The organism is Vibrio plantisponsor, from assembly GCF_013041605.1.
GTDB lineage: Bacteria > Pseudomonadota > Gammaproteobacteria > Enterobacterales > Vibrionaceae > Vibrio > Vibrio plantisponsor.
In genome coordinates, this window is sequence record NZ_JABEQC010000001.1 from 1 (window position 1) to 56,377 (window position 56,377).

At 43.6% G+C, this 56,377-nt stretch carries 62 protein-coding genes (1 of these 62 cut by a window edge); 21 read left to right on the plus strand and 41 right to left on the minus strand.

What is annotated here, in order from left to right; translation table 11 throughout:
- Positions 1-66: 66 nt before the first annotated feature.
- From HKI82_RS00005 to HKI82_RS00110, 22 genes are all read right to left on the minus strand, one after another.
- On the minus strand, positions 67-339 hold the full coding sequence (locus HKI82_RS00005; RefSeq protein ID WP_171136808.1) for a tetratricopeptide repeat protein: 273 nt from the start codon (positions 337-339) through the stop codon (positions 67-69).
- Positions 340-461: 122 nt separating this feature from the next.
- Positions 462-707, minus strand: a complete 246-nt coding sequence (locus tag HKI82_RS00010) for a hypothetical protein (protein WP_171136809.1) — start codon at positions 705-707, stop codon at positions 462-464.
- On the minus strand, positions 698-928 hold the full coding sequence (locus tag HKI82_RS00015; protein ID WP_102969424.1) for a hypothetical protein: 231 nt from the start codon (positions 926-928) through the stop codon (positions 698-700). Before HKI82_RS00015 ends, HKI82_RS00010 begins: the two co-directional genes overlap by 10 nt.
- Positions 929-938: 10 nt before the next feature.
- Positions 939-1,355, minus strand: a complete 417-nt coding sequence (locus tag HKI82_RS00020) for a glycoside hydrolase family protein (RefSeq protein ID WP_171136810.1) — start codon at positions 1,353-1,355, stop codon at positions 939-941.
- A 116-nt stretch (positions 1,356-1,471) separates the two neighbouring features.
- On the minus strand, positions 1,472-2,401 hold the full coding sequence (locus tag HKI82_RS00025; protein ID WP_171136811.1) for a hypothetical protein: 930 nt from the start codon (positions 2,399-2,401) through the stop codon (positions 1,472-1,474).
- The gene (locus HKI82_RS00030) at positions 2,401-3,543 is read right to left on the minus strand and encodes a phage tail protein (RefSeq protein ID WP_171136812.1); all 1,143 of its coding nucleotides are present in this window, start codon (positions 3,541-3,543) and stop codon (positions 2,401-2,403) included. Before HKI82_RS00030 ends, HKI82_RS00025 begins: the two co-directional genes overlap by 1 nt.
- A complete protein-coding gene (locus HKI82_RS00035) occupies positions 3,540-4,019 on the minus strand; it encodes a hypothetical protein (protein WP_171136813.1) in 480 nt (159 codons plus the stop codon). The genes HKI82_RS00030 and HKI82_RS00035 overlap by 4 nt, the downstream gene beginning before the upstream one ends.
- The gene (locus HKI82_RS00040) at positions 4,001-5,047 is read right to left on the minus strand and encodes a baseplate J/gp47 family protein (RefSeq protein WP_171136814.1); all 1,047 of its coding nucleotides are present in this window, start codon (positions 5,045-5,047) and stop codon (positions 4,001-4,003) included. Before HKI82_RS00040 ends, HKI82_RS00035 begins: the two co-directional genes overlap by 19 nt.
- Positions 5,044-5,430: a phage GP46 family protein gene (locus HKI82_RS00045; RefSeq protein WP_171136815.1), complete on the minus strand. Its 387-nt coding sequence runs from the start codon at positions 5,428-5,430 to the stop codon at positions 5,044-5,046. Before HKI82_RS00045 ends, HKI82_RS00040 begins: the two co-directional genes overlap by 4 nt.
- The gene (locus HKI82_RS00050) at positions 5,427-6,002 is read right to left on the minus strand and encodes a phage baseplate assembly protein V (protein WP_171136816.1); all 576 of its coding nucleotides are present in this window, start codon (positions 6,000-6,002) and stop codon (positions 5,427-5,429) included. Before HKI82_RS00050 ends, HKI82_RS00045 begins: the two co-directional genes overlap by 4 nt.
- Complete coding sequence (locus tag HKI82_RS00055; protein WP_171136817.1) at positions 5,995-6,933, minus strand: phage tail protein; 939 nt, start codon at positions 6,931-6,933, stop codon at positions 5,995-5,997. The genes HKI82_RS00050 and HKI82_RS00055 overlap by 8 nt, the downstream gene beginning before the upstream one ends.
- Positions 6,930-8,147 carry a DNA circularization N-terminal domain-containing protein gene (locus tag HKI82_RS00060; RefSeq protein ID WP_171136818.1) on the minus strand — a complete coding sequence of 406 codons (1,218 nt, stop codon included), beginning with the start codon at positions 8,145-8,147 and terminating at the stop codon, positions 6,930-6,932. The genes HKI82_RS00055 and HKI82_RS00060 overlap by 4 nt, the downstream gene beginning before the upstream one ends.
- Before the next feature lie 311 nt (positions 8,148-8,458).
- A complete protein-coding gene (locus HKI82_RS00065; protein ID WP_171136819.1) occupies positions 8,459-8,803 on the minus strand; it encodes a hypothetical protein in 345 nt (114 codons plus the stop codon).
- Between the two features lie 132 nt (positions 8,804-8,935).
- Positions 8,936-9,169 (minus strand): Ogr/Delta-like zinc finger protein, encoded by a 234-nt coding sequence (locus HKI82_RS00070; RefSeq protein WP_102969435.1) that lies wholly within the window; start codon positions 9,167-9,169, stop codon positions 8,936-8,938.
- Positions 9,170-9,209: 40 nt separating this feature from the next.
- Positions 9,210-9,443: a hypothetical protein gene (locus HKI82_RS00075; RefSeq protein WP_102954713.1), complete on the minus strand. Its 234-nt coding sequence runs from the start codon at positions 9,441-9,443 to the stop codon at positions 9,210-9,212.
- Between the two features lie 103 nt (positions 9,444-9,546).
- Positions 9,547-11,625 (minus strand): rolling circle replication-associated protein, encoded by a 2,079-nt coding sequence (locus HKI82_RS00080; RefSeq protein WP_171136820.1) that lies wholly within the window; start codon positions 11,623-11,625, stop codon positions 9,547-9,549.
- A 4-nt stretch (positions 11,626-11,629) separates the two neighbouring features.
- Positions 11,630-11,902 carry a hypothetical protein gene (locus tag HKI82_RS00085; RefSeq protein WP_240956616.1) on the minus strand — a complete coding sequence of 91 codons (273 nt, stop codon included), beginning with the start codon at positions 11,900-11,902 and terminating at the stop codon, positions 11,630-11,632.
- A 5-nt stretch (positions 11,903-11,907) separates the two neighbouring features.
- Positions 11,908-12,519, minus strand: a complete 612-nt coding sequence (locus tag HKI82_RS00090; protein WP_171136807.1) for a hypothetical protein — start codon at positions 12,517-12,519, stop codon at positions 11,908-11,910.
- Positions 12,516-12,743: a hypothetical protein gene (locus tag HKI82_RS00095; RefSeq protein ID WP_171137191.1), complete on the minus strand. Its 228-nt coding sequence runs from the start codon at positions 12,741-12,743 to the stop codon at positions 12,516-12,518. The genes HKI82_RS00090 and HKI82_RS00095 overlap by 4 nt, the downstream gene beginning before the upstream one ends.
- Entirely contained in the window at positions 12,743-12,958 is a 216-nt protein-coding gene (locus HKI82_RS00100) for a hypothetical protein (protein WP_102954710.1), read from the minus strand. Before HKI82_RS00100 ends, HKI82_RS00095 begins: the two co-directional genes overlap by 1 nt.
- 12 nt (positions 12,959-12,970) lie before the next feature.
- Positions 12,971-13,510 carry a phage regulatory CII family protein gene (locus tag HKI82_RS00105; protein ID WP_171136821.1) on the minus strand — a complete coding sequence of 180 codons (540 nt, stop codon included), beginning with the start codon at positions 13,508-13,510 and terminating at the stop codon, positions 12,971-12,973.
- Positions 13,511-13,623: 113 nt separating this feature from the next.
- Entirely contained in the window at positions 13,624-13,836 is a 213-nt protein-coding gene (locus tag HKI82_RS00110; protein ID WP_171136822.1) for a hypothetical protein, read from the minus strand.
- Between the two features lie 94 nt (positions 13,837-13,930).
- Between HKI82_RS00110 and HKI82_RS00115 the strand changes: the two genes are divergently transcribed.
- The 5 genes from HKI82_RS00115 (at position 13,931) to HKI82_RS00135 (ending at position 18,415) form a co-directional block, all read left to right on the plus strand.
- Positions 13,931-14,557 carry a phage repressor protein CI gene (locus tag HKI82_RS00115; protein ID WP_171136823.1) on the plus strand — a complete coding sequence of 209 codons (627 nt, stop codon included), beginning with the start codon at positions 13,931-13,933 and terminating at the stop codon, positions 14,555-14,557.
- A gap of 62 nt (positions 14,558-14,619) precedes the next feature.
- On the plus strand, positions 14,620-16,044 hold the full coding sequence (locus HKI82_RS00120) for an AAA family ATPase (RefSeq protein WP_171136824.1): 1,425 nt from the start codon (positions 14,620-14,622) through the stop codon (positions 16,042-16,044).
- Between the two features lies 1 nt (position 16,045).
- Positions 16,046-16,612, plus strand: coding sequence for a hypothetical protein (locus tag HKI82_RS00125; protein WP_171136825.1), 567 nt, complete (start codon positions 16,046-16,048; stop codon positions 16,610-16,612).
- 82 nt (positions 16,613-16,694) lie between these two features.
- The gene (locus HKI82_RS00130) at positions 16,695-17,651 is read left to right on the plus strand and encodes a HipA domain-containing protein (RefSeq protein WP_171136826.1); all 957 of its coding nucleotides are present in this window, start codon (positions 16,695-16,697) and stop codon (positions 17,649-17,651) included.
- Positions 17,652-17,662: 11 nt separating this feature from the next.
- Positions 17,663-18,415, plus strand: a complete 753-nt coding sequence (locus tag HKI82_RS00135; protein ID WP_171136827.1) for an HIRAN domain-containing protein — start codon at positions 17,663-17,665, stop codon at positions 18,413-18,415.
- Between the two features lie 42 nt (positions 18,416-18,457).
- Here the strand turns inward: HKI82_RS00135 and HKI82_RS00140 are convergent, their stop codons facing one another.
- Positions 18,458-19,246, minus strand: a complete 789-nt coding sequence (locus HKI82_RS00140; protein WP_171136828.1) for a hypothetical protein — start codon at positions 19,244-19,246, stop codon at positions 18,458-18,460.
- A 126-nt stretch (positions 19,247-19,372) separates the two neighbouring features.
- Between HKI82_RS00140 and HKI82_RS00145 the strand changes: the two genes are divergently transcribed.
- Entirely contained in the window at positions 19,373-20,404 is a 1,032-nt protein-coding gene (locus tag HKI82_RS00145; protein ID WP_171136829.1) for a phage integrase, read from the plus strand.
- A gap of 123 nt (positions 20,405-20,527) precedes the next feature.
- Here the strand turns inward: HKI82_RS00145 and HKI82_RS00150 are convergent, their stop codons facing one another.
- Entirely contained in the window at positions 20,528-21,571 is a 1,044-nt protein-coding gene (locus HKI82_RS00150; RefSeq protein WP_042481109.1) for a GMP reductase, read from the minus strand.
- A 571-nt stretch (positions 21,572-22,142) separates the two neighbouring features.
- On the opposite strand from HKI82_RS00150, the gene HKI82_RS00155 reads away from it, so the two are divergent.
- A complete protein-coding gene (locus HKI82_RS00155) occupies positions 22,143-22,697 on the plus strand; it encodes an outer membrane beta-barrel protein (RefSeq protein ID WP_102941910.1) in 555 nt (184 codons plus the stop codon).
- Between the two features lie 26 nt (positions 22,698-22,723).
- On the opposite strand, the gene HKI82_RS00160 is transcribed toward HKI82_RS00155, so the two are convergent.
- The 5 genes from HKI82_RS00160 to HKI82_RS00180 all read right to left on the minus strand — a co-directional run bounded on the left by HKI82_RS00160 (position 22,724) and on the right by HKI82_RS00180 (position 26,558).
- Positions 22,724-24,196, minus strand: coding sequence for an NAD(P)H-hydrate dehydratase (locus tag HKI82_RS00160; RefSeq protein ID WP_171136830.1), 1,473 nt, complete (start codon positions 24,194-24,196; stop codon positions 22,724-22,726).
- 60 nt (positions 24,197-24,256) lie between these two features.
- Positions 24,257-24,703 (minus strand): PAS domain-containing protein, encoded by a 447-nt coding sequence (locus HKI82_RS00165; protein WP_042481116.1) that lies wholly within the window; start codon positions 24,701-24,703, stop codon positions 24,257-24,259.
- Positions 24,703-25,707, minus strand: coding sequence for a response regulator (locus tag HKI82_RS00170; RefSeq protein ID WP_171136831.1), 1,005 nt, complete (start codon positions 25,705-25,707; stop codon positions 24,703-24,705). The genes HKI82_RS00165 and HKI82_RS00170 overlap by 1 nt, the downstream gene beginning before the upstream one ends.
- A gap of 101 nt (positions 25,708-25,808) precedes the next feature.
- The gene (locus HKI82_RS00175) at positions 25,809-26,042 is read right to left on the minus strand and encodes a hypothetical protein (RefSeq protein WP_102941907.1); all 234 of its coding nucleotides are present in this window, start codon (positions 26,040-26,042) and stop codon (positions 25,809-25,811) included.
- Positions 26,043-26,189: 147 nt separating this feature from the next.
- The gene (locus HKI82_RS00180; RefSeq protein ID WP_171136832.1) at positions 26,190-26,558 is read right to left on the minus strand and encodes an NADH:ubiquinone oxidoreductase; all 369 of its coding nucleotides are present in this window, start codon (positions 26,556-26,558) and stop codon (positions 26,190-26,192) included.
- A gap of 470 nt (positions 26,559-27,028) precedes the next feature.
- Here HKI82_RS00180 and HKI82_RS00185 point away from each other — a divergent pair, with 470 nt between their 5' ends.
- The gene (locus HKI82_RS00185; protein WP_102941925.1) at positions 27,029-28,192 is read left to right on the plus strand and encodes a threonine/serine exporter family protein; all 1,164 of its coding nucleotides are present in this window, start codon (positions 27,029-27,031) and stop codon (positions 28,190-28,192) included.
- A gap of 50 nt (positions 28,193-28,242) precedes the next feature.
- Here HKI82_RS00185 and HKI82_RS00190 read toward each other — a convergent pair whose 3' ends face one another.
- Positions 28,243-28,446: an alternative ribosome-rescue factor A gene (locus HKI82_RS00190; protein WP_102941905.1), complete on the minus strand. Its 204-nt coding sequence runs from the start codon at positions 28,444-28,446 to the stop codon at positions 28,243-28,245.
- A gap of 358 nt (positions 28,447-28,804) precedes the next feature.
- Here HKI82_RS00190 and HKI82_RS00195 point away from each other — a divergent pair, with 358 nt between their 5' ends.
- Together HKI82_RS00195 and HKI82_RS00200 are read left to right on the plus strand one after the other, a co-directional pair.
- Positions 28,805-29,014 carry a cold-shock protein gene (locus tag HKI82_RS00195; protein WP_042481129.1) on the plus strand — a complete coding sequence of 70 codons (210 nt, stop codon included), beginning with the start codon at positions 28,805-28,807 and terminating at the stop codon, positions 29,012-29,014.
- A 71-nt stretch (positions 29,015-29,085) separates the two neighbouring features.
- Complete coding sequence (locus HKI82_RS00200) at positions 29,086-29,628, plus strand: YaeQ family protein (protein ID WP_102941904.1); 543 nt, start codon at positions 29,086-29,088, stop codon at positions 29,626-29,628.
- A 61-nt stretch (positions 29,629-29,689) separates the two neighbouring features.
- Here the strand turns inward: HKI82_RS00200 and HKI82_RS00205 are convergent, their stop codons facing one another.
- The 4 genes from HKI82_RS00205 to HKI82_RS00220 form a co-directional block, all read right to left on the minus strand.
- On the minus strand, positions 29,690-30,553 hold the full coding sequence (locus tag HKI82_RS00205) for a mechanosensitive ion channel family protein (RefSeq protein WP_102941903.1): 864 nt from the start codon (positions 30,551-30,553) through the stop codon (positions 29,690-29,692).
- Between the two features lie 148 nt (positions 30,554-30,701).
- Positions 30,702-31,934: a peptidase T gene (pepT, locus tag HKI82_RS00210; protein ID WP_171136833.1), complete on the minus strand. Its 1,233-nt coding sequence runs from the start codon at positions 31,932-31,934 to the stop codon at positions 30,702-30,704.
- A 510-nt stretch (positions 31,935-32,444) separates the two neighbouring features.
- A complete protein-coding gene (locus HKI82_RS00215) occupies positions 32,445-33,398 on the minus strand; it encodes a DUF4382 domain-containing protein (RefSeq protein ID WP_171136834.1) in 954 nt (317 codons plus the stop codon).
- Between the two features lie 284 nt (positions 33,399-33,682).
- Positions 33,683-35,035: an alpha-amylase family protein gene (locus HKI82_RS00220; protein ID WP_171136835.1), complete on the minus strand. Its 1,353-nt coding sequence runs from the start codon at positions 35,033-35,035 to the stop codon at positions 33,683-33,685.
- Between the two features lie 312 nt (positions 35,036-35,347).
- Here HKI82_RS00220 and HKI82_RS00225 point away from each other — a divergent pair, with 312 nt between their 5' ends.
- Positions 35,348-36,004 (plus strand): DsbA family oxidoreductase, encoded by a 657-nt coding sequence (locus HKI82_RS00225; RefSeq protein WP_102941901.1) that lies wholly within the window; start codon positions 35,348-35,350, stop codon positions 36,002-36,004.
- Positions 36,005-36,081: 77 nt separating this feature from the next.
- On the opposite strand, the gene HKI82_RS00230 is transcribed toward HKI82_RS00225, so the two are convergent.
- On the minus strand, positions 36,082-38,442 hold the full coding sequence (locus HKI82_RS00230) for a Lon protease family protein (protein ID WP_171136836.1): 2,361 nt from the start codon (positions 38,440-38,442) through the stop codon (positions 36,082-36,084).
- 201 nt (positions 38,443-38,643) lie between these two features.
- Between HKI82_RS00230 and HKI82_RS00235 the strand changes: the two genes are divergently transcribed.
- Entirely contained in the window at positions 38,644-39,138 is a 495-nt protein-coding gene (locus HKI82_RS00235) for a hypothetical protein (RefSeq protein WP_102963787.1), read from the plus strand.
- A 10-nt stretch (positions 39,139-39,148) separates the two neighbouring features.
- Here the strand turns inward: HKI82_RS00235 and HKI82_RS00240 are convergent, their stop codons facing one another.
- Positions 39,149-40,048 carry a LysR family transcriptional regulator gene (locus HKI82_RS00240; RefSeq protein WP_042481155.1) on the minus strand — a complete coding sequence of 300 codons (900 nt, stop codon included), beginning with the start codon at positions 40,046-40,048 and terminating at the stop codon, positions 39,149-39,151.
- A gap of 120 nt (positions 40,049-40,168) precedes the next feature.
- Here HKI82_RS00240 and HKI82_RS00245 point away from each other — a divergent pair, with 120 nt between their 5' ends.
- From HKI82_RS00245 to HKI82_RS00260, 4 genes are all read left to right on the plus strand, one after another.
- Complete coding sequence (locus HKI82_RS00245) at positions 40,169-40,927, plus strand: (Fe-S)-binding protein (RefSeq protein ID WP_171136837.1); 759 nt, start codon at positions 40,169-40,171, stop codon at positions 40,925-40,927.
- On the plus strand, positions 40,924-42,387 hold the full coding sequence (locus HKI82_RS00250) for a LutB/LldF family L-lactate oxidation iron-sulfur protein (RefSeq protein WP_171136838.1): 1,464 nt from the start codon (positions 40,924-40,926) through the stop codon (positions 42,385-42,387). Before HKI82_RS00245 ends, HKI82_RS00250 begins: the two co-directional genes overlap by 4 nt.
- Entirely contained in the window at positions 42,384-43,043 is a 660-nt protein-coding gene (locus tag HKI82_RS00255; protein ID WP_102941896.1) for a LutC/YkgG family protein, read from the plus strand. The genes HKI82_RS00250 and HKI82_RS00255 overlap by 4 nt, the downstream gene beginning before the upstream one ends.
- A gap of 61 nt (positions 43,044-43,104) precedes the next feature.
- Positions 43,105-45,936 (plus strand): FAD-binding and (Fe-S)-binding domain-containing protein, encoded by a 2,832-nt coding sequence (locus HKI82_RS00260; RefSeq protein WP_171136839.1) that lies wholly within the window; start codon positions 43,105-43,107, stop codon positions 45,934-45,936.
- Positions 45,937-46,022: 86 nt separating this feature from the next.
- Here the strand turns inward: HKI82_RS00260 and HKI82_RS00265 are convergent, their stop codons facing one another.
- Entirely contained in the window at positions 46,023-46,442 is a 420-nt protein-coding gene (locus HKI82_RS00265; protein ID WP_171136840.1) for a PaaI family thioesterase, read from the minus strand.
- A gap of 427 nt (positions 46,443-46,869) precedes the next feature.
- Between HKI82_RS00265 and cspE the strand changes: the two genes are divergently transcribed.
- The 4 genes from cspE (at position 46,870) to HKI82_RS00285 (ending at position 49,968) form a co-directional block, all read left to right on the plus strand.
- Positions 46,870-47,079, plus strand: coding sequence for a transcription antiterminator/RNA stability regulator CspE (gene cspE / locus HKI82_RS00270; protein WP_042481174.1), 210 nt, complete (start codon positions 46,870-46,872; stop codon positions 47,077-47,079).
- A 98-nt stretch (positions 47,080-47,177) separates the two neighbouring features.
- A complete protein-coding gene (gene trmY / locus HKI82_RS00275; protein WP_171136841.1) occupies positions 47,178-47,774 on the plus strand; it encodes a tRNA (pseudouridine(54)-N(1))-methyltransferase TrmY in 597 nt (198 codons plus the stop codon).
- A gap of 9 nt (positions 47,775-47,783) precedes the next feature.
- Positions 47,784-48,167: a GFA family protein gene (locus HKI82_RS00280; protein ID WP_240956617.1), complete on the plus strand. Its 384-nt coding sequence runs from the start codon at positions 47,784-47,786 to the stop codon at positions 48,165-48,167.
- Positions 48,168-48,411: 244 nt separating this feature from the next.
- Positions 48,412-49,968 (plus strand): methyl-accepting chemotaxis protein, encoded by a 1,557-nt coding sequence (locus tag HKI82_RS00285; RefSeq protein ID WP_171136842.1) that lies wholly within the window; start codon positions 48,412-48,414, stop codon positions 49,966-49,968.
- Between the two features lie 101 nt (positions 49,969-50,069).
- Here the strand turns inward: HKI82_RS00285 and HKI82_RS00290 are convergent, their stop codons facing one another.
- Entirely contained in the window at positions 50,070-50,972 is a 903-nt protein-coding gene (locus HKI82_RS00290) for a siderophore ABC transporter substrate-binding protein (protein ID WP_171136843.1), read from the minus strand.
- Between the two features lie 54 nt (positions 50,973-51,026).
- A complete protein-coding gene (locus HKI82_RS00295; RefSeq protein WP_240956618.1) occupies positions 51,027-53,099 on the minus strand; it encodes a TonB-dependent receptor in 2,073 nt (690 codons plus the stop codon).
- A gap of 405 nt (positions 53,100-53,504) precedes the next feature.
- On the opposite strand from HKI82_RS00295, the gene HKI82_RS00300 reads away from it, so the two are divergent.
- The gene (locus tag HKI82_RS00300; protein WP_171136844.1) at positions 53,505-54,830 is read left to right on the plus strand and encodes an MATE family efflux transporter; all 1,326 of its coding nucleotides are present in this window, start codon (positions 53,505-53,507) and stop codon (positions 54,828-54,830) included.
- A 66-nt stretch (positions 54,831-54,896) separates the two neighbouring features.
- On the opposite strand, the gene aroG is transcribed toward HKI82_RS00300, so the two are convergent.
- Both aroG and HKI82_RS00310 read right to left on the minus strand, forming a co-directional pair.
- Positions 54,897-55,949, minus strand: a complete 1,053-nt coding sequence (gene aroG, locus HKI82_RS00305) for a 3-deoxy-7-phosphoheptulonate synthase AroG (protein WP_102941890.1) — start codon at positions 55,947-55,949, stop codon at positions 54,897-54,899.
- A gap of 177 nt (positions 55,950-56,126) precedes the next feature.
- Positions 56,127-56,377, minus strand: partial view of a TetR/AcrR family transcriptional regulator gene (locus HKI82_RS00310; RefSeq protein WP_102941922.1) — the 3' portion only. Its footprint extends 358 nt past the window's final position; the window shows 251 of its 609 coding nt (coding positions 359-609); the start codon falls outside the window, past its right edge — the gene reads right to left on this strand; it ends in the stop codon at positions 56,127-56,129.

The window sequence follows — 56,377 nt, forward strand, 5'->3', positions numbered from 1 at the left end:
ACACCCAATGAATCTGAACTACTGTATTGGAAAAACTCTAAAACCGTGGCCAAATTTAGTTGACCACTACAGGTGCTGTTCTACTAGGTATCGATATAATGCTTCTTCTTCATCATATCTGCCCATTTTTTGATAGGTCAGCGCTTTCAAATAAGTAAGTTCAGCATGCATTTCTGGCGTTGTATTTCTTACTTTCTCAGCTTGGTTTATGTACTTCAATGTATCTTCATAATCGCGGTCTTCAAAATTTGAATATGCTAAAGAAATAGAGCCCTGTTGTACTTGAGATGAACAAGCCACCAATAAGGTAGTTGCTAAAACCAATATTAACTTCTTCACAATCACTCCTTTGATGTGTCCATATGCAACTTTGGTTTACTAATTTTATTATGATCTGGTTTTTATGGAATTCCATGTCTTATATTGAAGTTGTGATGAAAGACAAAAAGATGCCGCCCATTTCAGGCGGCATTTTTGAGTAGTGAATGAATCCTATCGAACTCTTTCACCATGCTTCTCTCGATACGGTCACCTAGCTCTTTGACATCATCTTTGGTGGCGTAGGTTTCAGCTACGTGGGTTTTGTATTCTCCTAGCTCTTTGGATAGCCGAAACAGGTAGCCGATGAGCAAACTTAAGATCAGCGTGACAAAAGTACCAAAGGCCATAACCGCATTCACCCAACCAGGGTCTAACGTCATTCCCATTGCTCTACCTCTTTCAGTTTTTTACCTTTCAAAGACAGGATGATGTCGTTTACCGTTTCTTGGGTCACGTCATTGGTCGATAGGTTTTTGATTTTCTCCAGTCCCCAAATCACCAAGCGAGAAGCGAAGCGCTCTAGAATCACTTTCCATGCAACTTGAAAGAAAAGACCTTTGAGCACTTCCCATAGGGTTTTGCCGAGAATGTTTGTTAGAAAACTCATGGATGACTCCTTAGTTTATTTCAGTGCCGAGACGCATCATTTCACTGAGCGTATTGGCGCGTTTACCGACTTGTCGTGCCCAGCGGCTATTGAGCATTTCATTAGCGGCAACATGCCAGTGTTCACGCTCAATCGCGGCAATCATTTTTTTGAACATGCCAAAGCGTGGTAAGCCGAGGTTAAAAACCATATCGACAATCACCGCTTGGCGAGCTTCATTAAGGGAGGCAAAGAACGGCAGTGATTGCGCATCTTTGATGGCAGTACCAAGGTCGTGTTGAAGCATGGTTTCTGCTTCTTCTAAAGTGATGCCGTTATCTTGCAGGTTTCGACCGTAGCCGATGGTGATTTTCTGACTGCTGCAGCGATAGGGCTTCAAGCGGAGCCCTTCATGTTTTTTAATCAGTTTGGTGGCGAGTGCTTTCATGATTAAGCCTTAGTTTGTGTAACTAAAACCAGTGTATCGCTGTGCTAATCCGTCTGATATCTAAGCGGTTTCTAGATGGTAGATGTAGAAAACCCAGCGCGCAGCTGGGTTTGTTTTTACTTAGCGAACCCTGATAGTAAAGGCCGTTCACCAAATGGGAAGTAACTGGATTCAGGATAGACACTGAGGTTTTTTCGGTCTTGGAGCAGACGCAAATAATCTTCATTGGTTTGAATGGGCGAAGTTCTCAACTCAACTGGGTAGTTCTGGTCTTTTTCATACTGGTCAATACGGTCAAGCACTTTGGTCAGTTCGCTGTCTCGCCACTGTTTTTCCTCACTAACTTTAATCGGACGGTGACGTTCAATATCGTATTTCCACCCCTTATCAATCCACGAGTCAAAAGGCTCTGGCGCTGATAATGTATGAGTTTCTGGTAGCTCGCCTAACTCTTCAATCTGATAGTCGGTGTCATTGTCTCGGTCTTTGGCGTAAGCTATTTTCCCACGATAGTCCAAAAGCTGCTGCCACTGACCATCGACGAGTTTTACTGCGCGGTTATCTAAACGGAGCTCTGGCGGTTTGGTAAAAGTGTGCTTTTCTGGCAGTTCAAAGTTGTAGTCTGATACCAGAAACTCATTGCCATATTCATCAAAGAATGACTGTCCAATCAATATATCGAAAACTTTCCATCCACCGTCTTTGTATAACACGGTGTGAGTCTCTTTATTATATTTTGGTGGTGCCTCAACGATGGCGTCTTCAGGATAACTACCGTCCGGCTCCCGAATAAAAAATTGCTGACCATCTTTGTCGAAGTATTTTTTCATCGTCATGTCTTCGATTTCATCAGACCATGTTCCCAACTCTCGGTCATAGCGAGCAATCATTCCCTCAATCGATGGCGTATAGATGTTCTGAGTAAAATCATCACCTAAAGCAGTACCTTTGGTTACATGCTCGGAGGTGTTTTCAATCCACCATCCCTCTTTACCAATACGAGAAACTTGAACCATTTGAGATTCATCAAAAAATATTGAGTTCATTATGCAAGCCTTACTATCCAGTTAACTTTACGATGATTGATGGTGTTTCTTGATGCCCCAAACCACGCAATCGCAACCGAGTGTGCGTGCGCACCTATTCCTACATAGTGAACATGATTTCCTACAGATGAAGTATTTCGTCCGTAGTGATTACCACCACCGCTAGTTCCAGCCAATCCGGTAGACGCACCGCCGCCACCGTCACCTTGCACCCAGTGATAGTGACCACCCTCAGCCGTTGATGTTTTTGAACCCAAATCCGTAGAGGTCACACTGGAATTAGGATGGCTATGATTTTTAACTTGTCCTTCTTCATATACGCCTATTCCTTCGCCATCATACTTTCCTATAGCACCACAACCGCGCATATCAGGGATTGCGCCGCTAGTAAAAACCTTAGCGAGTTCAGGATATGTCGCTTTATTAAATGCCTGCCCTTTCATTATGGCGAATCCACTAGGCGCAACATCTGTGAACCAAGGGATAGCAGCACCAACCGGAAAAATCTTAGCAGCCAATCCTAACCACAACTTATCAATCAAGCGTGACGGAGTAATTGCTCGCCAAAGCTGAGATAACCTAACGTGCTTATCTGCGGTAGATTCAGCGTCAATTTCAGAATTTGTTGCAGCGTTATCTTTTAGTTTCTTTGGTGTAACAATTGTTGCGTCGTCGGTTCCAGTATTAACTTGGTTTGTTGTAGTAATTTTCGCAATACCCGCCACGGTTTCAGTGGCGTATGGTGACCCAAGCAGTTCAACGGTAATGTTGCTGATAGTGGATGCGGAAAGGTTCAGCTCACAGGCTTCAGTGACTACCGTGTTTTTACGCTTATAGGTAATGATGTCACCGTCTCGGCTATCGACCGCAAACAGAGTTCCATCTTCCAGCCAGTAACCGAGTTCTTTGCCTTCAAACTCCTCAACACCATCCCAGACGGTTTCAAAATGCAGTTGACCATGAGCAACCAACGCACCTCGTGTGATGGCTTTCTTTTGCAGCTCGTTACGCAGCTCAGTTTGAGCAGGCTCAGGAACGTAGCCTTCAGAGCCAATACTGATGTGTGTAATTTTGTATTCGATACCCAAATCACCGGCGCGAATCGCGGCAGCAATTCCGGCATCGGTAATGATTAAGCTCATTGAGTCACCTCATAAGTGTGTAAGTTGCGAATGTGTCGGCAGTTCGCCAACTGGTGATGCACATGCAGGCGAGATTGATACGTCCATGTAATTTCTGTGTGTGGCAGTCGTTTCTTTTCAAACTCTGTCCAAGCTTTCTTGCTTGAGCCTCGATACTCATCACCCAGCAAGACATAAATCAGATTCGGCGTGGCTTTAGAGTCAGAAACGACGCCCGAATGATTCCCGGCTACCTCATAAAGCAGTGCCTGAAATTCGCTAATTTTCCAGCCAAACAAGGCTTGTTTGAAATCGGTGAGCAATGACAACTGCACATCGTCATGAGTGGTTTTGAAGTCGATGGCCAGCGCTTCGATAACATTGGTCAGCTCAACGTTCTCCGCTTCCTGCCAGTATTCGCCTTTGGGTAACAATGCTCGCAGTGAATCGGCAAAGTCTGCTTCGCTGTAGTCAATAATTATGCTGGAGGTGTCCATGTGACGGCTCCTAATACGTGAATTTGGTTACTGGCAATGGTCACGGTGTCGGTTGGCGACTTCACAATGAAGTTAGTGGTGACAGATGATACGGTTAACACGATTTCTGTGGGCGTTATGGATTCAGGCGCACCTGTGGCGTCATCAATCTTGCCCATCTTGTTCTGAACCAGAGTTTGCAGAGCGGCCACCACATCGGCGCGGATGTTTAAGTCTTCAATGCCCTGAATCTCGATATCGAGCAGCGCATGTTCAGGTACGAGTGCCATCGGGTGACAACCGGCTAATCGATTATCTTCGAAGGTTTGTTGAACCAGATTGATAACTTCAGCGCTCACCGTTGGATCATTGGAACGACTTCCGACATACACTTCCACCATGCCGCGCTCGGGTGTGTTATCTAACGCCCAGGCATAATCGACATCGGAATGAGCAGAGGTTGCCCACACTTCGTAATCATCCGCTTTACCAATCAGGTCATTTTTCTCATAGGCGACAATCACGCGAGCTCGCCAGTGTTCAAGCGCTTCAATGTCAGAGCCGCCTGAAATACCCAAACTTTCAATCTGGTTAGGGTCGATACCATCCAGCCCTTCAGAAAGTGTCAGCACACCGCCTGCAGGTAAATTGCTGGCAGTACCGGAAACCAAGGCAATGACATTCACCGGTGCGTTACTGTATTGCTCATCGGTCGTCTCATACTCATTACCTGAAGCATCGGTGAGTAATCGCCCTTTGGGGATGACCACAGTGCCGCCTAACTCAGCAAACTGGACGCTGCCCGTTGCGAAAGTCGGTAACAAACGCGGGGTGTCATGACGGTTGGCATGCAAATACAGCCAAGCCTCAGAGCAGGTTTCAGGGTGAAGCTGACGAAACAACTGGTCTTGATAGCCGTATTGGCCGTAACTGACACCCGCAATCGCGCAGGCCAATGCATCAATGGCAGGGTTGTTTTGCCCTGTTTTCGCAATCAGTGTGGCTTTTGCTCGGTTAATGAGCGTTTGTAAGCTGACTTGCGTACTCATAGCTCGACCTCAAACTGGGTGCCATCAATCAAAGTGACGATCGCCACTCGGCTCATTACGGTGGGTTTACTTTCCCAAACTCTGACAACTATCGATTTCGCAAACCCCTCACTCACCAACCACGCCAACGCTTCTTCATAAAAGCGTTTTGCAAGGCTTAATGTTTGTGGCGTGAGTTTGTCTCGACGCAGTGTCCAGTCACGGGAGCCGACCATACTCAGGAACTCATCACTCCAACTGCCGCCTCGGTCATTCTTTTCCATACGAGCGCGGTCGTTTTGCGTGGCTTCGCCGTGGTTATGGATACTCTGTAAGATGGCGTGTTTCATGCCATCTTTTGTCGCAATGGGGGACGTAATGGCGCTCAGTGTGAAATGGTTCATTGCTTGTTAGGTCCCTTTGTAATTCTGATTGTGTTGTCATCGATGTAATCGTGGTCGTGCGTCTCGACCGTAACGCCTGCAAACTTGCCGGATGCACCGCCCACACTACCAGCCACATTCAAGTTACCTCCGATGTCCACATTGCCTGAGAACGTTGAGCTTGCCGCGGTAACATTGACTTTGGGCGCCGTCACGCTCACTTCACTTGGTGCGATCATTTCAATTTTTGATGCAGACTTAATTTTGATGCCGCTAGCGGTGAAATGAATCAGATTGCCTTTGTCATCCAGCACTGCCAGCTCACCCGGTTGCAGCTCCATCTGGTAACGCTCGTCTTCTACGTTCACGGTAATACCGCGCGCGGTGACACCACCAATAAACAGGTTGTACGTTTTGGCGCCCACTAACGGGCGACTCATAAAGCCGTAGTTATGTACGCGACGGATGCGGTCATTGGTTCGGCCTGTCGCGGTTTTGATTTGTAGCCACTGTGTCTCTGCGCCTGTGACGGTACCCGTACCCACGATGTTTTTGATTCGTCCCATCAAACGGGAAAGCAGCGCTTTAGACATTGCTTTGATCCTTAAATGGGCGAGCCAGTTGAATTGAGGTAACTGCAGAGCTTTCGGACACCGATAACCCCAAAGCTTTAATCACTAACATTTCGTTGAAGTCTTGCTTTTTGTCGATCACCCGAATCACACGATTGATACCGTCAATGGCGAGCTCTGGGAAAATGTCGGCAATGCTTGATGATGCCATCAGGCTTTGGGCAATCGCTGAATTGCGCTCGTAGTTGGCACGAGATAAACACGCCTCCTCGGTTTGCAGTTGATCACTGATGATGACCATCGTCCGAGAGCGTTCAATATTGTTTGAAGTGACGGTGGCGCTAGCTTCATCCCATGCGCCTTGTACTTCAATGGTGTGAAACTGCTTGTCGAACTTACGCGAAATCCCAAGCTGCTCGATGTTATTACCCACCTCTAAGCCAATACCCTGAATGACGGCATGAGCAGTGTTCTCGATAGTGAGGACTCCATTACGTTCAACCAACACTAAGCCTTGTTCACGTATCACCTGCGCCACGTTTTCCACTGGTGATTCAGCATTGATTTGAAACTCAGCGATTGGCTCTAGGGATTTAACCTGGCACTGCACATTGAGACCGAAGGGCGCGGCCACCCTACGCAGCAACTTATCAATCGGTTGGTCATAAATAGCATCCATTGTGATGCGCGAATCAATCATATTGGCACTCTTCGAGCGACCTGAAATGCTCACGGTTTTGCTGCTTGAATCAGTGGATGAATCCACACCATCAATTTGCCCGATCAGGATGAGCTTATCGTTGAGGTAGAACTCAACTGGCAGAGGCTCAACAATGTTCATGGCTGGAATAGAGCAGCTAAAGGTGTGCGCCAGTTGCTCAAGCGAGTAGTTTAATGAGGCGGTATAAAACGGTACCGCAGTGCCGTTGATTCGCAGCGTTAGCTTGTTCATTGTGCGTCCCTCACGGCAATGTCGCCACGCATGAACAATGGATGCTGCAACGCATTAATGGCTGTGATTAGGTGCTCGTCAGTGTATTGCTCATGGGCAATGCTCAGTGCAGGCTTAAAACGAGGTTGCTCAATTACTCGGTGCGCAGCAGTACCCTTGATAACTTTATCAAGTTGAGTTTGCACATTGCTTTTAAGTGCCAATAGAGCATCGTATAGCGCCAAGCTTTCAACCGTTGAAACCTGTGTAATCTCATCAATGCGTTCATCTAAACTTTCAATCAGTGCCGTCAGATCACCTCGTATGATGTCCGGTTGCTTGTTGGCCGTGGTGACATCAAAGCTTTCTTCTTTCTCAAGTGATGTGAGGTCTTTGCTGGCCTTTATCGCACCCGTTACCATTTGGATGTTGTAGTGTGGCGTGACCGCATCATCGTTCACTTGCTTGAGTAATTGCTGTTGAGCATTCCGTGAGTTATCAATCGCTTCACTTTCAGATTCCTTTTCCGACTGCAGAGCATTCGTCACCATATCAACGGCTGCGTTGAATGCCGCCAGAAAGGAGTCAGGTTGATTACCTAAACGAGTAACCGCCGCATACGCGGTATTGATGGTGCGGTAAGTATCAACGAACTGGTTGTTGACTAAGCTACTCTGCGCCTGATCAACATCGCTGTTCATTCGGTGTGTAATGTCGGTCAGGGTATCTAAAGCTTTGGTGAAATCACTTTGAGTCTGGTTAATCTCTGCCACGCTCATTTTGCTGACATCATTGGCGAACGAGGAAGCTGAAGTGCTTTCAACAACCGTAGCCAATTGCTTAGTGCGAACTATACTCGGCACGTTGATGTTTGGCTCTGTGCCGGCTCGAACGAAAGACAGACTGAGCGTAACAATACCGCGCTTGGTACTGATGCTCTGTGAGAAGGTATCAAACACCAAAGGTAGCTCACCGAGCCAAGGATGCTCAAGCTCTCCGGTCGGAGATTCTTCAAGATTAGCGATAAAAGCGTTGGAGTCAGCAAGCGAGCTGCTACCCACAAACACCACTTCCAATTTAATCGTACGAGCTTTGCTGCCCATCACTCGGATGTGCGGCAGTTCAGCATAAGGAATTTCACTGACGTGCAAGCGCTGACCACCATCAATGGCAGTGGCTAGAATGTTGAGCTGATGCCCATTCCATCGACCGTGCTCGTACTGTCGTTCCCACATGAAAGACTCACTTCGTTCGCAATAAATTAGAAAGAATGCAGTAGGCGGAAAATTTAAGACGGGAAGGGGGCGCTCAGGCCTCGTTCGGACTCACCCCTCCCTCCGCGCTAAAATTCAGCACTACAATTTTGCGCAATTTGAAACGCAAAATATTTAGGTAGGGTTATTTGAGCACAGCCCTGATGGATACTGAACTCAGGGCTATTTTAGATTGGGATTTTAGAGAAGTATCGAGATCGCGATCGTTCGTTTTTGATCGTTTTTGCGATCTTCTAATTAAAATTAAGTAATTAGTTCAAAGGAAAGACTTTCTACTTAATTTGTTCAGCTAGCTGAGTAGCACACATTCTAAGAGGAACCCCCATACCTGATGCTTCATATTTTTCATTCGCGGTTGAGTTAATCGTCGTCATAATCGCATCAGATTTTTGTAGTTGTTTTAGTTTTTCAGGGAGAGTATCCAAGAACTGTTTCACTTTTTCGTTGTCTGAAGAACCCAAAAGCATTGTGCAGTCAGCTAGTTGCTTGTAACCAACAGCTTGGTCGTAAGATGCTTGTCCAAAAGTTTTTACGTAAAAGCCATATGCTCCACCGCCAACTACGAGAGATAACGCAGAACCAACTAAAAAAGACCGAAGTTCAAGTTCGAATAGCATAAAAAATCCTTTATTAAATTAGTAAGTATTTTGTAAATGGTAAGACTACTTTGTCTAAACACCATAACCTGCGGATTAAACTCCACATATAACACAAAAAGATATTTAAAATCAATATGTTAGAATCAGAACTCACCCAAACATATCCATCTGATCAACATCACCCTTGCACAGTTCTGGCTGTAGCAGCGGGTCTGGTTTCGCTCCCGTAGGCTCAATGATTCGGTTCACTGTAGTCAAAGTGGTGAAAGCGCGACCGCAGTTCAGGTTCAGGCATTGGCAGTATGCTTCGCGGGTATCTTTACTCATCGCTTTTGATGTTGCGATACGTGCTTTGCTTTCGCAGACAGGGCAAGTAATTAGCATATTGAATAATCCTCACTTCTAGTTACCAGCCTGCCCTCTTTTAAGACTTGGAACTTATCGAAAAAGCTGGGCTTTCTAGCTCGTCAGAGAGTTCAATCAACTGTCTGATGGCTTCCAGTTTTTCAGGCTGCAATTCTTTTTTCTGGTCTGCAACCAGCAGACTCATTAAATAAATTCCTATATCTGCTCGGCTTTCACCCACAGTGCTCAGTGCTACTGCATCGATGATAAAGCCCATTGCATCTAGGAAAATATCCTCTCTTTCTAATGACATAGCCGTACCCATACAAATTAAACTGTATAAACATACAGTATTTTTATCCCCATTTGTACAGGTGATTTAATGATTTGAGAAATTACACTCAAACTCGATGCTGTTAGCCTAAAGGCATATACCGCATCGCCTCTTCTCTCATGCTATGCCAGTAACTAATTTCCGCTTCATCAGCATCTTCAATTACTCGGTTATCTTTTAGGACTGCTCCCCAATAACTGCGCTTATCCAAGAAACGAGTAAACTGATCAGCATAGATGGCATCTGCCTCTTGTTTGATGTCGTCACAACTGAAATCACGACACTGCATTGGCCAACCGCGAGCGCCCGCTGCCCAAAGCATGAACTTATCCACTTTGCTTGCAGCATCTTCCCCTTCGAACGTAATGCAAAAGCGATTGGTAGTACTGATATGTACACCGCGAGAACGTATGGTTTTGTTCAGCTTCTCCGCTTCCTTTTCCAAACGGATGATTCTTTGTTGCAGCTTCTTGCGATGTTCTTCCGGTTTAGCTTGCTGCTTCGCAATCGCCTGAGCTTTTATGGTTTGCTCTTTCGCTGCATATAACTTGTTCACTCTGCGTCGAATGGGTTTCTTCCACTGTTCGAGCTTGTAACCCAGTTCTTTGATAATCGCCGTCATATTGTCGGCATCGAAAGAAGCTAAACACTTCCAATCTGGTGCGCGTGAACATTTCGCGACACCGTAACGGTTGCCCTTGATAAGCCCTTGGCTGGCATCATCCCCTTTGGCAGCATAGCCAACGGCTTTGATGATGTATGAACCGGCGGCTTCAGGTTTACGAATACGCTCCAAGTTCGCGAAGCCATGTCCCCAAATTTTCTCAAGACGTTTTGCCCAGGCACTGAACAGATAATGAGGAACAGACCAACGCAGCAGAACGTGAATGTGCGGGTTCGGTTCACCATCTTGATTCTCTGGACATTCCGCTACCCAAATGTAGTGAAAGTCTTCTAGCTCTTCGGTTGGTCCAAATTCATTTTCTTTAAAGTGCGGCTCTACTTTTAATCTTCGAAGGTCACAATAAAGCGCACCACTTTCTGGATCAGTTTCAACTGTGTGGTCTGCTACCCAGCCACGCTGATAAAGTTTCTTGGCTGCATCTAAAAAACGTGAGACCTCTTTACCAATTGAGGTTTCCAACGTCTTTTCCATGGTGTAGGTATGCTTTGGTTTGGATTTGATGTCGCAGTAATCTCCTGCAATCAAACCGCCCTGGTTCATCACCTTTGGAATCGGTCTGTCTTTGTTTGGAACCGTCCAGTACTCGCCTGCGATATCTACGATGGGGTTACCCACTTTCTTTTCACCTCGCTTGGCTCTGGTCGTAATCATGTTTCGCTTATAGCCAATTGGATGATGAGGACCAGCCAACACATAATTCTCGCCATCGGTCATGCCACCAAACAGAGCTAAGCGCTGTTCTTTGGTGAAGGTCAGAGTCAGGAACGTGGTGAATCCACCGTGACAAGCTGACGTGTACGCAGCTGCTTCAAAAATCTTACGCACCGAACGACTTGATAACTTCTCAGTAAAACGCTCACCAGTATTTGCATCTGGCGCCGCACTGGCTGGCGTTTCGGTTATCGCCTGAAACTTGAAAGTGTTGTCCCACTCTCGATGCATCAAGTTCATTGAAATAGGAATTTTCTTAGGTTCTCCCCTCGCCCGTTTACCATTCTGGTTCAGAATCTGTGGCTTAGAACGCGCTGTAGTGTCGTAGAGCACATCATGGTTGAAGTAAGACTCGGGACTTTCAAGCTCAGTTTTCGGGCGCAGTACCTTTCCTAACAGCCTTAACGACTGCATTTGGCGCTCTTTTCTGTGACGATAATTTTCTGTCGGACTTTTGCGCCCTTTGACAGGCCTATAGTCTTCGGCGATTCTCGCCGCCGCTTCGCGGTCGTGTTCTGAGCGGAAATTCAGCCTTTTAAAAGCATCGGTTCTTATCTCAACATCCAACTGACGCTTGGATTTTTTGCCAAGAACGCGATCATAAATCGGCATTTTCTTGATAAAACCTGCATCCAAAATCGCCTGTTCTTGGTCGGTGTAAATTTTGGATACTAAAAAACCAGCGTTATAGCTGGCATCATTTCGTTTGATTTTGTCGTGGGGCATCACTGCCCCAGCGATATAGAGGAGATCTTTGGTTTCCATTTTACTAAGCCACTGCGTTATTCACGGTTCCCCAAGGTTCGATACAACCTTCTTCGGTACACACATATTCAAGACAAGCTGAGTTTGATGCCGCTGACTTATGCTTTGGAATCCCATGTTTCTCGCGCAGCTTGCCGAGCAAGAACAAAGAACGCTGACGCTTTTGTGGGTCAGGGTTTTCCATTCCTGCCATATCAGGGCACGGCAAATGAGCCGGAGAGGTAACAGGCAAACTCTTGATAGAAGTACTTGGGCAGTAAACGATATCTTCAGTCATATGCATTAACTCCAACTGACAGCAGGTTCTGTTCTTGAGTGGTAATAAACAATCGAACTAACATGTGAACGACTCATTTCCATCTTTTCAGCGATGACAGAAGGCGTAAGTCCTTCATCATATAAACGGCGACAAAGTTCAACGTCATGGTCTGATCCCTTTGCATGCGGGTACAACTCGCCCTTTCTACGCAATGAAATCTTGTCGTTCTTACCTCGATGCTTATTGATGGTTTGGACTCGATTTTTGATCGTTGGAACTGTGGCAGTGCGATAACCAAACTCTGTGACTAACGCTGCAATGTCTTCAGTAGATTTGATACCAGCCCATTTGATGATCACTGCATCTTCTTCAGGCTTAAACTTAGGGTTGCCCATGTTGTTACATTTACCGCAACTCTTACGATTTCCACGACGCAAATCTACGGTGTATTTCTCTACATGGGTGTTTCCGCATTCACACAAACAAGTAACTCCTTTGCCTGCATCCTGCTTGATAACCTTAAGTTGACCGAATGTTTGCCCAAGGATATTTACGTATGAACTATGATGTTTACCGAATTGGTGATGCTCTTCGCCACGTTTAACTTGTTGAAACCAACCAAATGAAATACTCATATCTCTGCCAGCTCCTGAATATCTATAACAATGAAACCACCTTTACCTTCGCCCTCACTCAAAATGCCGTGGCGAATGTGGTTACAGTTCAACTGGTGACAAGCTTGTGCGATGGCATCATCAGCATTATCGAAATCACCCAGAGCCGTTGTTTCTGGCTCTAGCGTTTTCTTGTGACGCTTCATCGCACCATCACCAAACAAACGAACGGCTACAAACTCCATCACGCAGCCTCTTCTTGCTTAATAAACTGCCCAACAGCTTTGCGCGCTTGGCGGTGCACATCTGTCCATGTACGAACCAGAGAACTTTGCAAGTCTGCCTGCCCTTCTACTGGGTTTTGCTTGATTTTGTTTAGGGTCAGCACCGCGTGGTTTTCCCAATGAAGCGCTTCATCAAGCGTGTTGATTTCAATCGTTACTTTTGCGTTGTTAGCCATAGCTTTCACCTTCTAAGAAAAACCGGGGATGGGTGCACCGTTTGCCACAAAATCGACGCTCATACTTAGGAACGGCGTGACGCCTGTGGTGCGTCCTTCAATTTCAGATACCAGCATCACCAAATTACTGATGCTTAGCTGAATCTTGCTGATGATTTTTTGTTTACTGGTACGGTTGAGGCTGGTTTTGTTTGCATGGTCGAGCGCCATACGCGACAAATCGCCAGAGTGAATCGAGTTTTCCAGAGCACGTTTGATGAACGTTTCCACGCTCGCATCCTGCGGAATTTGCGCCGTCACCACACCGAGACCAAGCAAAAGGCTATTAAGAATGGAGTAGTTGCCACTCGCTTTAGTGATGAGAACCAACTCAACGCAAGTCAGCACATGAGGCTGTTCAGGGTTGAGCTTGTTTCGCAGCATCGTCGGGTTCATATCGAGAGCCTTGGCGATAGCTGTCATGTTCTCTGAGTTCGCAAATGCGCAACACGCTTCGTTAAATGCCTTTTGTTTCGAGCCACGTAAAACGCACATTGAGTTCAAATCTTCCATAACGAATACTCAATTGAAGAAAAACGGAACGAAAATGAATGCCCAACCAAGAACATTGAGCCACAACAGACAATATTCTTTGGTGGGGATCAGGGAGGAAAATCGCATGAGTATTACCCCAGCAACTGCATCGCTTCGCGCGTTGCGATTTCATGTAGAGCAACCATGTTGATCATGGGTGTTTCTTTCGCTTTCTCTTTGGTTTTAATAGGAAGTTTGCCTTCTGCCACCCAATCCATGATGGTGCGTTTTGGCATACCAGAAAGCTGCGAATACTGCTCGTAAGTCATAAAAGGCGTATTTATTACTATTTGATATGAAAGCATGGTGCTATCCTTGTAAGTTATTGATTGTTTAATATCGGACTTCTGAGTTGCCGCTCGCTGTCCAGTAATCATTTGAGTGAAATATAGACTTCTTATGAGTGAATTACAAGACCAAATTCCACCATTTGAATACATTGGTGGGCGAGAAGTAACAGAAAGGATGAAGGAAGTCACAAAAACGAGTGACTTTAAATCGCTTGGCGAGGTACTTGATATCTCAAAAGGGACAATTTCCACATGGCATCAACGTGGTTTAACTCCTTTTGAAGTGATTCTTAGACTTCATTTGAAGACTGGAGCTTCAGTTCGCTACCTTGCTTTAGGTGAAGGTGAGCCTTTCCCTGATCAGAAAAATGCGGAAGCACAGCCAAAAGCAGAGGAACTCAAAACAATCATCAGTATTGATAGCTTTGCTTTAGAAGATGGAAAGCTAATAAGAAAAGGCACACTATCGCTAGACAAAGAACTGCTGGACGAAGCCGGCGTTAGCGAAGTGATGGCAATTAAAGACAACGGAAAAACATTCTTAGTAAACAAAGAATCACGCCAAGCAGTTGCCGGAACCTACCTAGTAGATATGGACGGTCTCCTTTCCCTAAACGAAATCCAACGCTTACCAGGCAAGAAGCTAGCTATTAGCTTTAATGGCTCAACGATTACTGTTGATGAAGGCGATGTGGAAGTTGTGGGTAGAGTTGCACTTGTGATGGAGAGGGTTTGAAAAAACATGGTACTCTATCCAACAACTATTCTTCCTGAAACTAATTTTAAGAGAAAACATTAATGCCATTACACTTTCACGTCGAAAATTTAGGAAAAATTAAGTCTGGTAATTTTACTATTTCTCCTCTAACAGTAATTACTGGTCCAAACGGTACAGGTAAAAGTTTCTTTACAAAAACTATTTACTCAATTTTCAAAGTAATGGAACAAGCAACCACCTTGAAATCAATGAAGATCATTGCAAATGATTTTTTAGGATTTTTACATGCATTAGAAACCTCTTACAATGAAAATAAAGAACTCAGGGAAAAAGTCAGCCTATTTAAAGATGGCATGACAATACCTTATGAAACATTAGTCTCTATATTCGAACAAGTTAATAGTTTATTGCAAGATACATCCCAAGATGACAAAGAAATAAGAAAGCAGATAGGCACTCTTCTCGAAAAGCACTTCCAAGATTCTCTAGAACTAAGTATACATGCATATCCAGATAAAGAACCGGATGATTTAACACCTGAAGAGTCGGCAAAGGTTTTAGTATCTCATCTGTTATTACAGATAATGATAATTAGAATGTTCAGCCATGGTGCTGACAGCGCCGCTATTGATAGTTCAGCGATAAGATATATTCTAACTCATGATTTAGAAGAAGAACTAATTCATAATTTCCAAATTGAAAGCATTGATGAATTATTATCAACTTCCAAGTCCACCATTACACTAAATGATTATTTCAAGTTAGATTTAATGAACGATCGAATAAGTGCAGAAGTAGATGACACATGTACGAAATCTTTTGTTCAAAGACCATCAGCAGTTTTTTTTGAATCTCCAGCGTATTGGAGAGTTAGGGATGCGTTAATAGATGCAAAATTAGCGTCCTCTAACTATGAATTTCTTACTGGTGTTCCTAAATATTTTTTTGATTTAAATTCTGACTTATCTAAAAAATCAATTAAAAATTCAAACTTCCCCCAAATATCTAAACATCTAGAAAGTGCACTTGGAGGAGAGTTTGTCTTTGAAAGAGGAAAGTTTTATTTTAATGATAATCACCTAAATAAAAAAATATCAAAAAATTTAGTGTCATTTGGCATGACTAATTTAGGGATTTTAAATGCTTTAATAAAGAATAATGTTATCCAAAAAGATAGTTTTGTGTTCATCGATGAACCAGAAACTAACTTGCACCCTGATTGGCAGGTACTAATGATAGAGTCTTTAGCAACTCTATCTCAATCAGGTGTGAACATTGTTATCAACACTCACAGCACTGAAATCCTAAAGTACATTGAAATTGCATTTTCAAAAATCAGAGACGAACAAGGTGATGAAGCGGTTCAAGAACTGCTCGCTGTTAACTACCTTGATACTGATGGTACAACTCTAGAGTTTGATAGCGAGTGTCCTGTAGAACAAGCTAAGGAAGCCCTATCTCATTTAAGTTCACCGTTCTTCGACCTATACATGCAAGGACAATAATATGCCAATTGAGCTAAAGGATTATGAAGCTCGAATTGAGCATAAAGCAGGCAAAGATGAACAAGAATCTGAGGTCTCTGAGATTTCAGCCATCAAATTGGATGAAGCTGATGGTATTGGCGTCGCTTTAGGATTTAAAAACAATAGTTTAAGTAAAGCTGATTACCTTCATATTGATGAAAACAATTTTATTATTATCGAAGCTAGTGATTTAAGAGACCAACTTAAAGAATGTGTTGAATCTATAGCACTCGAAGAAGCCAAAGCATTAGCTGCTTTGCAAGCAGCTGATCCTAAACAGAAAGAATTGCCTGTAAAAGCTAAAAAGCCAATAGAAAAGAGATGTTATTACAGCCTAAAAGCTGAATTAATGCAGAAATGGTGTGGATCTATAGCTATTTCTGAGCGCTTGTGTCGCGCCAATGGTATTCAAAATCACCCTGAATACTCATACATGATCGTGTGTAGAAACGGAACTGATGTGCAAGTTCTCAGCAGGTTTAAGCAGAAGATGGAAGGCACTATAAAGAACATCAAAGTGCTGACTACTGAAACAATAGCTTTTTAAATGCAAGGGACTTTAGGGTCCCTTTGTTTTTGCGATATTTTCAGGTATTAGTTTAAGCAAGTAAATCTACAAGGAAGATAAGATGCACTTTCCTGTTTATCAAATTAATGACGACGACTTTGACGACTTTGAAGATATGGGTACCAAATCAAAATTCTGGTACACAGATTCCGTAGACGGAAAGCAATATCTGTTTAAGTCGACTCATACTGAAGATAAGCGAGGAAATCCTATTGTTCGTCAGGGTGAGGATTGGGCAGAGAAGATTGCCTGCGAATTAGCTAAAAAACTTGGCTTACCACATGCCGAGTATGACCTAGCCAATCATAATGGTGAGCAAGGTACCCGGAGTCTAAACTTTAGCCAAAAGGGTGACTCTCTAACTTTCGGCAACACTCTTCTTGAGCAAGTGTTTAAAACATCGCTTCCAGAAGATGATAAAGGCACTCAAAGAGTTCAAGAACTTAAATATGTGGCAGCTTTATGCGTCATAGAAATTGTATCGGCTCCTAAGGCTTGGCGGCCAACTGCTAATATCAAAAGTGCATTTGCGGTATTTATCGGTTATGTCATGTTTGATTGCCTAATCTCGAACCAAGATAGACATAACCAAAACTGGGGAATGGTGACTGATACTGCCGGTAATACGTCATTAGCACCGTCGTTTGATCACGCAGCCAGCTTAGGTCGTAACGAATCTGACCAAACAAGGCAGACTAAGCTCACAACAAAAGACAAAAACCAAACTGTAGAAAGTTACGTTAAAAAATGTAAGTCTCATTTTTATAATCAAGGCGAACGCTTAAAAACTTTTGAAGCGTATCAATTACTGTCGTGCCTTGCCCCTAGCGCCGCAGTTGAGTGGATAGAGAGACTTGAAGCAATTACTGATGAAGATATAAAAGAAATTGTTGACGCAGTACCAGAAGCGATAATGAGTGATTTATCTAAGCAGTTCTGCACTGCTATACTCAAAGCGAACAGTATTAGAATTATTGAATTTAAAGACTTCCTCCTTGAAACTTATTTAAAGCCGTAAATAGTAGCCTTATGAAAAGTGTATTTGTTATCTGGAAAGATATTGAAGATGGTATGTGGCATCCCGTAGCTAAGCTTACACGGGATAAAGGCATGTATCGCTTTAATTATACTCAGGGCTCAAATCATCCAAACTTCATCGCATTCCCTAAGATGAAAGACAAAACAAAAGTATTTGTTTCAAATGAGCTGTTTGCCTTTTTCCAAAACCGCTTACTGCCTCAAAACCGTCCAGAGTTTAGAAAAATGCTCAATTGGTCAGGTATGACTGCTGATGGTTACGATGAACTAGATATGCTGAGTATTTCAGGTGGTGCTCGTCAAACTGACGAATACCGAGTGATTGCATCACCAGAACGTGCAGGCGTCGATGAATATAAGATTCGCTTTTTCATTAGTGGTATTCGTTACTTAGAAAGTTTTAATCTACATAGAATTTCAGACCTAATTCCTGGAGAAAAACTCCTATTCGAATTTGAAGAAGATAACGAGTTCGATTGTAACGCTGTTTATGCAACAACTTCTGACAGTGAAAGAGTGAAGATTGGATACTGTCCTAAATACTTCAACTGCGATATTAGGACGCTATTGAACAACCCTGCTCTCGAAGAATACAGACTAACAGTTGTTCAAGTAAACAATGATGCTCCACCGCCATATCGTTTACTTTGTGACTTCTCAACTAAATGGCCTGAAGGTTTTGTGCCTCTTATCTCTAACGACTATAAAGCACATACTTATCAGGAAGATCTTATAGCGATTTAACAGAAAGCCCCGAATGGGGCTTTTTAGTGTTCAAATTTTTAGTCAACTCATATGATGAGCTAAGCAACAACTAACTACATTTTGAATACGACTACAAACTATCTCATTTGCTTTCATTCGCCATTCAACAAAAACACCAATCAAATCAACTGCGAAATGCGCTTTCCCTGGGTTACTCAAATCACACATAATTTCGAAAACTGGGCTTCCACTCACCCCGTCAAGATTTGGCGGACGCCGCTTTTCACCTTCTGTTGAATACATATCATCTACATCCAATATAAATGCTTCATGCCCTTCAATTTCTGTATGTTCAGATTGTTGTTTTTTAGCACAAAAGGAGTAGCCAAAAATATGTCTATCTTTCTTGTCTAGTTGTTCGTTAAGTTTATTCTTCGAAGAAGGGTAACCTAAAACAAAGTACTTTTCAGTACGAATGAGATGTGACTTATCTTGATTGAGATTGTATGGAGTTACTCTTTCTATTCCTTTAGTATCTGCCCATTCTCGATTTAAATGAGCTGCCGCCACATCCTCAGATTTAATAGCTTCAAACTTTAGACCAGACAAGTCACAACCTGTACCACAAATATTACTAATTACTCCATTAGCGCCACTACGGTCCATTCGTTCATTTATTTCATCTATGACATGATGAGCAGTCGCCAAGTAAATTTCATTACCAAGAAGCACAACGAAACCACTTCCGATACTTTGATATGTCACTCTAGAATTCGGTGCATTGGTATAAAAAGGAACAACAACCCCTTTCCAACGTTCAACAAGTTCATCGACAACTTTGTTCAGCTCTATAGCATCTAAATATTCCAAATTACGACTCCCATCTAGTAACTCAACTTATGACTCTATTATGTGTATTAAAAACGATATCAAACATTGTATTACGTTTTTATTCAAATTACTGTTCATTTATACAGTAATCTTAAAATAATTAATATGTCTATCCGCAACTTAAAAGATGGTTCAAAGAAGCCTTGGCTATGTGAATGCTACCCAAACGGGCGCAGAGGTAAGCGCGTGCGTAAGGCGTTCGTAACCAAAGGGGAAGCAGCAGCTTTTGAAAAATTCACCATGCGAGAGGTGGAAGATAAACCTTGGCTTGGAGATAAACCTGATCACCGTCGTTTGAGTGACGTTATCGAACTATGGTTTGAGCTTTACGGTAAAACACTGGCAAACGGACCAGTTATCTATCAGAAGTTTCAGCACATGGTTGAAGCAATGGGCAACCCATTAGCGAGCCAGTTCAATTCCAAAATCTATGCGGATTTTCGTGCCAGGCGAATGAGTGGTTCACTGCCTTTTGTTTCTGCTCGTTGGAATAAAGGCGCGCCAAGTATTGCAACGCTCAATTCTGAACTTGCTCGATTCAAAGCGGTATTCGGGAAACTGAAAGAACTGGGTGAATGGAGCCTTCCCCACCCTTTGGAAGAGATCAAGCCGTTCAAAGAACATGAGCGTGCAATGGCGTTCTTGCCGAAAGAGAAACTTCCACTGCTGATTGAATTAGTTAGTCAGCATGAAATTGAAGATATGCAGAAGATCGTCAAGCTGTGCCTTTCAACTGGCGCCCGTTGGAATGAAGCTGCACAAATGCGAGGCTCGCAGCTTTCAAAATACAAAGTCACATTCACTAATACCAAAACGAAGAAGAATCGCTCTGTGCCGATTTCAGAGAGCTTGTATGATGAAATCTATAAACCAACCAGCGGTAAGTTGTTTAAGCAGTGCTATACACCATTCTGCTACATATTGAAGAACAAACTTGGGTTAGATATTCCTACTGGGCAAGCTTCTCACATTCTTCGCCATACCTTTGCCAGCCACTTTATGATGAACGGCGGGAACATTCTGGTACTCAGAGACATCCTTGGGCATGCCGACATCAGTATGACGATGCGCTATGCGCACTTTGCGCCTGACCACCTTTCTGAAGCGATCACCAAAAACCCTTTGGCGGGATTGTAACTGTCGCCACAAAAATTTTTTACGCGAGTGTCGCCACTTTGTCGCCATTTGCTGATTTTGAGGCAAAAAAAGAGCCGCAAAAAGCAGCTCTTAATTATTCGAATTTTCCGAAGAGTTAGATATTTACTCTTTACCGTAAACGTTGTTCTCTTGCTCTTGTACACGGATGAAAGTTGTACGCTTGGTTAGCTCTTTAAGCGAGGCTGCGCCTACGTATGTACAGGTTGAACGCACGCCACCAAGAACATCTTGAATGGTATTTTCAACAGGACCACGGAATGGAATTAATACGGTTTTTCCTTCAGCTGCTCGGTAACCAGCAACACCGCCAGAGTGCTTGTCCATCGCGCTCTTAGAAGACATTCCGTAGAACTTCATGTAAGTTTCGCCGTTCTTCTCAACGAGCTCGCCGCCCGCTTCTTCGTGGCCCGCTAACATACCGCCAAGCATGACGAAGTCAGCACCGCCACCAAACGCTTTTGCCACATCTCCCGGACATGTACAGCCGCCATCGCCAATGATGCGACCACCTAGGCCGTGAGCTGCATCAGCACATTCAATGATTGCAGACAGTTGAGGATAACCAACACCGGTTTTCACGCGAGTTGTACATACAGAACCCGGACCAATCCCTACTTTTACGATATCCGCACCAGCAAGGATAAGTTCTTCAACCATGTCACCTGTCACTACGTTACCAGCAACAATCACTTTGCTTGGAAATGCTTCACGTACTTTTTGAACGTAATCAACAAGGTGTTCTGAGTAGCCATTTGCGATGTCAATGCAGATGAAAATAAGCTCTTCACTCATCGCCATAATGTCTTTCGTTTTTTGGAAGTCATTATCTGATGTGCCCGTTGATACCATCACGTTTCTCAACGTTTGAGCTTCAGCGTTTTGAACAAACTCAGCCCATTGCTCAACACTGTAGTGTTTATGAATAGCTGTCATCACGTTGTGTTTAGCGAGCGCTTCCGCCATTTTAAAGCTGCCTACAGAGTCCATGTTTGCAGCAATAACAGGTACTCCAGACCATTGACGACCACTATGCTTGAAGGTAAACTCGCGGGTTAAATTTACTTGAGAACGGCTTTTTAGGGTTGAACGTTTCGGGCGAAACAGTACATCTTTGAAACCTAACTTAAGTTCTTGTTCGATACGCATTGTGTAATTCCTTGATTAATTCACAGTTTGTGTCTCTTTTGCAGAGTGCGTAGTGAACACGTTGGCAGACGTAGTCACTTTTCGGACACAAAAAAACCGGAGCGTTGGCAGACGCTCCGGTTTTCAGCATTATAGGTTGTGATTTCTTTCCGGCAAGTCTGATATTTGCATTTTTTTTGTGTTATCCTGCCGAAGATTTCATATCCCCCGCTCTGAGAATCATTCTCTTCAAATTCAAAACTCAACAATAACTTAAATATCAATAGATTAGCTTTTAATGGTCAAATTATCGTCGCTTGGCAAACGATTGGTTATTGGCTTAAAAGCAGTACGTCATTCGAATAACGTGAACTCAATCACCTTACTCTGAAACTTCAACACCTTAACTTTCGTTCATTTTTCACTCAATTAATGTCTGATCACAGCTTTTTGCTTTCGCTAGAGATAAAAACAATTAGCGGTTCATAACTTGCTTATATTTATAAGAAACCAATTTAAAAAATGAACAAGACAGAGTGTCAAAAAATCTATAAGACACCAGTGCATCTTCAGATGGCAGTGGAGAACAAAGATGAAATATTTAGGACAAACTTGTGTTGGTTTAATCTTTTTGTTTTTGGCGTTACCAACTCTAGCAGCAGAGAGCAGGCATCAGTTTTACGCTGATAGCGGTTTTAACTATATCGATAACAGCAACTCTACAGAAAGTGCTTGGACGACAACCCTTGGTTATAGCTACTTTTTGTCGCCTTTTGTCGGAGTTGATTTCGGCTATACCGATACCATGAATGATGGCGCAACGTTTTATGATAAAAACGGCGATTCACAACAGGTTAAGTACCGTAGTTTTTTTGCGGGTGCAACGATAGAGCAACCCATCAATAGCTTCACCAGTGTGTATGCAAGAGGTGGTGTTGGACAAACAAACATAGAAGAAACGAATACCAGTGTTGTGCCAGAAACCAGTCAAGATCATTCAGGAATTAATCCATACATAGGCATCGGCGCTAAAATTCAGCCTATGTATGTTGAGAAACTGGAGCTGAGTGTCGAACTCAAATATCAAGACTTACAGAACGAATACTCAGCGACTTCGTTTACTCTGGGCGCGAAATTTAGTTTGTAAGACAAGTTATTGAATGACTGAGTAAATCAATTCACTAAGCTACGTAAATGACTAAGTAAATCACTGGCTAACATACCTCGTTCGCCTTTTTCTTTGGCGTTGAGATCCGCCGCTTTGCTGTGAATAATAACACCCAGTTTTGCTGATTCGAAACAGCTTAAACCTTGGGCGAGAAGTGATGTAATCACACCCGTTAACACATCTCCCATGCCGCCGCTCGCCATACCCGGATTACCCGCTAAACACACGTATATTTCGTTGCCGTCACTGACTAATGTTCCCGCACCTTTCAGTACCACAACACCGCCAAACTTCTTCTGCAGTTCTTTAATGGCTTTGAATCGGTCTGCTTCAATAATGGCAATTTCCACACCAAGCAGCCTTGCAGCTTCCGCAGGATGAGGAGTAATGATCCGGTTAGCGTCGAAATTAGGATTCTTCGCGAGAAAGTACAGTGCATCAGCATCAACCACTTTGTTTACTGATAAATCCTGTATTTGACAGAAGAGTCGCTCTGAAGTTGAGTCTCTTCCGAGTCCGGGACCGATAGCAACAACGTTGCTCCATTCAATACGCTGTTGAATTCTCTGCTCATCATCCCAACCTGCGCTCATCACTTCAGGTACCGATACCAAAATCGAAGAAACATTTGAGGAATGAAGCAGTGACGCCGTTAAACCGCACCCTACTCTGGCGCATGCTTGAGCAGCCAAAATCATTGCTCCGCCCATACCCTCGTTACCACCAATAAGCAGAGCTTTTCCGTACAAACCTTTGTGAGCACACGCTTCTCTTTGAGCCAATATCGATTTGATAGATTTTGGAGAGATCGATCTTAATGTAGGTGTGTTTTGCTGTTCAAAACTTTCTTCAACACCTAAGCCCGCAAAATGTAACTGTCCAACGTAGTTACGAGCCTGCCCCGTCACTAAGCCTTGTTTGAGTCCAATAAAACTAATGGTGTGATTAGCTTTTACTGCGATACCAAGAACCGCACCAGTATTGGCACATAGCCCTGAAGGAACATCTATCGCAACAACAGGAACCTCACTAGCGTTGATCAGTTTTATCAGATCAAAGATTCGCTCACGAACCGTGCCAGATAAACCCGTCCCTAATAATCCGTCAATGATGAGATCAACATCATCGGGAATCACGTCATCAAAAGGATAAACTTCACCACCGTGATCCAACCAATGATAATAAGCAGACAGCGCATCCCCTTTAAGTTTTTCAGGATCGCCATGCTGCCACACAGTCACATGAACGCCCATCGACTTAGCCAAGCAGGCAACGATGTAACCATCACCACCGTTATTACCACCGCCACAACATACAAGCCAATGATGCGTCCCTGGGTACTGAGCGAAGGCAATGGTAAAGGCTGCTTGTCCTGCTCTTTCCATCAAACTGAACATTTCTAGTCCCGTTGATTTTGCAGCTAGAACTTCGCCTTGTTTTACTTGTTGGGCTGTATAAAAAACGCTGGGTATAGGCATAGTAATCCCTCTCTGCTCCCCCAATGCTGAAAATCTATCAATTGTGAAACGGTAACTCGTTCAACTTTGGTGCGCTTTTAAAACCACAAGCGCTTCTGCAGTTGTATCTTGAATAGAAAGAAACAGTGAATTTATCGCACCCGTCGGCGTACGCATTGGGTTTAACGTTATGTTTTGATACATGAAATCCGCTTGCTGTGTCACAGGTCGAACGTTTCGACACTTAAATAAATACGGACGTTGCTGCCATGTAATGAAGCTTCGGCAACCTAGATCGTAAACAGGTTTAGTTTTAAGACGAAACCACTCTTGAGGAATCTCAGGGAAGACCTCAAACAAAGATTTTCCAATCACTTCCTGAGCCATTTTGCCACTATGGTGTGTCATAAAACCGTTCCACACCTGAACGTTGTAATCGCGATCGATCACAATTAATCCCATGTCGACGTTTTGTACCATGTCGACCATCCAATGAAACTGTTCAAATTCTGCTGGAAGAGACAACATTAGAAATCCTCCATCAAGTAGGCAAGTTTGCTGTCGAGCAAAGGCAGTGATTCATCGACAAACATAAATAGCAGGTCACATCGAATCGAAGTGTCTTCTATCGTATAGCTGACCTCAAACGTCATTGTCTTGCTGAACGATCCCGCCGTTGAGCTGATCACAGAATCAATCGTAATGTGCTGACCAAGCAGAACTGGCGAGCTTTGGAAAAAGCGAACTTCCGCTTGTTCGCCTAGTCCATTGAGAAATGAACCTACTAGGATATTGGAGACATCCATAAGCAGTTCCAACTCTTCGAGATCTTCACTCTCTGCGGGTACTTTCATCAGCTTTTTCAAATCAGAAACACTGGTATCACTGAGAAGCACTAAAGCCTCACCCGCAATGCCTTCTCCACTAAATCCTTGGCATACTCCGGACACGTGCGCATTATCCGCTAGATCGCGAAGTGCCATATGCAGTTCAGTAACTTCAAAGATATTCACATTCGGTAAAGGCAGACGAACAAACACGTCAAAGTGCCTTGCAAGTGCATCCGCAGCACGACCAATGGCCACGTTAGCTACTTCCATATAAATATCGCGCCTACGAAGCACGGGTAATTCAAACGAAACCGGCGTGACTATTTTCGGAACAGAGACTGGCTCGACGAGATTTTTTAATACGTCTTTAAGAACATTGATATCTATTGGCTTTTGAATAAAGGCTTTCGCCCCCAAGGCCATTACACGTTCTTTCGCTTTGGGCTGAATATCGCCCGACACCACCACAACAGGAGTAGAGATACCTCTACTCTTCATTTCCTCTAACGTACCAAAGCCATCCAGCTCAGGCATTGTCAGGTCTAGGAACATCAGGTTGAATGTTTGCTGTTGCAGTATCCGCAACGCATCTAGCCCATGCTCAGCAAAGGTAATATTTGCATTCAGAGCCGCAGGTAGGGAACGCGCCATCTGCTTTCGAGCAAGAGCTGAATCATCACAGATGAGTACAGGAAACGACATATCATCACCTTCCCTTTAATTTGATAAGACTCTCTAAAGTGTATACCTAAAAGTGTGATTAAGGCTAAAAATAGATGACTAGTTATTGATTAATTTAGAGATTATGGCCAAAGAGTAAGCGCAATAATACGTAATAGAACGGCAGATACCAGTAGGGCTACGCCTATTCGGTACCATTTGTATTCGGAAATCGACATAGGAACGCGCTTGTAGAACATAGTGATGATGCCTTTCCAATCATGACTGCGTCGGCCGTATTGCGTAATGCTGGTGAGAACAAAGATGATACCCGCGACTAAGATACTTTTTTCAATCCAAAACAGTGCAATATCCATAACATTTCCTTCATACATCATTTGCAAATAAGTATATAAGGAAAAACAACGGGACACTTTAGGACTATAGTCGTACAACGCACAGCAAAAAGGGGCCAATTGGCCCCTTCTTAGAATCAAATCTGTTATTCGGAATCCAGTGCGCTTTTACAAATGCACTACACGGTTACGGAACTTCTTTGGTAACTCTGTAATGCTTTCTCTGTAGCTGAACCACAAATAGGTAACGGTAATAGAGAAGAACAAGTATGACAGAGCGAACACGAGTGGCGACGTAATAAGTTGTGCCGATAAGCCCCACATCACACCGACAACGGTAACTGTCAGCTTAGCCAACAAACCACATACCAATAAGAAAACAGCCAGCTCAGGAACACGCGTGCTTCTAAAAGCAAACCAATAGCAGCTACCTACAGCCAGAGCAGCGACAGACATGCCTAAAAGAAAAGAATGAATATGAGCTGCAGAAGCGACACCAGCAGAAAGCGACGTCATTAGTATCAGTAATAGTTTCATAACATGCCTACCTCTTTAAGTGACAGCAATGAATCCTTTCAATTTTGGAAATTAATTTTTCAGTCATTTTCGCTCATCTTTTATTTATTTCAAGGTTGAAAAATCAACAAAACTTATACTTATTAAACAACTAGTTGGTATGTTAAATATGCGTTAAATTGTCACATTTACTTACAAAGATAAGAGCCAGAATTTACGAGAAAACGCATTATAAAAGGCTTATTTATTAACATTTGTTTAACTGAAAATATTTTCAAAAAAAGTATTACAAAATGTAACTAAATAGCGAAACTTTGTATTTAGGAATTAATTCCGACACAAAGTGGCAACCGCTCATTAGCTATATCAATAAAAGAGGTAATCAAATTTAAAATCGCTATATTTTTTTGTTGGTAACAATCACTATCCTCTCGCCAATTTGTCAACGCTCTGATACCTTTACGCCACTTTCATTTCAGCCTTCAAAAACCATGTTGTCTCAACACCGAATTAACAAAATTGTAGAAATTGGCGACACGCTACACCGTAGCGGATGTGCACCGTACAAAGTAGAAAAATACACCCAGTATTACGCAAAAAAACACGGTGTGGATGTGATGATCCAGGCGACACCTACGGCGATCAATTACCAATTTCCTGACGACAACAACGCTGTAGTAATGAAGCGTCATAAGCCCGCATCAATTAACTTGAGCCTGTTGGCGAACACCATCATTCGCATCAATCAACCAAGCAGTGAGCCTCTACCTGAGCCTGTTGGGTACCCAAAATGGATTATTGCTTTAGCTAACATGGGGATTCCACCAGCGTATTTGATGTTGGTGGGTAGTACACTTGAAGCGGTCGCTATCTCAGTCGTCTTGGGGCTTATTGTTTGGTTAAGCCAGCTGATCTGTCATTCAAGAAGAGCAATTGCAGCCGAATTTCTTGCCTCAATGCTTACAGGCATATTTGTTGCGTTTTTAGCGAGCACTGGCTTACCCATCCCTGTCTGGGCGTTATGTGTCGCTGCGGTGATCTTATTTGTGCCCGGTTTGTCTATTGCTAACTCGCTAGAGTGTTTAGCCTTTAATGACTTAGTTTCCGGCACCAGTTTGCTCGGGCAAAGTGCGTTAACTCTGATCAAGCTATTTGTGGGTATTGTGATTGGCCTGAACATTGGTGAAGCCATATGGGGGCAAGCGGTTGCAACCACCTATAAGAACGAAGTGCCGATGTTGCTGCACATCTTTGGCCTGTTCCTTCTGTCTGTCTCCATTGGTGTTATTTTCAATGCAAGACCAAAAGATATCCTGCTTGGTTTACCGGTTGCTGTATTAGGTATGTGGGGGCCTTTTTATCTAGGCTTTGACGCTGGTTGGGTTGTCGGCACTTGGATAACGACTGTGCTGATTACGCTGTATGGAACTTGGCTGGCAAAGAAAATGGAGCTAACGGGTTCAATATATATTGTCCAAGGTATCATCATCTTGGTACCAGGAAGCCGTGTATTGATCAGCGCCAGCCAGTCGGTGTTTGAGCAGTCTATATTGCCAATTCCGAGTATCGGTTTATCAGCGCTGTTTATGTTCTCTGCGATTGTTGCAGGGCAAATTACCGCTTATTCCATCTATTCACCGCAAATAGACAGATAACCGCTCATTAGTTAACTCTGTAATGAAAGAGCCCTATTCGAAAACAGCTATTAAGCAGCTTTTGAATAGGGCTCTTTACCCTTATGTTTCATTTTGCGATTGAAACTTCCTTTACCTTTTTTCGCTTTCTCTACTCTTTGTCTAAATAACTGGCTTGTTACTACCGCTTTTAATGCGTTGTCTTTAATAACACCTCGACCAAATTCAGTATCAACCACTTCGTTTGGTAGAGATCTTTTGATTGATTTACTCATCTCACTCTCCTTTTAAAAGTTATGCGTATTCTGCGCTCAATATTGAAAGTGTCAATAAAATCGGCGAATCGATAACAATCAAAAAGTTAATCAACCTTACTTAAATCGCTAAGAAATGGTGTTTAGTGCAAAAAATTGGTTGAAACTTGTTTCACTGGTTCGACTGACCTCAAGATCCGATTGACAAGTGAATTCAATTGCCTAGACTCTTCATTAGCTAGAAAGAAGTTCTTTGTATACACATTGTTTCGTTGGATTACTTGTAACTCCCCCGTCGTGTCGTACGCAATAGCAATTTATTTTTCCACGCTATCAGCGCCCTAATCGGCTTTAAAGTAAAAATTTTAGGAAAAGAAATATGTCTACACCTGTTACTGGTACCGTTAAATGGTTCAACGAAACAAAAGGTTTTGGTTTCATCAAGCAAGAAAACGGTCCTGACGTTTTCGCTCACTTCAGTGCAATTCAAAGCGAAGGCTTCCGCACTCTAGCTGAAGGCCAAAAAGTTGAGTTCGTAGTAACTCAAGGTCAAAAAGGCCCACAAGCTGAAAGCATTAAAGTTATCTAATTTTATTGCTACATACTTGTTTAATAGCCAGCGTAATGCTGGCTATTTAGTTTGTACGAGAAAAACTCCTAATGGCCCTTAAACCAACTATCTATAAGTTTCGAATTGCCTTAACTGACTTAAATCGTGACTACTACGACTCGCTAAACTTAACCGTAGCTTTGCACCCTTCCGAAACCAATGAACGCATGATGGCTAGAATCATGGCATTTTGTTTAAATGCGCACCCGGATTTGCAGTTCACTAAAGGTATATCAACAACCTCTGAACCTGATATCTGGCAACAGAATCTAGAAGGTCGTTCAGAAGTTTGGATTGAGCTTGGCGAGCCAGACGTGGACCGCGTAAAAAAAGCCACCCGTGTTGCAGATGTGGTCAAGGTTTACACTTATCAAGTGCGTTCTGACATATGGTGGAATCAGCAAAAAGGTAAATTCGGCTACCTTCCTGTTGAAGTGGTGCGCTTCGATCCAGAAGCCATCGATCTTATCTCTGCATCACCAGCAAGAACGGTCGATCTTTCCGTGATGATCTCAGGGCAATCTCTATTCGTTGAAGGCGATATGGGAAGCCATGAAATCGCCTTTGAAGTTTTACAAAATCTTCCTGAGTAATTCTGCCCTGAAATAGAAAAAGGTCTGTATAAACAGACCTTTTTAGCAATCGCTTCTGGAATTAGGCTTGCGCTATCATTTCCACAGGCACTCTTGGGTACTTCTGTTCATAGAGTTCCATAAAGTCTTTTCTTATCAACTGCTCCAAATAGGTAGCACGTTCTGTCGGGCAGAAAATCTTGATATGTACGACCTGCTCACCTGCCGCAGTACTGGTGATTTCCACATGCGGATCAGCACCAGGCAAGTCAACGCCCGCATGTTTCTCGATAACAGCGTTATAACGTCTTGCAACATCCATAAAGTGAGCAAAGTGAACCTCGATACGTTCATGTATTTGCGGAATCAAAGGGAAAAGATTGACGAACTCAGGCACTACAATGGTGATGTCATGAAACACATAGCGCTTCATAAAGTTCAAGTTCTTTACCGGATGAAGAAAGAACATACTGTTTGGTAACGTCGCCGTTTTACCCGTGTAATGGTAATGGGATTTTTGCAACGCAATCTCTTGAATAACCGTTGCCATCATGTTGTGTTCAATCACTTCACCACTGATTGAACCTACTTCAATCCAATCACCAATACGGAATGAGCGGGAACTCGCGCGCTGAATAGAACCGGTAAAACACAGGATGATTTCTTTTGACGCGACAACGATAGCAACAGCAATAGCCGTTACCGATAGAGCAAACTCACTGATCTCTGATTGCCAAAGCATGAACAGCAGAAGCACGATAATGGTAAATGCGCCGTTTTTCGTACGCGACATCCATTTACGTTGTTTCTCTGTAATAAACGCAACATCACCACGGATGTATGAAAGAACTACTCGGCGCACCAGCCATACAACAACCAAAATTAGCGTGGATAACAACATTTTGTGCGCGAATAGAAAATCTACCACCGCATTAAATTTTTCCATAATTCTTCCTACTGCAAACAACCGATCAACTTATTGAAATACCTATGACGCCTAAGTTCTGTCGGTATTGATATAAAAAAGCGTTGGCAAACACATCATTGCCAACGCTCAACTAAGTATAACCGACCGAAATCGTTGATAAAGTAGTTTATTGTTTATAGTGCAGTGCAGTTTTCTCAGCTAAGGTCACGATCACACTAACCGCCTGCTCCATCCCCTCAATAGTTATAAACTCGTGGATGCCGTGGAAGTTATAACCACCCGTAAAGATGTTCGGGCAAGGTAATCCCATAAAAGAAAGGCGGGCTCCATCTGTACCACCGCGAATCGGTTTAATCAGTGGTTCAATACCGCAATGTTCCATCGAGATTTTCGCCAACTCGATAATATGCGGGTGTGGTTCAACCATCTCTTTCATGTTGGCGTAGCTGTCGTGAATCACCAGTTCAACGCTGCCTTTTAATAGCTGTTTGTTTAGTTCATCCACTTTTTGTTGCATGAAGGCTTTGCGAGCAGCCAAGCCTTCTCGTTCAAAGTCACGAAGGATGTAGTTCAGCTGTGATTTAGCGACACCCATTGATGCCGAAGACAAATGGTAAAAACCTTCATATCCTTCGGTATTCTGTGGGGTTTCTTGCTCTGGCATCATAACTACGAAGCGCGAGGCAATATGCATGGCATTGACCATTTTGCCTTTGGCAGTGCCAGGGTGGACACTCACGCCATGACAAGTCACTTCTGCGGTTGCTGCGTGAAAGTTCTCGTATTCCAACTCACCGACAGGCCCGCCATCAATAGTATAAGCCCACTCGGCACCAAATTTTTCCACATCAAAATGGTTCGCACCACGACCGATCTCTTCATCCGGCGTAAAAGCGATACAGATATCGCCATGGGGAATGGATGGATCAGCAAGCAGCATTTCGACTGCCGTTATAATTTCAGCAATACCCGCCTTATTGTCTGCACCTAAAAGCGTGTTGCCATCGGTGGTGATCAGATTTTTACCATGCAGTTGATGCAGTTCTGGATACTGAATAGGAGAAAGGACTTCATCGCCTTTGCCCAAAGCAATATCGCCACCTTGGTAGTTTTCTACAATCTGTGGAACCACATGTTTACCCGATGCATCAGGCGCAGTGTCCATATGAGCAATAAAACCAATAGCCGGAACTGGATAATCGACGTTTGATTTCAGTTTCGCCATCACATAACAATGGTTATCAATGGAAACGTCACTTAAGCCTAGCTCAAGCAATTCTTCATAAAGTGCTTGGGCAAACACTTTCTGCCCCGCAGAACTTGGGCAGTGATGGTTCTTGGGTTTTGATTGAGTATCGTAAGTCACATAACTTAAAAAACGTTGAATAAGATTTTCCATAACAAGTTCCGCTTTGAATTCATTACACAGCAATAGAAAGCTCTACGCTGCAACGCGTACCCCAGCATTAAGTGATACGCAGCTTATTGCATTCCATAGTACGTCTTATTTGAAAGTAAGAATTGCTGTAAATCAGTTTTTGGTAACTTAAGCGGTACAGGCGCGAAGATAAGCCCAGACAGGGAAAATGATGCCGCACGGAGGAGAGGATGTTGACCATAATAGGCGTGTCATAAATAAATGTTCTGTTTCATTCACTACATCTAGTTGGAATTAACATCACAAACCACTAAAAAGGTTAAAGGAAAATCATTCACAACTTTGCTGTTTAAGTTTTGTGCAGCTAGCTTTAACCATGTCTCCTTTATTTTCCCCCCTAGAAAATATTTAATGCTGACAACGTCAAACTTCTTACGAGGTTTCATTAAAAACATTAAGGCTCAATAAATAAAAAATCCCCAGTATGCTCAACTGGGGATTTTTATTTGGTCGCCGTAAGTCAACGAAAGTTTAGTTACTGCTCATATCGAGCGAATTACTTCCAGCAGACAAAGAAACTGTTGTAACTAAGGTCGAAGGCTGCGGAATAGTCAGTTGATCATACTGAATCGGATCATCAGTACTGCCATTACAGACAAAAGCCGCGGTGTAATCTCCAGTTGGCAAATAACCAAACTTGTATGTGCCGTCAACATCACTTACGTTCGCAGTTGCAAACGGTTTAAGGGCATCACTAGGTAAGGCGGTACCTTCTGTATAGTCGATATCTGTCGGGTCAACTAAATCAACCAAGGTTCCTTCAGTACCTTGATATAAGTAAACAAAAGCATTGTCCGCTGTTGTAGGACACCCTTCGATGCTTGCGTACAAGCTAGAGTTTACCGTAACCGTCAGGTTTGCCGCTTCTTTATCATTTAGAATCGTTACGCCGTGAGGCTTAAGAATATAGCCTTTGTTCGAACCAGTATTGCCACGCATAACCAACGACTGGCGTAAATCAAACTCGATGGTAAATGCTTGTGTTTCATCTGCCGTGACCTCAAAACCACCGAGTTTCAATTTGTTACTCGGTTGCTTAAGATCTTGTGTACCATCCGCATCAACCACAAAGTTAACGCCCGATTCGTTACTAATATGAAGAATCAGATTTTTATAGGTGCCTACTGGAATCGGCTTTTGAGTAATAACTAAAGCAGAATCTTGTCCCTGATAGTCCAACAGATCTATCTGTTCATAATCATTACTTGGTGTTGAAGGTTCGACATCCAAGAAAATGGATTGACCATCACTTTTCACCAACTCAATTTGCGTAAAGCCGATGGTAACAGAACTGGCTTCATCTACCGGAGCATCTGAAACTGAAAACGAAACATTAGAAGTTTGTGTTGAGCCCGAATCATCGCCTCCGCAACCTGAGAGTATCAGAGCAGGAGCTGTTAAGAGCAATATTGGCAAGACTTTCATTTCCACTACCTTTTATATTCTTATGAACTATGGTTTAGAAACAAAAGACTAAATTAGTAAAATATGTTGAATGTCAGAAAAATTTCAACCGAATAAATCCTGACATAACGCTGGCAGAAACCAAGCATACATTTAACTAAGTGGATGCATGATGACTGGGTACTTTTTCATGTTAAGTAAGTTACCCCCTATTAAACTACTGCTAGCTTAAATAGTTTTGCCGCATCCAGTCTGAATGCGGCATTTTTTTGTGTTTATTTTTTGGCGGGGTAGGCTGTTTTTGATTACTGCTTGCAAAGCATATAGCTAGTTAGAGGAGCGGCTTCGACTACAACTTTCGTACCAGTGCTGGAGAACACTTGTTCGCTTAACAAATCCCGTAGTGCGTGGTTCCAGTTAAGCTCTACTGTTTGTGGTCTTGCAGATTTATTGATAATAACAATTCCTTTCTCGCCACGACTGAACACCAGTAAGTCATCACTGGCTTCAATCATCACCATAGGCAACCCATGCATCCGGTTGTGGAACTCAATTTGTGCGATGATTTTTGGATCGTTCCATGCGTTCAGCCAACGAGGCTGGCCCGATTTGTTTTTGATGCGGCTGGTATCCAGATCGGTGTAAATCAACGGCACTCCGCCATCACGCCCTAAAATATAGCTGTACGCCAAGCTTTCTAAAGCTTCATCCATCACTAAGTTCTTGAATACATCATTGTTAGGGATGTCATGGGTAACTGTGAAGGTAATGGCTCGTTCCTTCGAAAGCGCTTCACCAAAACAGTAAGGATCTATAAGTGTTTTCAAACTGCCCGATTTTTGTAGTGCGTTGAACACAGTCTGGAATAATGGAAAGTCGTAAGCACCGAGTTGGGTTTCGGCTAAATACGGCTCTAAGAACAACTTGTATTCTTCTTTGGTCGCGCCGCCATCAGTAATGATTTCACCGAAAATATGCACATCTCTGGTGATCTCATCACTCCAGACTTTTTTCAGATGCTCAATAGACATGTGCTTTGCTGCATCAATTCTGAATCCTTTCACACCCAATGTTTTCAGTGCTTTAAGATAGGTCTGCTGCATTTCGATCACATGCGGACAGTCTCTTAGAGTTGGTAGCCCTTGATCATGTGGACCACCCGTAATACGCCCATTTTGCACCTGCCATTTGTCTTTCCAGTCTTTGATACCAAAGGCTTCAACAAAGTCTTCTTCTTTGAACAAAGGTTCAGACAAATCACCAAACAACACTTGTTTTTGATAATAGCGAGAAGATTTTTGATAGTGCTTCATATCCTCTTCACTCGGGTACTGAAGATCGAGGCGTTTTTTCGATTCATTGGCCATGTGGTTGAATACCACATCGGCGTAGACATGTACCCCAAAAGCTTTCAAGGCATTGGTCATATCTTTAAATGCTTGGGTATCACCGAGTTGATTGTCGATGACTCTGTAATCTTGAGGTTGGTAGCGCTGCCACCACTCAGTTCCGTGGTCGCTTTTCGCGGATTTCATTGGAGGGGAAATCAATACGGCTTTATACCCAGCTTCGAATATTGCTGAAGCTCGTTCAGCTACCAGGGCATAAGGCCAGTCAAATGCGTGCAAAATAACGTCAGTTGGCTGATGAAGACTCATTGTAAATACTCCTTGTTACTCTACAAGCCGAATGAAAACTAAAAATGAATGCGCGGCTTGCTAGGGCTAACAGCCCTGATATATAACCGAGTATAAAATATTCAACCTATTTGAAATCCACCTCTTAATGCTAAATAACGGTGGAGAATGGAGGCGTAGATTGACATATTTAAGCTGGGTTGGGTTATCCTTAACCTCATCACAGTATAGACGCCTATACTTAACTAGGCGGTGCAACGTTGTTTTCATTTACGAGACATCTGGATTTGATGTCATTAATAAGTGATCATTTTGCTCACTATGGAGGATTATATGCGGTCCCTAAGAATCGATATCGTCTCTGATGTAGTCTGCCCTTGGTGCATTATTGGATATAAGCGCCTGCAAGCGGCTTTGAAACTGGTATCGAATGAGATTCAGGCAGAAATACACTGGCATCCGTTCGAACTCAACCCAACCATGCCTGAAGGTGGAGAAAACCTTCGCGATCATCTTGCTCGCAAATATGGCACGACCAAAGAAGCGAGCATTGAAGCCAGAAATACACTGACTCAGCTAGGAGCCGAAGTGGGATTCCAGTTCAACTTCTATGAAGAAATGCGAATCTACAACACGCGAAAAGCACATCAGTTATTAATGTGGGCAAATCAACATCACAAACAAAATGAGCTTGAGCTTGCATTGTTCGAGGCGTATTTCCGCCATGAAAAGAAAATTGATGACGAGAATGTACTAATACAAATTGCCGTTGATGCTGGGCTGAATGAAGCAGAATGCTTAGAAGTATTACATGATGATTCATGGGCGAAGGCGGTCGCGAATACTGAACAACAATGGCTTCAGGCTGGTATCCATGCCGTTCCCGCCATTATTATCGATCAGAAACACCTCGTCTCCGGAGCCCAATCCACAGAGCGTCTGGTTGAACTATTGAAAAGTATCTCGAGTAACATGGCCTCAATTCACTAGCGCATCTTACTTAGAATCGAAAAAGAAAAGGCCTTCATCTGAAGGCCTTGTTTGTATTGTTTCATCCACTTACGCGGTTACTTTCTTAGCGCATTCAATTTGGCCTGAGCCAGACCGTAAATGCTGTCCACCGGATAGCTGCCATCTTCTGTTGCGATACCGACTTTTTTACCCGTGAAAATTTCAATTGCTTCAGAAACATGGCTTATCGCCCAGATATTGAACTCGCCTTTTTCTACCGCTCTGACAATATCTGGTCTTAACATCAAGTTGTGCTTGTTAGCCTGGGGAATGATCACGCCTTGAGAGTTATGACGTCCTTTGATGCAGCACACATCAAAGAAGCCCTCAATTTTCTCGTTCACTCCACCGATAGGTTGAGATTCACCAAACTGGTTCATGGAGCCAGTAATCGCAATATCTTGTCGATTTGGCTGTTTGGAAAACGCTGAAACTATCGCACAGAACTCCGCCATACTTGCACTGTCACCATCAACACCGCCGTAAGACTGCTCAAACGTGATGGTGGTGGTTAGCGGTACACGCGCCGTACGTCCAAACACCGAGTTAAGATAAGCAGAAAGAATCATCACCCCTTTTGAGTGAATACTTCCCCCTAGATCGACACTACGTTCAATATCAATAATGTCACCCTCACCGTAAGACGTTGTCGCTGTGATACGGTTTGGCGCGCCAAACATATGATCTTTGGTAGCCAGAACAGATAAAGCATTCACCTGCCCCACTGCTGAGCCTTCAGTCTGAATAAGCGTTGTGCCGTTGGAGAAGGTTTCCATCACGCTCTCCTGCAAACGATTGACGCGCATTTGCTGATTGCTCAAGGCCTCTTCTACGTGGCTTTGGCGAATCATGTTCGAGTTCGCCTGCTTCGCGACGTAGTTTGATTCACGCAGTAAGTTGGCAATATGAGCCGAATGAAGAGAAAGCTTTGACTGATCACCTGCCATTCTCGAACTGTGTTCAATAATTCTCGCGATGGCCTTACGGTCACAGTGTAACAAGTTACTGTCGTGAACAATGCTGGAAATGAAACGCGCATAGTGAAGCTCCGTATCATCAGTACGCTTCATCTCATCTTCGAAATCAGCCGTCACACGGAACAACTCGCTAAACTCGGGATCATAGTGAGCAAGCAATTCATAAGTGCGGTAATCACCGAACAGAATGATTTTGACATCCAGAGGAATAGGTTCAGGGTCCAGAGAGACGGTACCCGTTAGCGTCACTTCTTTTTCCAACGAAGTGAAACTGATTTGACGCGAGCGCAGCGCACGTTTCAGACCATCCCAAACGTAGGGTTGCTCCAATACTTTCACCGCATCCATCATCAATACGCCACCATTTGCCTTATGCAAACTACCCGCACGAATCAATGAGAAATCGGTAAACACTGTGCCTTTATACGTTGCAGTTTCCACATAACCAAACAGAGAGTGATAGTTCGGGTTTTCCTCAACCACAATAGGGAAATCGTCAGAACAACGGCTCACCAGCACGTTCACTTTATAGCGACGTGGCAGTTTCTTATCTAACGCTGCCGTTGCAATATCACCCTGCTCGCCTGCGCCTTCCAAAAAGATATCTACGTTTTCCAGAATGTCTTTTTGCAGGTCGGTCAGGTAGCTTTTGATCTCCGCATACTGCGAATAATCCTGCTTCAACTGCTTAATGAAATGAGCAACGACATCAAGCGTCACGTCATCATTAAGCTTTTTAATTTTTTCGGTATACGATTCTTCCCACTCAGTTAAGTGGCGCACCATATTACGTAGTGAAACTTCGAGTTTATCAATCGTCTGACTGAAGTGTTCTTGCTCTTTTTTGGTTAGCGCATCGAAAGATTCTTCGGTGTGCAGCTCTTCACCATTCAAAGCAACAAACTGGTATTCACCTTGGTTGGTAATAGTTAGGCTGATGCCTTTTTCTTTGGCATCTTTCGTGATGTTTTCCAGTTCGCTTTGTTGTTTTTGATCGAGCTGATTTTTCAACTTTTCAGCACGACCAATGTATAGCTCATTATCAAAAGCTAACGGCATACCGTTCATTAGCTTGGTCATTAGCTTTTCAATGTCTTGACGAAACGCGCTGCCAACACCACGTGGTAGCTTTAATACTCTTGGAGTACGGATGTCATCGAAGTTTGCGACATAACACCAGTCATACAGGTTATCTGTCTCGTATTTATGGCGACTGAGATAACGCATGATCATAGTGCGTTTGCCTAAACCATTGCGGCCAATCGCGTAGATGTTGTAGCCCTTCTCTTTGATCGACATGGCAAACTCTACCGCTTTTTGCGCACGCTCTTGACCAACGATTTCGTCAAGTGGGGGAAGTTCTTTGGTGGATTTGCAAGGCAATTGTTCTAGCTTTGCTACGTGGTAAAGCTGTTCTGCGTTCAGTTGTTGAATAGCCATAGCTCCACTCCTTTGGTTTTATATTCTTCTTTTGTATATCAAGTTTAGCCGTAAAGCTTTGACTTTTTAGTGATTTAGCCCCTCTTAACAAGCAAGCGGACAAATATTAAGCAAAATCGTTAATTTTTATCATTGATAATCATTTGCATTTGAGATTTTATTGCATTTAAATAAGTACAAACGAGCGAACGAGAACAAGTGATGAACTTAAAACAGTGCTGGGCACACTACACAAAAGCAGAAGAACTTTTAAAAGCTGGTCATTGGCCTCAAGCCCACTATTTGCTTGAAGATGTCCTGCATAACCTTCCCAATCATCTTGAGAACACAGCACGAGATCCTGCTGCCAAGCCGTGCCAGCTTGTTTGTCTGATTTCAGGATTACACGATGCCGCTATCCATCAGGCTGAGATCCTAAATAATATGGGACAGCAGAAACGGGCTTTTGACGCACTCAATCAGGCTTATGGATTGCTTCAGTTTATGTCGATTGAAAGAAGCGACCTGATTTCGGCAGTCGCGTCTGTTCTCGATAAACACAGCACCAACTTATTGATGCATTTAAGTGCTTTTTGTCTCGCACAAAGGGACGCAAACTGGCAATTGGAATATCAGGATATTGAAAAAGCTCACCAGTACTTTACTCAGCTAAAACTCTCTTACGGCCTATGTTTAGAAACACCGACACTTAACTAAACTGAGTTGATTAGAAGTAATGAGATATGGCTAAGTAACGAGTACGGATATGTTCTATCAGCAAACGGACTTTGTTCGGTGGCTGACGTGTAAACGGGTAGACTGCGTAAATTCCAAGCTTCTTACCCACCTGCTCTGGGAAAATATCCACTAATTCGCCGTTTCGAAAATCATGATATACCAAGCATCTCGGCACATAAGCAATACCGTGCCCTCCAAGCGCAGCTTTGCGCAGTGCGGTCGCATTATCTGTTGAAAAAGTGCCAGAGACTTTAACGATATAGTTACCTTTGCTGCCCTTAAACTCCCAGTCACTCGCCCCTGTGGTCTGATACGCGTATTGCAGGCAATTATGGTTGACCAAATCTTCTGGTTTAAGTGGTTTACCGTTGCGTGCGATGTACGAAGGGGAAGCACACACTACCCATTGCGAATCCAATATATGACGCGCAATCAAACTGGAATCGTCCAGATAACCGGTACGGATAACTAAGTCATAGCCCCCTTCCACCAAATCAACAAAGCGATTGTCGAGTGACATATCCACTGTTAATCCCGGATGCATATTGCAAAATTCCGCTACTGCATCGGCGAGAATCAGATCGCCAGAAATAGAAGGTACGGACATCTTAATGTGCCCGCTGATGTTCTCGCCAAATCCCGCCACTGCATCCATCGCTTCCTGAGTGGCTTGCTTCACATTTTTCGCACTCGACATCAAAGCCTTACCCGCTTCGGTCAAAGTTAATTTACGCGTTGTTCGATATAATAACTGCACACTCAGCTCTTCTTCCAAACGCGCAATTCTTTTGCTAACTACCGAATTTGTCAGGTTATTTTGTTCAGCCACTTTACTAAAACTGCCAAATTCAACCACTTGGGAAAACAAGATTAAATCGTCTGCACGCATCAAATTATGTCACTTTTGGAAATAATGAATTTCATTATTTCCCTATATTAAGAAAAAGGAAAGCGCTAGATTCACATTTAATTAACACGATAATTACAATAACTCCCGTTAGGAGAAGCAATGCGTATCTACCCTGCAAAACCACAAAAAGTGTATTTCTACGCCACGTGTCTGGTGGATCTGTTTGACCCTCAAGCAGGGCTAGATGCGATAACCCTTCTTGAACAGCAAGGGCTTGAAGTTATCTTCGTTGAAAAACAAACCTGTTGCGGACAGCCCGCTTACACCTCGGGCTATGACGACCAAGCCAAGAAAGTGGCATTGAGCCAAATCGCGCTGTTTCCTGAACCTTATCCAGTGATTGTGTTATCGGGTTCGTGTGGCGGCATGATGCACCATCATTACCGACGCTTATTCAAAGAGGATTCCCAGCAAGATCAGGTTAACGAATTCTGTGACAGAGTGTTCGAACTGACTGAATTCTTAGTCAATGTCTGCCGTGTCAAGCTGACGGATACTGGCGAACCCACTTCCGTGGTCATGCATACCTCCTGTGCCGCTCGTCGGGAAATGAATGTCCATGTTACGGCCACAGAACTGCTGAATCAGCTTGAAAGTGTTGAGCTTCGCATGCAGGACTACGAGAGTGAATGTTGTGGATTCGGCGGCACCTTTTCAGTCCGTCACCCCAATATTTCTCAAGCCATGGTTGAAGATAAAACCCATCACATTACTCAAACCAACGCAGAGACGTTAGTCAGTGCCGATTGGGGATGTCTGCTCAATATCAATGGCGCTTTGCAATACCAAGGTAAAGAACTACAAGGCCGCCACCTAGCAAGTTTCTTATTAGAGCGCACCAAAGGAGCACAATCATGAGTCAGACTCCTCAACAGTTTCATCTTCAGGCAAAAACCGCGTTAGAAGATCCTCAACTACGCGCTAATTTTCGTGGGGCCATGGACTACCTGAGAGATAAGCGTAAAACGGCATTTTCAGATGCAAAAGAAGAGAAAGCGATTCGTGATTTAGCGGAATCTATCCGACAACGCTGCCTGAGTAAGTTGCCGACATTACTGGAACAACTTGAACAGAAATGTTCCCAAAACGGTATTTATGTCCATTGGGCGGAAAACCCAGAACAAGCTAATGGCATTATCGCCGAAATAGCGCAGCGCCATCAGGCGAGAATGATCATCAAAGGTAAGTCGATGGTCAGCGAAGAGATCGAGATGAACCATGAAATGGCAAAACTCGGTATTGAATGTTTAGAAAGCGATATGGGGGAATACATTGTCCAGCTTGACGGCGACAAACCATCTCACATCATCATGCCAGCGATTCATAAGAATAAACAGGAAGTGAGTGATACCTTCGAGAAAAATCTTGATGGCTTTACGCCAACTTTCGATGTTGATGAACTGATTCAAACGGGGCGCACCCGTCTTCGTCAGAAATTTCACGATGCTGATATTGGTCTCTCAGGGGTTAATTTTGCCGTAGCTGAAACTGGCACGCTTTGCTTGGTTGAAAACGAAGGAAATGGCCGGATGTCGACCACGATCCCTAAGGTTCATATTGCCATCACAGGCATAGAAAAGGTGGTTGAATACCTTGCCGATGTTCCGCCGCTTTATAGTGCTTTAACTCGCTCAGCAACAGGTCAGGCTATCACCACCTATTTCAATATGATCACTTCGCCGCGCAAAAAAGGCGAGAAAGACGGTCCGCGAGAAGTGCATTTGGTCTTACTTGATAATGGTCGCAGTCAGGCCTATCAAGACGAGGAAATGCGTAAAACACTGCAATGCATCCGCTGCGGCGCTTGTATGAACCACTGTCCGGTTTACACCAAAATTGGCGGGCACGCTTATGGAACCGTTTATCCGGGGCCGATTGGCAAAATCATTTCACCTCATCTCTTAGGTTTAGAAGCGACACAAGATTTGGTTACCGCCTCAAGCTTATGCGGCGCGTGCGGTGAAGTTTGCCCAGTACGAATTCCAATTCCTGAACTGTTACAACGCCTGCGCAGAGAAGCAAAACATGATGCGAAATCAGGTAACACGGTTATGGAAGGACAGAAAGCCGCGCACAGCAATCTAGAAAGTATGGCGATGACAAGCTTTGCCTTTGCAGCAACGCACCCTACTTTTTACCACTCTGCAACAGGGCTTACCACCAAGATGCAAGCGCTTATCCCAAACAAGCTTGGCGCGTGGACACAATGTCGAACCGCACCAAAACCTGCGAGTAAAACCTTGCATCAGTTGCTCAAAGAAAAGCAAACCAGGGCAGACGACCACTCAGGTAACAAAAGTAGTGAGGACAAATCATGAGTACGGCACGCGATAACATCTTAAAAAGACTCAGAAACGCCAACGCTATGCCAGTCCAAAGCACAGAAATTGCTTTCGAACCTTGGGGTTTCGATAAGAGTAAAACTGAGCAGGAAAAAATGGCGCGATTTTGCCAAGCGCTCACCGCAAGCCATGCTCAGGTCATTCAACTAGAGAGTTCAGAAATTGGTGCGACTCTAGAGACGATCAGCTTAGAAAAAGGATGGCACCGAGCCGCCATTGGCACTGAAGGGGAATGGATTAACGACTTCAGACAAGGCTTAAGAGCGCTAGATATTATTGAATATCAGAATGACATCGAAAATTGGAAAAGTGCGCTGTTCCATGAAGTAGATGTGGGGGTCACACATGTATTAGCAGGCATTGCTGACACTGGCGCTCTGGTCTTATGGCCAAGTGTGCAAGAACCAAGAACATTATCACTGGTACCGCCCTGCCATATTGCTGTGATGCGCGCATCTACGTTACACAATCACTTTCTTGAAGTGATGGCTGAACAAAACTGGGCAGCAAACATGCCGACCAACGCACTTTTGATATCGGGGCCTTCCAAAACGGCTGACATTCAACAAACCTTAGCTTATGGCGCACATGGACCAAGCGAACTTATCGTCCTCATTGTTAAAGATAAATAGACGAAAGATAAATAATAGATGAACGGTAAGTCATCGCGTAAATGGCAACGAGATAACTAAAATGGAAATCAAAACTCGATATCAACAACTGATAGATGTTCTGAAAACTGAAATCGACGAAGAACGCATTATCACTCAGGAAGCCCAAAGACTCGCTTACGGTACAGACGCCAGCTTTTATCGGCTTATTCCACAAGTAGTGCTGCGTCTGAATAGCCTTGAAGAGGTGGTATTCACCATTAAGAGCTGTGAGAAATTAGCTTTACCTTTTACCTTCCGAGCGGCAGGTACGAGCTTGTCCGGCCAAGCCGTGTCAGACTCTGTACTGATTACCTTAACCGATGATTGGCGTAAGCATCAGATCTTAGAACAAGGCGAAAAAATCCGTTTGCAACCGGGCGTGATTGGCGCAGACGCCAACAAATATCTCGCGCCTTTCCAACGCAAAATAGGCCCAGATCCAGCCTCGATAAACACCTGCAAAATTGGCGGTATTGCTGCAAACAATGCCAGCGGTATGTGCTGCGGCACCGCGCAAAATTCTTATCAAACTGTCGATAATATGAAGGTGGTGTTTGCAGATGGTCTGGTGTTGGATACCAGTGATTCAAACAGCGTAGAAGTATTTAAGCAACAAAGAAGTGACCTTGTTTCTGGACTAGAAACGTTAAGAAAAGAGACGCTGGCGAACAAAGAACTGAGCGATCGAATCAAGCACAAATATCGCTTAAAAAACACAACCGGCTACGCCCTTAACACACTGGTCGATTATGATGACCCGATTGATATCCTGAAACACCTGTTTATTGGATCTGAAGGTACACTCGGCTTTATCGCCGAAATTACCTATAACACTGTGGTCGAACACAGCTATAAAGCCTCTGCATTGCTGGTATTTGAAAATATCGAGCAAGCAAGCCAAGCCGTAATCACGTTAAAACAATCCCCCGTTGCTGCAGTTGAAATGATGGATGGCAGAGCGATGCGTTCTGTCGCCGACAAAGCGGGTATGCCTGATTTCATCAAGTCTCTCGATTTAGAAGCGGCGGCTTTGCTTATTGAATCTCACGCTAGTCACCATAAAGCATTACAGCACCAATGCGGTGAAGTGATGGAGTCACTGAAAAACTTCAATATCATCGAATCGGTTCCTTTCACCTCGGACGCCAATACTGTCTCAACTCTTTGGGGAATTCGTAAAGGCATGTTCCCTGCGGTCGGAGCGGTAAGAGAAGTGGGAACCACCGTTATTATCGAAGACGTCGCCTTCCCGATTGAAAATCTTGCCAACGGTATTCGCGACCTGCAAAAGCTTTTTGATAAATACCATTATCAAGAAGCGATCATTTTCGGCCATGCGCTGGAAGGCAACCTGCATTTTGTCTTTACTCAAGGATTTGAACAGCAACAGGAAATCGAGCGATACGGAGCCTTTATGGATGACGTCGCAGATTTGGTTGCGGTGAAATACCAAGGTTCATTAAAAGCGGAACACGGTACGGGGCGAAACATGGCTCCGTATGTTGAACTCGAATGGGGTAAAGAAGGCTATGCATTGATGCAAAAAATCAAAGCCTTATTTGATCCAAACGGTTTGTTGAATCCTGGGGTAATCATCAACAGTAACCCCAAAGCGCACTTAGATAACTTGAAACTGATGCCAGCGGCAGATGAACTTGTAGATCGCTGTATTGAATGTGGATTCTGCGAACCTGTTTGCCCTTCTAGAACGCTGACGTTGTCACCACGTCAACGTATCGTTCTCTACCGTGAGCTTCGACGTCGACGCAAAAACGGAGAACAGGCATCAGCTGAAGAACTAAATAAAGTGTTCGAATACCAAGGTCTAGACACTTGTGCCGCAACCGGACTGTGCGCCGACCGATGTCCCGTTGGAATCAATACTGGCGATCTTGTAAAAAAACTGCGCAGTGCAAAATACGAAAAGTTCACACCAATAGCACGTTGGACAGCAGATCATTTTTCCGCCACAACAGCGTTAACACGCTCTGCTTTAAAAATGAATAAGCTCGCTTCTGGAATCCTAGGTGAAACATCGGTCAAACGTATTGTCGAAGGTACGCGAAAACTGACTCATGGGAAAACGCCTGTTTGGCTTGCAGAGATGCCGCAAGCAAACCGCTATCCGCTTGAGAAAGCGGCCAGTGACCTTCCGCAACGCGACAAGAAAGTGGTTTATCTTCCATCATGTGCCAGCCGTAGCATGGGGCAACAAACCGATGCGACAGATCAGCGCCCATTAACGGAAGTGACTCTTTCCATTCTCAATAAAGCCGGATACGAGGTAATTCTCCCTGACGATATTAATCAACAGTGCTGCGGGATGCCTTATGACAGTAAAGGTATGAGTGACATTGCCAATGATAAAGCTCATCAACTGGAAGAAGTACTATGGAAAGCCAGTCAGTTTGGTCGTTACCCAGTGTTAATGGATACCAGTCCATGTGCTAAACGCAGCATTGAGAGGTTCACAAAACCGCTAAAAATTTACGAGCCTTCTGGGTTTGTAAGCCAATACTTGCTGGAACATCTCAGTATCACGCCGAAGCAAGAAACCGTGATGCTGCATGTAACCTGTAGTTCGCGACGAATGGGGCTCACTAATGCGATGGCGAATCTCGCCAAAGCCTGTGTAAGCAACGTTGTCATACCGGAGCATATTGAATGCTGTGGTTGGGCGGGAGACAAAGGATTTACCACCCCAGAACTCAATGCAGCAGCGGTTCATCCACTCAAAGAGCAAGTACCTGAAGATTGCACAAGAGGATTCAGCAATAGCCGAACCTGTGAAATTGGCTTATCACATCACAGCGGAATCACCTATCAGTCGATTCTATATCTGGTTGACGAGGTCTCCAGACCCATTTTATAAAAACGAATGAATAAAAACTAACGAATAGCAGCAAAGCTAGCTATTAGATAGATAGAAGCTAACCATTTATTTGGTTAGCTTCTCATTTAATGATGCTCTGCGAGCTTTGAAGCAATAAACTTTCCATTGGCAGACACACGTGTATCTTGCCCAACTTTCAAATACGCTTTTAAGAAATAGATACCTCGCTTCACCGTCAACAACTCGCCAATAACCTTGACTTGATCACCGACTTTGATCGGGCTGTGATAGCGCACATCTAGCTGAGCAGTTAATGCGGTAATTTGTTGGCTAAGCAAACAATGCGTCATTGCTGCATCGAGCAACGAACTCGCAATTCCTCCATGCAACAAACCAAAGTAACCCTGATGCCGAGGTAACACCGTAAAATCACTCTGCACGGTATGGTCCTGTTTCACCTTGAATTCCGCGCCCAAAGAGTAGTAATTGTTTTCTTCTTTACCACACACTGCACACATGACATGTGATTTATGGAAATGCTTCATATCAATACGTTCCTAACTTTCTGACATGTAAATGATAAATAGCATATGCTATTTAAAGGCATCACAGTTTTCGGTAATCATTGTTTACTCGGAAAATTTTTTGGCATCAGCTTCAATCAATCGACCAAAACGTGACCCAATAACTTTACAGAGCCACAAAAGTTACATAATTATGGTCTAAACTTACTTTGTTTTCGTTTGAGTGTGCGTGCTTTCACTTAATTTGAAATATTCGCTAGTTTATTACGGGTACTTGCGTTATGATGCGCGCGTCCAATCGATTCACGCTCGATAGGTTGTGCGAAGGAAACCTTCCGGTACTAGCGTTTAGCCAGTTATATGTAGAAGCATTTTGTTCAAACGTCACCTAAGTAATAAGCGCCTTCTTTTGGCTAAATAGATTAATTTTTTAAGATTTGGAGACATCATGTCTAACACTACTGGTACCGTTAAATGGTTTAACGAAACTAAAGGTTTTGGTTTCATCGCTCAAGATAACGGCGGCGCAGACGTATTCGTACACTTCCGTGCAATCACTGCAGAAGGTTTCAAAACTCTGAAAGAAGGCCAAAAGGTTTCTTTCACTGTTGAAAACGGCCAAAAAGGCCCACAAGCTGCTAACGTAACTGTTATCTAAGCTTGCTTACAATCTTCGGATTGACGTGAAAAGGTCGCTATATGCGGCCTTTTGTGTTTTTGTTGTCTCCTAATTTCGCTACACATTAGAGGAACCCAATGCGTACTTTTGTTCTTAGAGCACGTTCAGCCCCAACCGATAGTCAAAAACTGCAAGCTGAAGTGGGTGGCAAAGCCCACGCGGAAATTCTTGCACACGGTATTATGAACGCGATTTTCACCGCTCAGTCGCACCGTGAAGATGCTGTTATTCACCTCGTGCTGGAAAGTACCCAAGACTACTCGCGCACCATCACTATTGATGCGAACACCATCAGCGATGTAGGCGGTTTCCACGAGTCGGCGTTAATTGCTCTGTTGGTCAAAGCATTGGATAAATCTCTTGGTATGACCAAAGAACAAATTCGCGAAGTTCAACCTGGTCTAACGGTACAGACAATCAGTTTCGAAGCCTTAGTCACTAAGCTGGCTGATACACACTCTATGTATATGATGGATAAAAAAGGCGAATCCATTCGTACCATCGACATTGGTCCGAACCCTTGCTTCCTTCTGACTGATCATATTCCTATGCCGAAGAAAACCGGTAATTCGCTGAAACGGTTAGGCGTTGAAAAACTCAGCCTAGGTCCAAAAATGCTATTTGCTTCCCAATGTATTACGCTTATTCACAACGAACTTGATATGCGTGAATAAAGGTAAATCATGGCGCACTCTGACAGCGAAGAAATGCTTACTGGCCGCTGCCACTGCGGGAATGTAATGCTAACCATTCCCTACCCTTCAAAAACAGCCACTGAATGTAACTGTTCCATTTGTTCACGTTACGCTTCAATTTGGGGGTATTTCAAACAGTCGCAGGTCACTATCTCGATAAAAGAGTGCGGAGTGGAAAGCTACAGTTGGGGTGACAAAGAAATTCTCTTCTGCCGTTGCAAAAACTGTGGCTGCATTACTCATTATTCATCAGCGAGCAAATCTGACAACGATCGGCTCGCTGTTAACTACCGCATGTTCAACCCAACTCTGCTAAACAACATTAAAATTCGAAATTTTGATGGCGCAGATAGCTGGACCTACCTTGACTAAAATGTATCTCAGACGGTTTGATATGATCCGATGTCAGACCAGTACTACAAATTTAGTGAGATATATCCCGTTTTAACACTACATGCTGTTTGCGTATTGCATTTTTAATTTGGCATGCGTATAAGATGAGCAAATAATAATCATAAACCCTACAACAATAATTAAGTACGCGACGTCTTTTAACCACAAATCTCGTCAAACGCTAGGTGTACATTTTTGAATTATTTTTAGGGTGCTCAACACAATGCGTATTAATAAACCTGTTACACAAAAAGAAGTCCTTTACCCTCCTCATTACAACCTACTCTCTATTACTCAACCGGATAGCCATATTACTTATGCCAGCGCAGAGTTTTGTGAAGTCGCTGGATACAGCCTAGAAGAGATGGTTGGTCAACCTCATAACTTGGTTCGCCATCCGGATATGCCAGAAGCAGCATTTCAGGACATGTGGTCACATTTAAAGAAAGGCCAATCTTGGATGGGATTGGTTAAAAACCGAACTAAATCTGGTGATCACTACTGGGTTGATGCTTTTGCTTCGCCAATTATTGAAAATGGTAAGACTGTCGAATACCAATCCGTCCGCCTGTCACCTAATCGTGAGCATGTTGAGAATGCGGAAAAGGTGTACGCACAGATCCGCGCTAACAAAACGCCCTGGCAGCTCAAGTTACCTAGAACGCGTTTATGGCAGCGTATGACAGTAGGATTTCTTGGCGCCGCAGTCATTGCAGCCGCAGTTGATCATTTCTTGGCAGGTGCTGGTGTCCCAATAATGCTGCTACTAAGTATCTTGACCAGCTACACCTTAACTCGTCGTTTAGAAATAGTGACGGAAACGGCACGCAAAGTGTTTGATAATCCATTAATGGAACTTGTTTACAACAAGCGAGTGGATGACATTTCTGAAATTCAGCTAGCGCTGAAAATGCGCCAGTCTGAATTAAATGCGGTAGTCGGTCGAATTCAGGACTCGAACTTGCAATTGGTTGAAGCGGCTAAAGTTTCGTCCGTAAACTGCAACCACACGGCTGACAACTTAGATGGCCAATCGCGTGAAACTGAGCAAGTGGCGACAGCGATTACTGAAATGAACTCAACCGCCAACGAAATTGCAAGCAATGCACAAGCCGCATCTGCCGCCGCAAACAGTGCCCAGACAGCAGCAAGTGAAGGCATGGATTCTGTCGAAGATACTGTGGGTTCGATTATTCAGCTAGCCAAACAGCTAGATTCGGCCACCACTGTTATCGAAAAACTCTCTGCTCAAAGTGCAACCATCGGTCAGGTTATCGAAGTCATTCAGAGTGTTTCGGATCAGACCAATCTTCTTGCACTAAACGCTGCAATTGAAGCAGCTCGAGCAGGAGAACAAGGTCGAGGATTCGCCGTAGTTGCTGATGAAGTCCGCAAACTGGCGCAACGCAGTTCAGAATCCAGCAGTGAGATACAAAGTATTGTTCAGACTATTCAGAGCAGTACACGTGAAGCGGTGGAAGCCATCAGTCAAGGTAACTCGCTTTCACAAAGTTGTGTGAACAGTGCAAATGATTCTGGTGACAAACTTAAAGCTCTACTGGCGCAAATGGCCGACATTGCTCAGAGAAACGAACATATAGCGACAGCGGTAGATGAAATGGCACGCGTAACGGAAAGCATGAATGTAAGTGTGCAGTCTATCAGCGACGGTTCAGCCGCTACTTTATTGCTAGCAAATGACACCCATGAGCAGTGTAAGGCATTGGTAACAAACCTGGATTCACAGGGTTCTCTGGTTAAACAGTTTAGACGTTTATAGCTGGCGTTTATAAAATCTGAACTCAGTAAAAGGTCTAGCTCAATAGCTAGACCTTTTTTCCATGCACAACATCCTATTTGGGATTGAGGAGCTTGAGAAACTTAAATACCCAACAAAGTTTTAAGATCTTGAACCATAATTTCTGTCGCTCTTACCCCACCCATCGATATATACCAAGCGTTTAGGCTTAAATAAACGATCTGATCCTTTTGAAACGCGATGGTTTGTTTTACTAACTCATTGTCAAACATTTCACGTGTTTGTTCAGATTTAGCGTCTCTTAACTTTTCCCCATCAATGATAAACAGATAATCGGGATTCACTTCTCTAATGAACTCAAACGAGACAAGGTCGCCATGACCGTTGGTTTTCATTTTCTGAGCATCTGTTTGCTGGAAACCAAAGTCATGATACAGCGACGAAAAACGAGACTTTTCTGAAAACGCGGTTACGTTGCCACCAAAATTCATCACGGTAAGCGATTTCGCAGGATGTTGTGCATTAAATGCTTTTATCGCTTTGAAATCTTTATCGATTCGGGAAATGATCTCTTCTACTTTCTCTGAAACCTCAAAAATTCGACCAATAATACGCCACTGTTCTTGAGTACTTTCCCAGTATCCATCAGTAGCATGAGGACTCAGTACTACCATAGGTGCAATCTCAGAAAGCTTTTGATAATTACCAGCCATTCGAGGCCCCGTGATAATCAAATCCGGTTTTTGCGTATAGATATCTTCGTAGCTTGGTTCAAACAAGGTTCCTGCAGAGGGGTAATCACCTTCCGTGTACTTTTTTAAGTAGTCGGGTTGATAATCATGGTTGACGGCAACAGGCGTAATTCCGAAATAATCCAGCATATCCAATGCGCCAGCCCCGATGACTACAACTCTCTGCGGTTTAGTTTCGATGACCGTGGTACCTGCAACATGCTCTATAGTGACTGTTTTTGCATGGGCGGATAAGGAAGCGAACAGTAAACAAAATAACGATAACGCTTTCATACGTGACCTCTGATGATTATGAGCGCGGCTCTGGCGCCCATTCATATTGATTAGTTAAAAGAAAAGTTCTAACGAAGCACCGACAGTTCTCGGTGTTTGACGAAGAGGTTCATTGATGTAGCGTTTATCTCCGATATCCGTAACGCTGTTGTCATTGAACAAGTTTTGGGCGAAGAGGTTCGCTCGACCATTTTTAAACACATAAGATATTTGAGTATTCACAATCCATTTAGGATCAATTCTCAAGCTTTCATCGTTAGACAGATCGGAATAGTAAGCGCCGGTGTAATTGGCATTGGCACTTGCTTCAAACCCATCAGAGAAGTGATACAAAGCACTTAGGCTGGCTGAAAATGCGGGTGCTCGTGGCAGTTCTTTGTTCTCACCGCCTTCAGCAACCGTCTGTGTGTAGTCCGTTTTAAGCAAACCGACTGCAGCCATCAGTTCTAAATCGGCTGTCGCCATCCAGTCAACAGCAACCTCTGCTCCATAAGTTTTTGCATCATCAAGATTTTGGACTAATACATACCCATCAGCTTGGCTCTGTTGAATTTGCATGCCATCGTAATCGTTGTAGAACCAGTTAGATGTTAGGGTAACCGTTCCGTCAGCTAGGCCATGACGTGTGTAAAATTCGTAATTCCAAACATACTCTTCATCGAACTCATAAGCTTTCATCGGCGCCCTGCCGTTACTAGTATTAAAGCTCACACCAGCACCGCCGTTGTTGTAACCTTTACCGGCTTTAAATCCGATGGTTTGGTTGAGTTCAGGACGATATGCCACCTCTAACTTAGGTAAGAACACTGAGACATCTTCATCGGAGTCAATCGTAAATCGAGGCTTAAGATCCGCTTGACGTGTTTTGTTTTCTTGCTCGAAGCGCCCTGCAAATGTCACATCAAACATAGGAGTGATTCGGTACGTTGCTTCACCGAAAGCGGAGGCGGTTTTGGTTTCTCCTCCCATAGGGAAGCCTCTACCTGAAGAAAGGAATTCATCATCTTGATCAGAGCTAAAATAACGAAATCCAAATAACCCACTTAAATTGCTCTGTTCAGTGTGGTAGCGAACCAATGGTTCAACAGAAAGCTCATTTCCTTCAGTAGTAAAATCAGCATGATTTTCGCCAGGTTGAGTAATACGTTCATACTCAAATTCGGTAACGATCAGACGGTTTTCAAAAGTGAAAGCATCGTTGAGTTGCCATTCGACATTCCAAATACCATTGGTGGATTTAGTCTCGTATACCGCCCGCTCTTTTACATAGTTCATCCCGATGTCGTTTTCAGACTGCGGCGAACGAGTGTCACTAAAATCAACAGCTAAAACAGAAGAAAGACCTTGGAACTTATCTGGCTCGATTAACAACTTTGCTCTTGCCACTGTCGTTTCAACTCTTCGGCTATCACCAGCCGGCTCATATGAAGCCAAAGGCAAAGCAGTAAGACGTTTTTGCTGATCAACACTCAGTCTAAAAGCAAGTTGGTCTTGGACAATAGGTGTGTTAACGACAATGGAGTTCTGTGAGTAACCGTGTTCTCCGTAACCACTTTTAACGCGCGTTTCAAATTCATGAACAGGATCGTTAGACTTAATCACTATTGCGCCAGCCGAAGAGTTTCTCCCCTGAACATAACTTTGAGGGCCTAAGTGAACCTCGACTTGCTCAATATCCCATAGAGAACGAGGGCCAAAAGCAATTTCAGAATATGTTAAAGAGCGACCATCGATAGAGAGATTCAACCTTGGTGCGGTTCCGGCAAAACTGGCGATACCGCCTACCGAAGGGCCAGAGCCATCAACCCCACGAATCGAAGGTAAGCTATTTCCTTGACCTACATCGACCATATTTGGTGTGAGCTGCAGTAAATCATCAAGCTGAGTTGCATTTGGCGTAGACTCAAGAGTGCTTTCATCATAAACACGTACACTCGAACTCGTTTCAAAAATCGTTCTTTCTACTTTTTCACCGATTACGGTAACGACTTCTGTTTGCTTTACTGAAGTATCTTTGGCCAGAGCTTGAGTATTGAAAAGAATGCTTGAAATACTTACAGCTAAGATTGTTTTCATTGCTGGGCTACCAGCATTTATTTGAACCTCATTTTGGCGTCGCGATGCCATATTTAATCTCCATATTTGCCACAATTAATGTGGATTCGAATAGCAAGCAGGCTGCTTGTCTGAATTTTCCGGACATGAAGATAATGAGCACCAAGATGCTTATCAAATGATAATTATTATCATTACATTATCACTCGTAACAATGATTTATCTGACTTGCAACGCAAGTAGTTTTGTGAAAGCCATATTCGACTCCACTTAGGTGACAAAAGGAAAATTAGATAAAACGCTACACAAAGGCGCAGCTATTGGAATAGCGCATGAAGCGTCATAAAATCAGATAGTTAGCTTAAGCCTGCAATCACTAAAAGCATTTGTTGGCTTTTCAAGGTACCAATAGCGGCGCCATTGGCTCATAATGAACGTCATTAACATTCTTAAAACAACGAAGATCATAATTCACTAATGAATCCTCCATCATTATCTAATCAGCTATTTCAAATGACTTGGCCGATGCTTTTTGGCGTCCTGTCACTAATGAGCTTTCAGTTAGTCGATAGTGCATTTATCGGTCAACTTGGTGTTTTGCCGCTTGCTACGCAAGGTTTCACTATGCCATTGCAAATGGTGATTATAGGCGTTCAGGTCGGCCTGGGCATTGCTACAACGGCTGTAATCTCCAAGGCTTTAGGGGCTGAAAAGACGCGATACGCCAAACAGCTAGGCGGTTTAGTGTTGGCAATGGGTAGCGGCTGCGTCGCTATCTTCGGCTTGATCATTTACTTACTTCGATACCCTATCCTTTCATTGCTTGATGCTCCTGAAAGCATCTATTCAATTATTGATGTCTATTGGATTTGGTGGGCCATCAGCGCGTGGACAGGCGCAGTTCTGTATTTTCTTTACAGTGTCTGTCGTGCCAACGGAAATACTATGCTGCCGGGCACTATGATGATGGTGACCAGCGTATTAAACCTTGTGTTGGACCCACTGTTTATCTTTGTGTTCGATCTCGGTATCAATGGTGCTGCGATCGCAACCATTCTGGCGTTTGGCATCGGTGTGGCCGTTGTTTTACCAAAAGTTTATAACAAGCACTGGATGAGCTACGCATGGCATGACTTGGATATTGTCGCCAGCGTTAAATCTATCGGGCATATCATGGGGCCAGCGATGCTGAGCCAACTGTTACCACCGCTTTCCTCAATGCTGGCAACTAAACTACTAGCAAGTTTTGGCGCGACAGCGGTTGCAGCGTGGGCACTGGGTTCACGTTTTGAGTTTTTTGCTATCGTTGCGGTGTTGGCGTTGACTATGTCTATGCCACCGATGATCGGCAGAATGTTGGGCGCAGGAAAGCTCGCGGATATAAGAAAGCTGGTGAATATCGCCATTCGTTTTATTTTGATTTCCCAACTTGCTATTGCGCTGATTACTATCGTGCTATCCACTCCTCTGGCATCACTGATGACCAGCGAAGCGAGTGTCGAGACTATCTTGAACTGGCACTTGATGATTGTACCGTTAAGCTTAGGTTCGCTAGGGGTTTGTATGCTCATGGTGTCAGTATCTAACGCTCTGGGTAAGTCTTACATCGCTTTAACGATTTCAGCATTAAGGCTATTTATCTTCTTCCTTCCTTGTCTATGGATAGGTTCTGAGTTCGGCGGATTACAAGGTCTGTTTATCGGTGCCTTTATCGGTAACTTATTGGCTGGCAGCACCGCTTGGTGGGTATATCAAAGAACTCTGAAGCAAATAGAACAGAGCTATACGCTTCAAACTTCCTGATCAAAAAAGGCTCTCAAATGAGAGCCTTTTCTTCGTCTATGCATTTATGAACTAAGCATTTATGCATTAGCCTTTGCGACGTTTTTCTACCGCATCAGCAAGTTGACGCAATACAGTTTCAGTATCATTCCAACCAATACATGCATCTGTAATCGACTGGCCGTAAGTCGGCGCTTGACCATCAACTAAGTCTTGGCGACCTTCAACAAGATGTGACTCAATCATCACGCCGAAAATTGCGTGTTCGCCACCAGCGATTTGTGCACTCACATCTTCGCCTACAACCATTTGACGTTGGTATTGTTTAGAACTGTTTGCGTGGCTGAAGTCAATCATCACTTTTTGACGCAGACCAGACGCTTCCAGTTGGTTCTTGATGTCACTAACATGTTCAGCACTGTAGTTTGGCTCTTTACCACCGCGAAGAATGATGTGGCAATCAGGGTTACCTGCGGTTTCAACAATCGCTGAATGACCAAATTTAGTTACTGATAGGAAGTGGTGTGATGACTCAGCTGAGCGAATCGCATCAGAAGCAATTTTGATGTTGCCATCAGTGCCGTTTTTAAAACCAACCGGACATGAAATACCAGAAGCCAGTTCACGGTGTACTTGTGATTCAGTCGTACGAGCACCGATAGCGCCCCAGCTAATTAAATCAGCCACGTATTGCGGAGTGATCATATCTAAGAATTCACTCGCAGTCGGCATACCCATGTCGGTCAGATCAAGCAATAGCTTGCGACCCATGCGTAAACCGTCATTAATCTTGTAAGTATCGTTAAGGTATGGGTCGTTGATCAGACCTTTCCAACCCACGGTTGTACGCGGTTTTTCAAAGTAAACACGCATCACAACTTCAAGTTGACCACTTAACTCATCACGCAGTTTCTTCAAACGCTTACCGTACTCGATCGCCGCTTCTGTATCGTGGATAGAACATGGGCCAACAATAACGAGTAGTCTGTCATCTTCGTCATTCAAAATGTTGTGGATTGCTTGGCGCGCTTGAAACGTTGTTGAAGAAGCAACATCAGTCGCTGGAAATTTTTCTAATACTGCAACTGGGGGTAATAATTCTTTAATTCGTTTAATATTTACATCGTCGGTTTGATACATCGCTTACTTCTTCCTATTTTGCTTTGCTGCTGGTGCTATTGAACGGTGAATAGCAAATCCTTTGGCAGTCTCGTTTCCTCAGTCCGTAACTTAATCTACCTAGGCAGATGAGTGCAACCATTATTTTAAATAAAATGCAATATGCAGAAAATATTTACAAAATAGAAACGGTGTAACTTATTTTTTACACCCGTAATGACTGATGAAAAATAACGTGGTTTGTTGTGCCAAATAGCGCTTTTCTTGGTCTGACAAACTGGATTTAATCCCCATAACCTGCGGCCAGAAGCAACCACCTTTAACTAGGCTGTGCAACTGACCATTAGCGAGTTCAACATCCTGAATATCAAGGCTTTTTAACGAATTCTGATGTTTAAGCCAACTGAGGATCTGACCCTCTTTTTTTGCCATCAGTTCAGATTGTTCAA

Bases quoted from the DNA above. Each gene is read 5' to 3' on its own strand.
- HKI82_RS00010 (WP_171136809.1), bottom strand. From the start codon at position 707: ATGGGAATGACGTTAGACCCTGGTTGGGTGAATGCGGTTATGGCCTTT.
- HKI82_RS00015 (WP_102969424.1), bottom strand. From the start codon at position 928: ATGAGTTTTCTAACAAACATTCTCGGCAAAACCCTATGGGAAGTGCTC.
- HKI82_RS00020 (WP_171136810.1), bottom strand. From the start codon at position 1,355: ATGAAAGCACTCGCCACCAAACTGATTAAAAAACATGAAGGGCTCCGC.
- HKI82_RS00025 (WP_171136811.1), bottom strand. From the start codon at position 2,401: ATGAACTCAATATTTTTTGATGAATCTCAAATGGTTCAAGTTTCTCGT.
- HKI82_RS00030 (WP_171136812.1), bottom strand. From the start codon at position 3,543: ATGAGCTTAATCATTACCGATGCCGGAATTGCTGCCGCGATTCGCGCC.
- HKI82_RS00035 (WP_171136813.1), bottom strand. From the start codon at position 4,019: ATGGACACCTCCAGCATAATTATTGACTACAGCGAAGCAGACTTTGCC.
- HKI82_RS00040 (WP_171136814.1), bottom strand. From the start codon at position 5,047: ATGAGTACGCAAGTCAGCTTACAAACGCTCATTAACCGAGCAAAAGCC.
- HKI82_RS00045 (WP_171136815.1), bottom strand. From the start codon at position 5,430: ATGAACCATTTCACACTGAGCGCCATTACGTCCCCCATTGCGACAAAA.
- HKI82_RS00050 (WP_171136816.1), bottom strand. From the start codon at position 6,002: ATGTCTAAAGCGCTGCTTTCCCGTTTGATGGGACGAATCAAAAACATC.
- HKI82_RS00055 (WP_171136817.1), bottom strand. From the start codon at position 6,933: ATGAACAAGCTAACGCTGCGAATCAACGGCACTGCGGTACCGTTTTAT.
- HKI82_RS00060 (WP_171136818.1), bottom strand. From the start codon at position 8,147: ATGTGGGAACGACAGTACGAGCACGGTCGATGGAATGGGCATCAGCTC.
- HKI82_RS00065 (WP_171136819.1), bottom strand. From the start codon at position 8,803: ATGCTATTCGAACTTGAACTTCGGTCTTTTTTAGTTGGTTCTGCGTTA.
- HKI82_RS00070 (WP_102969435.1), bottom strand. From the start codon at position 9,169: ATGCTAATTACTTGCCCTGTCTGCGAAAGCAAAGCACGTATCGCAACA.
- HKI82_RS00075 (WP_102954713.1), bottom strand. From the start codon at position 9,443: ATGTCATTAGAAAGAGAGGATATTTTCCTAGATGCAATGGGCTTTATC.
- HKI82_RS00080 (WP_171136820.1), bottom strand. From the start codon at position 11,625: ATGGAAACCAAAGATCTCCTCTATATCGCTGGGGCAGTGATGCCCCAC.
- HKI82_RS00085 (WP_240956616.1), bottom strand. From the start codon at position 11,902: ATGACTGAAGATATCGTTTACTGCCCAAGTACTTCTATCAAGAGTTTG.
- HKI82_RS00090 (WP_171136807.1), bottom strand. From the start codon at position 12,519: ATGAGTATTTCATTTGGTTGGTTTCAACAAGTTAAACGTGGCGAAGAG.
- HKI82_RS00095 (WP_171137191.1), bottom strand. From the start codon at position 12,743: ATGGAGTTTGTAGCCGTTCGTTTGTTTGGTGATGGTGCGATGAAGCGT.
- HKI82_RS00100 (WP_102954710.1), bottom strand. From the start codon at position 12,958: ATGGCTAACAACGCAAAAGTAACGATTGAAATCAACACGCTTGATGAA.
- HKI82_RS00105 (WP_171136821.1), bottom strand. From the start codon at position 13,510: ATGGAAGATTTGAACTCAATGTGCGTTTTACGTGGCTCGAAACAAAAG.
- HKI82_RS00110 (WP_171136822.1), bottom strand. From the start codon at position 13,836: ATGCTTTCATATCAAATAGTAATAAATACGCCTTTTATGACTTACGAG.
- HKI82_RS00115 (WP_171136823.1), top strand. From the start codon at position 13,931: ATGAGTGAATTACAAGACCAAATTCCACCATTTGAATACATTGGTGGG.
- HKI82_RS00120 (WP_171136824.1), top strand. From the start codon at position 14,620: ATGCCATTACACTTTCACGTCGAAAATTTAGGAAAAATTAAGTCTGGT.
- HKI82_RS00125 (WP_171136825.1), top strand. From the start codon at position 16,046: ATGCCAATTGAGCTAAAGGATTATGAAGCTCGAATTGAGCATAAAGCA.
- HKI82_RS00130 (WP_171136826.1), top strand. From the start codon at position 16,695: ATGCACTTTCCTGTTTATCAAATTAATGACGACGACTTTGACGACTTT.
- HKI82_RS00135 (WP_171136827.1), top strand. From the start codon at position 17,663: ATGAAAAGTGTATTTGTTATCTGGAAAGATATTGAAGATGGTATGTGG.
- HKI82_RS00145 (WP_171136829.1), top strand. From the start codon at position 19,373: ATGTCTATCCGCAACTTAAAAGATGGTTCAAAGAAGCCTTGGCTATGT.
- HKI82_RS00150 (WP_042481109.1), bottom strand. From the start codon at position 21,571: ATGCGTATCGAACAAGAACTTAAGTTAGGTTTCAAAGATGTACTGTTT.
- HKI82_RS00155 (WP_102941910.1), top strand. From the start codon at position 22,143: ATGAAATATTTAGGACAAACTTGTGTTGGTTTAATCTTTTTGTTTTTG.
- HKI82_RS00160 (WP_171136830.1), bottom strand. From the start codon at position 24,196: ATGCCTATACCCAGCGTTTTTTATACAGCCCAACAAGTAAAACAAGGC.
- HKI82_RS00165 (WP_042481116.1), bottom strand. From the start codon at position 24,703: ATGTTGTCTCTTCCAGCAGAATTTGAACAGTTTCATTGGATGGTCGAC.
- HKI82_RS00170 (WP_171136831.1), bottom strand. From the start codon at position 25,707: ATGTCGTTTCCTGTACTCATCTGTGATGATTCAGCTCTTGCTCGAAAG.
- HKI82_RS00175 (WP_102941907.1), bottom strand. From the start codon at position 26,042: ATGGATATTGCACTGTTTTGGATTGAAAAAAGTATCTTAGTCGCGGGT.
- HKI82_RS00180 (WP_171136832.1), bottom strand. From the start codon at position 26,558: ATGAAACTATTACTGATACTAATGACGTCGCTTTCTGCTGGTGTCGCT.
- HKI82_RS00185 (WP_102941925.1), top strand. From the start codon at position 27,029: ATGTTGTCTCAACACCGAATTAACAAAATTGTAGAAATTGGCGACACG.
- HKI82_RS00190 (WP_102941905.1), bottom strand. From the start codon at position 28,446: ATGAGTAAATCAATCAAAAGATCTCTACCAAACGAAGTGGTTGATACT.
- HKI82_RS00195 (WP_042481129.1), top strand. From the start codon at position 28,805: ATGTCTACACCTGTTACTGGTACCGTTAAATGGTTCAACGAAACAAAA.
- HKI82_RS00200 (WP_102941904.1), top strand. From the start codon at position 29,086: ATGGCCCTTAAACCAACTATCTATAAGTTTCGAATTGCCTTAACTGAC.
- HKI82_RS00205 (WP_102941903.1), bottom strand. From the start codon at position 30,553: ATGGAAAAATTTAATGCGGTGGTAGATTTTCTATTCGCGCACAAAATG.
- pepT (WP_171136833.1), bottom strand. From the start codon at position 31,934: ATGGAAAATCTTATTCAACGTTTTTTAAGTTATGTGACTTACGATACT.
- HKI82_RS00215 (WP_171136834.1), bottom strand. From the start codon at position 33,398: ATGAAAGTCTTGCCAATATTGCTCTTAACAGCTCCTGCTCTGATACTC.
- HKI82_RS00220 (WP_171136835.1), bottom strand. From the start codon at position 35,035: ATGAGTCTTCATCAGCCAACTGACGTTATTTTGCACGCATTTGACTGG.
- HKI82_RS00225 (WP_102941901.1), top strand. From the start codon at position 35,348: ATGCGGTCCCTAAGAATCGATATCGTCTCTGATGTAGTCTGCCCTTGG.
- HKI82_RS00230 (WP_171136836.1), bottom strand. From the start codon at position 38,442: ATGGCTATTCAACAACTGAACGCAGAACAGCTTTACCACGTAGCAAAG.
- HKI82_RS00235 (WP_102963787.1), top strand. From the start codon at position 38,644: ATGAACTTAAAACAGTGCTGGGCACACTACACAAAAGCAGAAGAACTT.
- HKI82_RS00240 (WP_042481155.1), bottom strand. From the start codon at position 40,048: ATGCGTGCAGACGATTTAATCTTGTTTTCCCAAGTGGTTGAATTTGGC.
- HKI82_RS00245 (WP_171136837.1), top strand. From the start codon at position 40,169: ATGCGTATCTACCCTGCAAAACCACAAAAAGTGTATTTCTACGCCACG.
- HKI82_RS00250 (WP_171136838.1), top strand. From the start codon at position 40,924: ATGAGTCAGACTCCTCAACAGTTTCATCTTCAGGCAAAAACCGCGTTA.
- HKI82_RS00255 (WP_102941896.1), top strand. From the start codon at position 42,384: ATGAGTACGGCACGCGATAACATCTTAAAAAGACTCAGAAACGCCAAC.
- HKI82_RS00260 (WP_171136839.1), top strand. From the start codon at position 43,105: ATGGAAATCAAAACTCGATATCAACAACTGATAGATGTTCTGAAAACT.
- HKI82_RS00265 (WP_171136840.1), bottom strand. From the start codon at position 46,442: ATGAAGCATTTCCATAAATCACATGTCATGTGTGCAGTGTGTGGTAAA.
- cspE (WP_042481174.1), top strand. From the start codon at position 46,870: ATGTCTAACACTACTGGTACCGTTAAATGGTTTAACGAAACTAAAGGT.
- trmY (WP_171136841.1), top strand. From the start codon at position 47,178: ATGCGTACTTTTGTTCTTAGAGCACGTTCAGCCCCAACCGATAGTCAA.
- HKI82_RS00280 (WP_240956617.1), top strand. From the start codon at position 47,784: ATGGCGCACTCTGACAGCGAAGAAATGCTTACTGGCCGCTGCCACTGC.
- HKI82_RS00285 (WP_171136842.1), top strand. From the start codon at position 48,412: ATGCGTATTAATAAACCTGTTACACAAAAAGAAGTCCTTTACCCTCCT.
- HKI82_RS00290 (WP_171136843.1), bottom strand. From the start codon at position 50,972: ATGAAAGCGTTATCGTTATTTTGTTTACTGTTCGCTTCCTTATCCGCC.
- HKI82_RS00295 (WP_240956618.1), bottom strand. From the start codon at position 53,099: ATGGCATCGCGACGCCAAAATGAGGTTCAAATAAATGCTGGTAGCCCA.
- HKI82_RS00300 (WP_171136844.1), top strand. From the start codon at position 53,505: ATGAATCCTCCATCATTATCTAATCAGCTATTTCAAATGACTTGGCCG.
- aroG (WP_102941890.1), bottom strand. From the start codon at position 55,949: ATGTATCAAACCGACGATGTAAATATTAAACGAATTAAAGAATTATTA.